44 protein-coding genes and 3 pseudogenes (1 of these 47 only partly in view) are annotated in these 57671 nt (G+C 59.4%); 22 read left to right on the top strand and 25 right to left on the bottom strand.

Annotated features, from left to right (window positions below):
- Nucleotides 1–458 precede the first annotated feature (458 nt).
- From G9U53_RS26195 to G9U53_RS26185, 3 genes are all read left to right on the top strand, one after another.
- Nucleotides 459–1091 (top strand): hypothetical protein, encoded by a 633-nt coding sequence (locus G9U53_RS26195; protein ID WP_165639538.1) that lies wholly within the window; start codon nt 459–461, stop codon nt 1089–1091.
- A 635-nt stretch (nt 1092–1726) separates the two neighbouring features.
- A complete protein-coding gene (locus G9U53_RS26190) occupies nt 1727–3940 on the top strand; it encodes a P-loop NTPase fold protein (RefSeq protein ID WP_165639537.1) in 2214 nt (737 codons plus the stop codon).
- A 194-nt stretch (nt 3941–4134) separates the two neighbouring features.
- On the top strand, nt 4135–6972 hold the full coding sequence (locus G9U53_RS26185) for a hypothetical protein (protein ID WP_165639536.1): 2838 nt from the start codon (nt 4135–4137) through the stop codon (nt 6970–6972).
- Nucleotides 6973–7032: 60 nt separating this feature from the next.
- Here G9U53_RS26185 and G9U53_RS33700 read toward each other — a convergent pair whose 3' ends face one another.
- The 3 genes from G9U53_RS33700 to G9U53_RS26170 all read right to left on the bottom strand — a co-directional run bounded on the left by G9U53_RS33700 (nt 7033) and on the right by G9U53_RS26170 (nt 9401).
- Entirely contained in the window at nt 7033–7374 is a 342-nt protein-coding gene (locus G9U53_RS33700) for a type ISP restriction/modification enzyme (RefSeq protein ID WP_347570832.1), read from the bottom strand.
- 890 nt (nt 7375–8264) lie between these two features.
- Nucleotides 8265–8966 carry an IS6 family transposase gene (locus G9U53_RS26175; protein ID WP_165639535.1) on the bottom strand — a complete coding sequence of 234 codons (702 nt, stop codon included), beginning with the start codon at nt 8964–8966 and terminating at the stop codon, nt 8265–8267.
- A 27-nt stretch (nt 8967–8993) separates the two neighbouring features.
- Nucleotides 8994–9401, bottom strand: a complete 408-nt coding sequence (locus tag G9U53_RS26170) for a restriction endonuclease (protein WP_165639534.1) — start codon at nt 9399–9401, stop codon at nt 8994–8996.
- A gap of 102 nt (nt 9402–9503) precedes the next feature.
- Between G9U53_RS26170 and G9U53_RS26165 the strand changes: the two genes are divergently transcribed.
- The 4 genes and pseudogenes from G9U53_RS26165 to G9U53_RS33360 all read left to right on the top strand — a co-directional run.
- Nucleotides 9504–10208, top strand: coding sequence for a hypothetical protein (locus tag G9U53_RS26165; protein WP_165639533.1), 705 nt, complete (start codon nt 9504–9506; stop codon nt 10206–10208).
- 168 nt (nt 10209–10376) lie between these two features.
- Nucleotides 10377–11395: pseudogene (locus tag G9U53_RS26160) on the top strand (IS630 family transposase).
- Between the two features lie 1804 nt (nt 11396–13199).
- Nucleotides 13200–14096, top strand: coding sequence for a GIY-YIG nuclease family protein (locus G9U53_RS26155; RefSeq protein ID WP_165639532.1), 897 nt, complete (start codon nt 13200–13202; stop codon nt 14094–14096).
- A 233-nt stretch (nt 14097–14329) separates the two neighbouring features.
- Nucleotides 14330–14488: pseudogene (locus G9U53_RS33360) on the top strand (IS21 family transposase); the annotation flags it as partial.
- A 23-nt stretch (nt 14489–14511) separates the two neighbouring features.
- On the opposite strand, the gene G9U53_RS26150 reads toward G9U53_RS33360, so the two are convergent.
- The 5 genes from G9U53_RS26150 to G9U53_RS26130 all read right to left on the bottom strand — a co-directional run bounded on the left by G9U53_RS26150 (nt 14512) and on the right by G9U53_RS26130 (nt 21306).
- A complete protein-coding gene (locus G9U53_RS26150) occupies nt 14512–15087 on the bottom strand; it encodes a DDE-type integrase/transposase/recombinase (RefSeq protein WP_165639531.1) in 576 nt (191 codons plus the stop codon).
- A 20-nt stretch (nt 15088–15107) separates the two neighbouring features.
- Nucleotides 15108–15419, bottom strand: coding sequence for a transposase (locus G9U53_RS26145; RefSeq protein ID WP_165639530.1), 312 nt, complete (start codon nt 15417–15419; stop codon nt 15108–15110).
- A 701-nt stretch (nt 15420–16120) separates the two neighbouring features.
- On the bottom strand, nt 16121–16309 hold the full coding sequence (locus G9U53_RS26140) for an IS110 family transposase (protein WP_165639529.1): 189 nt from the start codon (nt 16307–16309) through the stop codon (nt 16121–16123).
- A 255-nt stretch (nt 16310–16564) separates the two neighbouring features.
- A complete protein-coding gene (locus G9U53_RS34265; protein ID WP_165639528.1) occupies nt 16565–20077 on the bottom strand; it encodes a histone-like nucleoid-structuring protein Lsr2 in 3513 nt (1170 codons plus the stop codon).
- Nucleotides 20078–20469: 392 nt separating this feature from the next.
- Complete coding sequence (locus G9U53_RS26130; RefSeq protein ID WP_165639527.1) at nt 20470–21306, bottom strand: hypothetical protein; 837 nt, start codon at nt 21304–21306, stop codon at nt 20470–20472.
- A 230-nt stretch (nt 21307–21536) separates the two neighbouring features.
- Here G9U53_RS26130 and G9U53_RS26125 point away from each other — a divergent pair, with 230 nt between their 5' ends.
- Both G9U53_RS26125 and G9U53_RS34260 read left to right on the top strand, forming a co-directional pair.
- Nucleotides 21537–22571 (top strand): hypothetical protein, encoded by a 1035-nt coding sequence (locus G9U53_RS26125; RefSeq protein WP_165639526.1) that lies wholly within the window; start codon nt 21537–21539, stop codon nt 22569–22571.
- Between the two features lie 672 nt (nt 22572–23243).
- A complete protein-coding gene (locus tag G9U53_RS34260) occupies nt 23244–23699 on the top strand; it encodes a hypothetical protein (RefSeq protein WP_165639525.1) in 456 nt (151 codons plus the stop codon).
- Nucleotides 23700–24199: 500 nt separating this feature from the next.
- On the opposite strand, the gene G9U53_RS26115 is transcribed toward G9U53_RS34260, so the two are convergent.
- The 4 genes from G9U53_RS26115 to G9U53_RS33685 all read right to left on the bottom strand — a co-directional run bounded on the left by G9U53_RS26115 (nt 24200) and on the right by G9U53_RS33685 (nt 27970).
- Nucleotides 24200–24787, bottom strand: coding sequence for a hypothetical protein (locus G9U53_RS26115; RefSeq protein ID WP_165639524.1), 588 nt, complete (start codon nt 24785–24787; stop codon nt 24200–24202).
- A gap of 317 nt (nt 24788–25104) precedes the next feature.
- Nucleotides 25105–26190 carry a hypothetical protein gene (locus G9U53_RS26110; protein ID WP_165639523.1) on the bottom strand — a complete coding sequence of 362 codons (1086 nt, stop codon included), beginning with the start codon at nt 26188–26190 and terminating at the stop codon, nt 25105–25107.
- Complete coding sequence (locus tag G9U53_RS26105; RefSeq protein WP_165639522.1) at nt 26187–26798, bottom strand: nucleotide pyrophosphohydrolase; 612 nt, start codon at nt 26796–26798, stop codon at nt 26187–26189. Before G9U53_RS26105 ends, G9U53_RS26110 begins: the two co-directional genes overlap by 4 nt.
- A 716-nt stretch (nt 26799–27514) precedes the next feature.
- Complete coding sequence (locus G9U53_RS33685; RefSeq protein WP_165639313.1) at nt 27515–27970, bottom strand: hypothetical protein; 456 nt, start codon at nt 27968–27970, stop codon at nt 27515–27517.
- On the opposite strand from G9U53_RS33685, the gene G9U53_RS33680 reads away from it, so the two are divergent.
- From G9U53_RS33680 to G9U53_RS33670, 4 genes and pseudogenes are all read left to right on the top strand, one after another.
- Nucleotides 27948–28100, top strand: coding sequence for a DUF3761 domain-containing protein (locus G9U53_RS33680; protein WP_257216779.1), 153 nt, complete (start codon nt 27948–27950; stop codon nt 28098–28100). The genes G9U53_RS33685 and G9U53_RS33680 overlap by 23 nt on opposite strands.
- Before the next feature lie 139 nt (nt 28101–28239).
- The gene (locus G9U53_RS26090; protein ID WP_165639521.1) at nt 28240–29400 is read left to right on the top strand and encodes a TerD family protein; all 1161 of its coding nucleotides are present in this window, start codon (nt 28240–28242) and stop codon (nt 29398–29400) included.
- A gap of 148 nt (nt 29401–29548) precedes the next feature.
- Nucleotides 29549–29998, top strand: a pseudogene (locus G9U53_RS33675) (TerD family protein); the annotation flags it as partial.
- A gap of 168 nt (nt 29999–30166) precedes the next feature.
- Nucleotides 30167–30718, top strand: a complete 552-nt coding sequence (locus G9U53_RS33670; protein ID WP_347570835.1) for a Tellurium resistance — start codon at nt 30167–30169, stop codon at nt 30716–30718.
- A gap of 180 nt (nt 30719–30898) precedes the next feature.
- On the opposite strand, the gene G9U53_RS26080 is transcribed toward G9U53_RS33670, so the two are convergent.
- Nucleotides 30899–31402 (bottom strand): HNH endonuclease, encoded by a 504-nt coding sequence (locus G9U53_RS26080; protein WP_165639519.1) that lies wholly within the window; start codon nt 31400–31402, stop codon nt 30899–30901.
- A gap of 381 nt (nt 31403–31783) precedes the next feature.
- Entirely contained in the window at nt 31784–32116 is a 333-nt protein-coding gene (locus G9U53_RS26075) for a hypothetical protein (protein ID WP_207624599.1), read from the bottom strand.
- Nucleotides 32117–32402: 286 nt separating this feature from the next.
- On the opposite strand from G9U53_RS26075, the gene G9U53_RS26070 reads away from it, so the two are divergent.
- Complete coding sequence (locus G9U53_RS26070) at nt 32403–33110, top strand: restriction endonuclease (protein WP_165639518.1); 708 nt, start codon at nt 32403–32405, stop codon at nt 33108–33110.
- Between the two features lie 357 nt (nt 33111–33467).
- Complete coding sequence (locus tag G9U53_RS26065; RefSeq protein ID WP_165639517.1) at nt 33468–34256, top strand: hypothetical protein; 789 nt, start codon at nt 33468–33470, stop codon at nt 34254–34256.
- Nucleotides 34257–34598: 342 nt separating this feature from the next.
- On the opposite strand, the gene G9U53_RS26060 is transcribed toward G9U53_RS26065, so the two are convergent.
- The 3 genes from G9U53_RS26060 to G9U53_RS26050 all read right to left on the bottom strand — a co-directional run bounded on the left by G9U53_RS26060 (nt 34599) and on the right by G9U53_RS26050 (nt 39038).
- Complete coding sequence (locus G9U53_RS26060) at nt 34599–35627, bottom strand: hypothetical protein (RefSeq protein WP_165639516.1); 1029 nt, start codon at nt 35625–35627, stop codon at nt 34599–34601.
- A 250-nt stretch (nt 35628–35877) separates the two neighbouring features.
- On the bottom strand, nt 35878–37206 hold the full coding sequence (locus G9U53_RS26055) for a hypothetical protein (RefSeq protein ID WP_165639515.1): 1329 nt from the start codon (nt 37204–37206) through the stop codon (nt 35878–35880).
- Nucleotides 37203–39038, bottom strand: a complete 1836-nt coding sequence (locus tag G9U53_RS26050) for an AAA family ATPase (RefSeq protein ID WP_207624598.1) — start codon at nt 39036–39038, stop codon at nt 37203–37205. The genes G9U53_RS26055 and G9U53_RS26050 overlap by 4 nt, the downstream gene beginning before the upstream one ends.
- 1003 nt (nt 39039–40041) lie before the next feature.
- On the opposite strand from G9U53_RS26050, the gene G9U53_RS26045 reads away from it, so the two are divergent.
- Both G9U53_RS26045 and G9U53_RS26040 read left to right on the top strand, forming a co-directional pair.
- Nucleotides 40042–40485 carry a hypothetical protein gene (locus G9U53_RS26045; protein ID WP_165639312.1) on the top strand — a complete coding sequence of 148 codons (444 nt, stop codon included), beginning with the start codon at nt 40042–40044 and terminating at the stop codon, nt 40483–40485.
- Between the two features lie 249 nt (nt 40486–40734).
- Nucleotides 40735–41727, top strand: coding sequence for a DUF732 domain-containing protein (locus G9U53_RS26040; RefSeq protein WP_165639514.1), 993 nt, complete (start codon nt 40735–40737; stop codon nt 41725–41727).
- 579 nt (nt 41728–42306) lie between these two features.
- Here the strand turns inward: G9U53_RS26040 and G9U53_RS26035 are convergent.
- Nucleotides 42307–43185: a DUF2510 domain-containing protein gene (locus tag G9U53_RS26035; RefSeq protein ID WP_165639513.1), complete on the bottom strand. Its 879-nt coding sequence runs from the start codon at nt 43183–43185 to the stop codon at nt 42307–42309.
- A 327-nt stretch (nt 43186–43512) separates the two neighbouring features.
- On the opposite strand from G9U53_RS26035, the gene G9U53_RS26030 reads away from it, so the two are divergent.
- The 3 genes from G9U53_RS26030 (at nt 43513) to G9U53_RS26020 (ending at nt 48087) form a co-directional block, all read left to right on the top strand.
- Complete coding sequence (locus tag G9U53_RS26030) at nt 43513–44613, top strand: hypothetical protein (RefSeq protein ID WP_165639512.1); 1101 nt, start codon at nt 43513–43515, stop codon at nt 44611–44613.
- Nucleotides 44610–45851: a hypothetical protein gene (locus G9U53_RS26025; protein WP_165639511.1), complete on the top strand. Its 1242-nt coding sequence runs from the start codon at nt 44610–44612 to the stop codon at nt 45849–45851. The genes G9U53_RS26030 and G9U53_RS26025 overlap by 4 nt, the downstream gene beginning before the upstream one ends.
- Nucleotides 45852–46005: 154 nt before the next feature.
- Nucleotides 46006–48087: a TerD family protein gene (locus tag G9U53_RS26020; protein WP_165639510.1), complete on the top strand. Its 2082-nt coding sequence runs from the start codon at nt 46006–46008 to the stop codon at nt 48085–48087.
- Between the two features lie 451 nt (nt 48088–48538).
- On the opposite strand, the gene G9U53_RS26015 is transcribed toward G9U53_RS26020, so the two are convergent.
- Nucleotides 48539–49045 (bottom strand): hypothetical protein, encoded by a 507-nt coding sequence (locus tag G9U53_RS26015; protein WP_165639509.1) that lies wholly within the window; start codon nt 49043–49045, stop codon nt 48539–48541.
- Nucleotides 49046–49604: 559 nt separating this feature from the next.
- Here G9U53_RS26015 and G9U53_RS26010 point away from each other — a divergent pair.
- Both G9U53_RS26010 and G9U53_RS26005 read left to right on the top strand, forming a co-directional pair.
- Entirely contained in the window at nt 49605–50162 is a 558-nt protein-coding gene (locus tag G9U53_RS26010; RefSeq protein WP_165639508.1) for a hypothetical protein, read from the top strand.
- Nucleotides 50159–50620 (top strand): Ltp family lipoprotein, encoded by a 462-nt coding sequence (locus G9U53_RS26005; RefSeq protein ID WP_165639507.1) that lies wholly within the window; start codon nt 50159–50161, stop codon nt 50618–50620. The genes G9U53_RS26010 and G9U53_RS26005 overlap by 4 nt, the downstream gene beginning before the upstream one ends.
- Before the next feature lie 525 nt (nt 50621–51145).
- On the opposite strand, the gene G9U53_RS26000 is transcribed toward G9U53_RS26005, so the two are convergent.
- The 6 genes from G9U53_RS26000 to G9U53_RS25975 all read right to left on the bottom strand — a co-directional run.
- Nucleotides 51146–51397, bottom strand: coding sequence for a hypothetical protein (locus G9U53_RS26000; protein ID WP_165639506.1), 252 nt, complete (start codon nt 51395–51397; stop codon nt 51146–51148).
- Between the two features lie 544 nt (nt 51398–51941).
- On the bottom strand, nt 51942–52613 hold the full coding sequence (locus G9U53_RS25995; RefSeq protein WP_165639505.1) for a hypothetical protein: 672 nt from the start codon (nt 52611–52613) through the stop codon (nt 51942–51944).
- Nucleotides 52614–52721: 108 nt separating this feature from the next.
- The gene (locus G9U53_RS25990; RefSeq protein WP_165639504.1) at nt 52722–53951 is read right to left on the bottom strand and encodes an insoluble domain protein; all 1230 of its coding nucleotides are present in this window, start codon (nt 53949–53951) and stop codon (nt 52722–52724) included.
- 75 nt (nt 53952–54026) lie between these two features.
- Entirely contained in the window at nt 54027–55361 is a 1335-nt protein-coding gene (locus G9U53_RS25985; RefSeq protein ID WP_165639589.1) for a ParA family protein, read from the bottom strand.
- Nucleotides 55361–55717 (bottom strand): hypothetical protein, encoded by a 357-nt coding sequence (locus G9U53_RS25980; protein ID WP_165639503.1) that lies wholly within the window; start codon nt 55715–55717, stop codon nt 55361–55363. Before G9U53_RS25980 ends, G9U53_RS25985 begins: the two co-directional genes overlap by 1 nt.
- 57 nt (nt 55718–55774) lie before the next feature.
- A protein-coding gene (locus G9U53_RS25975; RefSeq protein ID WP_165639502.1) for an FtsK/SpoIIIE domain-containing protein crosses the window boundary here: on the bottom strand, nt 55775–57671 show its 3' portion. Its footprint extends 206 nt past the window's final position; only the last 1897 of its 2103 coding nucleotides appear in the window; its start codon lies beyond the right edge, outside the window; its stop codon occupies nt 55775–55777.

The following is a 57671-nucleotide window of genomic DNA, read 5'->3' as shown; positions in this document are numbered from 1 at the left end:
ACTCTTCCGCCGCCTGCTGACGGATAAGAGCGCCGGTACCGGCGATTCGCGTTCCCCGTGGCAGCGCGGCTCGAACGAGAACGTCAACGGGCTGTCGTGACTACTTTCCGAAGGGACGGACCTCACCATCCATTCGCCGGAGCATCTGCTGGCCGTCGAGAACGAACTCAACAGCCATCCCAGGATCGGACCTCCAAGACCGTTGTCCGACAGAGCTGTTCACGGCTCTCCTAGTGTCACAAAATCCATCGGCGTTGCGACGTCGACTACCAAGATGCCGGAAAGCGGTCAAAATTTCAGATGCCGTTGACCGCGGAAGTCGTTCCGGGAGATCCAACGGATAGTCGCGACGATCCATCGACAGTTCGACTTCACCGCGCACTCACGACCCGACGGCGGACGAACCTACTCACCAGATAATCTTTGCGAGACTCTCACCCACATGAAGGAAACCACCCGTGACCACAGCTCAGCCGGACCCATTCTCCCTAGTCAACGTTGAATTGAACCTGGGCGACTCGACCTATCTGAGCCTCGCTGCGATTTTGTACGGCGCGGACACCCAGCAATGGTGGAAAGACCTGGGCGATCTCCTCTACGGGCGTCCCGGCTGGTACTGCGAGATCACAAACACCGATAACAGAATGCATATGATGTGGTCTTTCGGTGCGGTCGGGTCCTCGCTATTCAATATCTCTCTTGAAAACGAACCAGGCTATTCGTTGTTCGATTGGGATGCGGACACTACATTGCCGTTCACGACGATCAACCAGCTACGCGAATGGCTGGACATAAACGAAGACCGGCATTCCGATCATCTTCGCAAACTTCGTCCGCTCGCAGAGTCTTTTGACTGGGCAATCTTGAAGAACGTCGGCTTTGACCTCGATGTGACAGTCGATGGCGATGCGTGGATCGCGACCGTTCGTAAGCTCCCCATCACAATGAGCACCGCGAAGTCGCTCTCAGAGACGGTCTCTCAAGCCCGCGAAGCAATTGCCACCGCTTTCGACGCTCCTGCGAAGGTGGCACAAGACATCCTCGTGCGGGTTCATCTCGATCACGCAGCGGCCTCGGCGCTGGGCAGCTAGCCACAGACGCCCAACTGGACGGACACGCTAAGTAGCGACCCATGCATAGCACCCGAATTGGATGGTTGTCGACGGCAGGTGAAACTGGTCAGGTATGGGACTCCCCGTTGACTGCTCAATGGATTGCGGCGGCGGGTCGTCAATCGAACGCCGTATCTTCGATTGACGGTGAGGGCAAGAAGCGACCGACGAAACGGGCTCAGGAATTGCGCTTCGTCGACGCATAGTTTTAGACGTTCGTCGACCACAGATATCGATCCCGCCGCCATCGAGGCCTATTCGTAAATCCGTGAGATCTTGGCCTGCGCTGTGGACCGCGTTGCTCGTGCCTTTGTGTCGCAGAGGGAAGGCGTGCTAGCCCACAAGCCTGAGTACGGGAAGATGCTCCTGTGTGGAAACAAAGTTTTGCTTTCGCTTTTGCCGGCGCGCTAGTGGCCGTTACGTGCCTAGGAATAGGTCGGGTGGTCGGCGCACTTTCGTTGTCCGGCTCCCGATTTACAGGGCTTCTTGCGAGCACGAGGGATCTGCTGTCTAACCAGTGGGTGTATACGGCGATAGGCGGGGCAGTTGCGGGACTCTTGATGTGGTTGATAGTCCGCACTGTCAGATGGTTTGTCGCTTGCCTCAATGCCCCTATGAACCTGACTCAGGAAGGCGCAGTCGGCGACGACGGTTCGGAGCCGGGTCCGGCTGATGGAACGCTCTATCGCGATGCTTCAATCACGTCGTTTGACGACGACACAATAGGCCGTGAAACGTTCGCTCGCAGAGTGGCCGCTCGAATCGAATCAGCCCAGTCCGGTCCCAGCGTTGTCTTCGGATTGGCCGGTCCTTGGGGTAGCGGCAAGACTTCCGTGCTCACCATGATCAAGCTAGCTATGGACAAGTCCGACACATGGACGGTTGTCGAATTCACTCCCTGGTCGGCAAACGACCCACACGATCTCATCGGTGAGTTCTACCAAGCCATTGCTGACGCCATGCCGGTCGATAGCCCAGCGGGTAGAAAGGCTCGCAACCTACTGATGTCAGCAATTCCGACGACGACTCAACTGGGCAAAGTTGCGTTGGAAGGGTTAATTGATTCCAAGTTGGGCGACGGCACGTGGAGCAAGATGGCAGGCACTCTCTCCGATGACGTCGCCAGCCGTCTCGAGGACTTTGCAGCGCCTGCGCCTAATCCATTCCGCAAACAGTTCGATCAAATTTCTGAAGCCGTCAAGAAAACCGGCCGACAGGTGCTGGTTATCGTCGATGATCTCGATCGACTGCATGTTGACGAATTGTTGACCGTATTGAAGTCGGTACGGCTGCTCGGCCGGTTTCCGGGAGTGCACTATCTACTGTCGTACGACCGGAAAACGGTACTGGATCTACTGAGCGCGGCCGATATGGCGAGAGAAGGCACCGGACGTGCTGAGGCCTATCTGGAGAAAATGGTGCAGTACCCATTCGCACTACCGCCGCTTCAATCTGTGCACGCACGCCGGGAAATTCGGGAGCAGATAAGTCGGATTGCGGCGGCAAACAGTAGTTCTTTGACTCGCGTGCACCCGATCCATGGCCGCACAACGGATCTCGTCGACGAATTGACCAGCCTCTTACCCGTTGACAACATGACACTGCGGGCCATCTATCGGTGGACCGGGCAGGTCGACACCGTTCTCACACTGTTCGGGCAGCGCGATCTCGACCTCGTCGACACAGCACTCGTGACCTACCTCCGCTTACATCACGCGAGCGTTTACGATCGGCTCACCTCATGGCGATCCGAACTAGTAGGGACCCCTCCCCGAATGATCGACATGCGATCGAAGCACGCGAGTGTTGAAGACTGGTTAGCCCGCTTGACCACAGAGCCGAATGCACTTCCCGAAGCCGACGCGGCCGATGTGTACAAAATCCTGTACTACCTCTTTCCCCGGCTCCCGCAGCCGACGGCTTCGCGCACCCGTTCGGATGACGATGCTCCACGAGTGCACCTCGGCGAATACTTCGACCGTTACTTCGCCTTTGGGCTCCCCGAAGGCGACATCAGCGATCTCGCTGTTTCCGCCGGAATTGAAACGCTCCTCGATACCGGTGAGTTGCCGACCGGAGAGCCACTCGATGTGTCCCTTCGCGCCGGGGGTGACATTGCCAATGTCACCCTGAAGAAACTCCGTCGCGAGCTGACACGGATTTCGACCTCGGAACTGCCAACACAAGGTAACGAGCTGAAGGCTATCTGCCATCTCAAGCCGATATTACTGGGCGAGAATTCTCGATTCTCCTACCTTGGCGAGGGGCTACACATCACCGTATCCCTGCTGCAACGGGCGATGAAAAACGAAAACGGTGATGCACGAGAAACGGTCAACACGTTGCGCCAAGCTTTCGACCTCCCGAACGTTGCAACCGTTTTAAGTATGTTCCGGTCGGGAAACGCCAATTACTCCGGTGAAATAGAGGCGGCAATGCAGGACGTGCGGGACGAAATCCTGGACATCTGCATGCGAGACTTGACAGAGGACAACCCTCCGGCCGAGGGACAAATGCTGAGCTTCACGGATTACCTGTCGCCCAATATGTATCACGAGCTACGCAATCGGATCGATTCGTCCGATCTCACACAGCACGACGTAGCCGCGCGGATGGTGCGTCGAACCAGCATCGGCCTGACCGGTCTACGCGAATTTTTCATTCGCGAACCATTCGAGACGATTTTCCCGCGGGCTGAATGGGATCTGAACCAGTTCCCCCCAGCCTGTACCGCTGAGGATCTTCCTGAGGCCGACGACTATTCGCTCGAAGCCCGCCGTACTCGCGCGTCCTACGCGGTACGTCAGATAGTCGCCGAAGCGAGTTAGTCTGCATGTCGCCAAAAGGACAACTGCGCGGCAGGTTCCCACGGCCGCGTCGCTGCGGCAAGTCTATGGCGTCGGTGAATAGCCATCGTGGGTGAGACTATGAGTCCGGCGCTGGTGCAATGGCGACAATCGACATCACACACCTTTCTGCTCTTTCGTTGGCTCGACCTAATTCGCGGGTACGGTTTGTCACCATGCCATCTGGAGGTATTTCAGCCGCGTACGGATTCCACTACCAATACTTGGTAACCGCCGTCCACATTCTCCGACGCCTTCGTGAAGATCTGAGCCTGGTTGGACGAGCAACGTTGTCCATCGAGCCGGAGTCGGTGGGTGCCAATGGTGGCGCTGACGACATCGTTGACTTCTCGATCGAGATAGACGGCAAAGTTGCACAACGAGTTCAAGTCAAATCGTCACTCACTCCCGCGAAGTACCCGCTGCAACCGGCCGATGCCCGCGAGGTATTTGCCCGACTCTGTGCCGGCGAGGATCCAGGCCGGGCGATTCTGCTGACCAATCGACCACTTTCGCGGGACCTTCTTCGCCAGTGCGCCGAGGAAGTCGTCGACGTGTACGGTTCCGTATTCGGTTGGCAACCAACGGTGGCCGGTCGGCCTGAAGTGCAGGATCCCTCGGCGCCAAGCATTGTCGTTGATTCGCGGACGGTGAGGGAACTCGAGCAGGAATTGGCGATCTTGATCCGTGGGTTCCGCAGAGATCGCGCGCTAGGACAGGGAGAGACCTCGAGCCACCTGTTGGGCGCGATCGTCCGACATCGAATCTTTAACGCCGCAGCCGGCCTGCAGCCCCAACGAATATCCGCGCTCGACCTTGTCGAGATGCTCTCGATGCCTGATCCGCAAATAGCCCACATGGCTGGCGCTTTCGACTGGGGAATTCCGATCACCGGGGTGCCCAGCCTGGAAACGACTGTTCCCCGCCTACAGATACTTGATGAGCTGACTGACTTCCTGGGGGCCACCGCCGTCGGACGTGCACCACAGATCGGAGTTCTCGTTGGACATACCGGCACCGGAAAATCCGTGATCGCCGGAGACTACTGCCACATCAATTTCAATACCTACGAATTCACCTGCTGGATCGACTGTCGCGACGAAGACCTCGTTAAGGCACGCGTCCGTGAGATCACTGAGCAGCTGACGACGACAGATCTGAAGCCAGGCACGGAGGTAGCGCCGCTGTTCACCGGCGCGCTCGGACGGCACCGTGGACCGTGGCTGATCGTGTTCGACGGAGTGTCCAATCGGGCGGACATCGAGAAGTACCTTCCCACGATCGGCCATGGGTCGGTACTGGTTACGACGACTAACAGTCTCGGTTGGTGGTCGGCCGCACGCACCATCGAGGTCACCGCGTTTTCACCGGCAGAGGCGATTGCATGCTTTGCGGACTACGCCGGTATCGCGGTGGCTGATCTGCCGGCGGTAGCCGGTTCAGTAACGGAGATAGTCGACCGTCTCGGACGGATCCCGTTGGCCGTCAGCATGGCTGGTCTGTACTTCAGGAACGCCGAGGGTCAGCTTTCCGAATTACTCACCGACTATTTCGCTTCTCTTGACGCTCTTCAAGACGACCTGGCCATTCCGGCAGGCTATGGCCGGACCGCGTTCGCGGCCATCCGATACGCGGTGAACAACATCGGACGAGGAGCCAACTCGCCATACAAGCAGGCTGCAAAGGGAGTCCTCTACTACGGTTCGCTACTAGCGCCCGAGCTGATCCCGTTGAACCTGATCATCCCGGCGTCTGCGGCAACGACTCACGTCGATGTGGCCGACATGCCTCGCCCAGTCGAGATCGAGAAGACACTCGCGCGTGGTGTCGTGAGCGTCCTGAGAACGCAGACGATCGCTCATCGGGTCGCGAATCCGGACGATCTGGGTCGGTCCACACTTGCAAGCGATACGATCGTGATCCATCCGCTCGTCCACGAAATACTTCGCACTTCATATCTCGCATCGCTCCCAGCGGGTCAATTGCAGGTTGCGGCAACGACACTCATGAATTTTCTGGTTCCATGGCTTGGCAGTATGCGCGCGGAGGGAAAGATCTTCGCCCTTGAACAACTCCGTGTTCACGCCGAGGCACTTCTAGCGATCGTCGAGCACAACGAACCCCTCGCGTCGTATTCGTTGCAGCACGATCGCGTGTTCAAATTCGTCAAGTCCGGGCTACTGATGGAGCTCAGCGCCTGTTTCGCCAGTACTGCTCGATTTGATCGTTCGATCGTTCTCGCGTCAGCGTCCACTCAATTGCTCCTCAGTATGGAGGGTGAGAACGCCGCTCGAACGCTCGCAGTGAAACCCCTGACGGATATCGTGGTCGACCTCTCGCTGGGAGAGGCACCCGCTGCCATGGTTGCGGCTGTCGGCAGTCAACTCGTCTCGCTTCTTGCTACCGAGTCAAAGAGCACCCGTGCGCCGTCAAGAAAGCTTGCCTACGAAATGGCTGATCAGGCGCTCCAGATGGTCACGCGCACCAGCGTTTACCGCGACTTTCCATCGCTCCAACATATCGCTTCCTCACTCGAGAACATCGCAGCATGTAACCCTGAGCGGAGCACAAGCGTCTACGGGCTTCTCCAACGAGTAAATGCACTCGCGAAGCGGAAGAACTACGTCGAAGTGCTCGCGATGATTCCCCAACTGCGAGCCATCGACGAATCCATCTACGACCAGATCACGTTCGACGCGCTAGAAGTGACCGCCCAGCTGTATGTGGGTGAATACAGTGAAGCTCTCGCAGGCTTGGACCGGCTACTCGCCATGCAGCCGCCGGCAAACCATCTAGCTCTTCAGATACGTGCTGGACTGATCAAGATCGCGCAGGGCGTGCACGAAGTCGCAGGCGTGAGCGGGAGCCCCACCGCACTTCGTAACAGCTACCCACGCCGGCTGCAGAATCGGATCGAAGAGATCACCGAGCTACTTGATCTCACTGACCAGCAACGATCCGCACCGAGCCTCAGCGCGCAATCAGGTATGTCCCCGAACTCGTTGACACCTTGACCTGTCAACGAGAAGTCCCGGCGGTCCCGGGCCACTTATCTGCATGATCAACTCGATCGACTACATCGCGATCGCTGCTCCGAGCGAGTCGACGATCTTCATTGTCTCCACCGCCACGGTGGTGATCCACTCGATCAACTCGACGATGTAGGTCGGGTCGTTCTGCTCGTCGCACCAGTCATTCGGGTCGTGCACGATGGCCGACGCTTTGTCCGTCTTGACCTGGTAGCGGTCGATGATCCACGCCAACGCCAACCAGGCGCCGAGCATGTACCGCTCAGCCTCCTCCGGGATGCCGCGATGGTGACCTTCGGGTTTGTAGACGAGTGTGGTGCGGTCGTCACGTTCTTGCCGGTATCGGGGTCTTTCTTCTTGCCCCACTTCATTTTCGATACCCGTCACGTCTCACCGTCGCCAGTGGATGCACCCGTCTTGAGTCGTACATCACGGGGATACGGCTCGACCATCTCGTAGTCGACGTGCAGATCTGCCAGGCTATGACCGGCAGAGACATTCGTTGGTTAGCTGCCAATTTCACCGTGTGGAAAGTCCGATCTCGATTCGTTGATGCTTCCCCACCTCGCAGTCGCCGTCGCCGTGTGTGCAAGTTCGTTTGCGGAGCAGGTCGAATCCGGCGCGTCCGTACATTTGTCGTTTGAGCATCTTGATTCGGTTCACGGGCCTTCGACAGCGCCGGAACTACAGGGCAGGGTCAGCCCGTTACGGACGGCGGCGTGGTCGGTGTCGAGGCCTCGAACGAAGCGATGCAAGTGCGGCAGATCATCTGCTGCGACGGCAGCCATCCACGAGTTCAATTGTTTCCAAGGCGTTCGGTGAGCATCTCCGCGAACGAAGTGACATGCCCTGCAGTTGCTTCGAGATGTGGGCACCTGGCGAGGATCTGTTTGAGCCTGATCTGCTCGTCGTCGGTGAGGTTGTCTTCGGTGACGCAACATCTGTGAGGTGATCCGACGGACCTTCGGAATTTGCCTTTTGGCTGGCGCAGCGCAGATGGTGCGCAGCGGTCTCAAGTAGTCGCGGACGGAGCTGTAGCTGCCGCGATATCCCAATGTTCGAAGCTCTTCGTAAAGTGCAGCAGCGGAAGTGCATCCGTCGTTGAAACGCTCGTGCAGGTGGACGGCGAACTCTCCTGTCGCGTCGCATGTACTTTCGCGGCGGACTGCCTCAGTTGCTCCGACGCGGTGCGTTCGATCGAAGGTTCAGGGGTGCTGTCAAGTCGTTTTAGATGCAGCAGTTTTCGGTCACAGCAGGGCATCACATAGAGCGGTCGGTCAAGCAGTGAGGGACTGTTCGGTGACCTGATCCCACATCTGGACTCGGGCGGCTAGTTCGGTGCGGTGATCGGTGGCGGTCATCCGATGACGGGGTGGTCGCAAGTGCGGAGAAATGCGACTGAACGAGGCCAGGAATCGTTGGGCCGCAACGACAGTGCGGAACCCTTTCATCGCCCGTTCGCGTTGCCGGGTCGGTTGGTGGGAGTTCTCGCACCGATTGTTCGAATACTTGTTTTGCCGGTGCTCACTTGTCGACATCGTCTCCCGGTGCGCGACCTGGTAGGAGGCGAGTTTATCGGTGACCAGTACCCGCGTCCGACGGCCTTGCTTCTTCAGAAGCTTCCTGAAGAACCTGGTCGCGGCACTGCCGTCCCGCTTACCATGGATGAGGATGTCAAGCACGTTGCCGTCTTGGTCCACTGCCCGCCAGAGATATTTTCGGACTCCGCCGATCTTGACGAACACCTCGTCGAGATGCCACTTGTCGCCAGTCTGTGGTTGGCGTCGGCGCAGCCTGCGGGCATATTCGGGCCCGAACCTTGCGCACCAGGTTCGGATCGTCTCGTACGTCACTTTGATTCCACGGGCCGCCATCAGCAGCGCGACCTCGCGAAACGAGAGGGTGAACCGGTGGTAGAGCCATACGCAGTGGGAGATGATCTCCCTCGGAAACCGGAACCCCTTGTATACGGATGACACCTGCAGATCATCTCAGTTCAGGTATTTTCAACAACTTGACAGCACCGGTGAGACTGGCTTCGAGGTTGCCTGTGACGCCTTCACGAACGCCTGTGCATGACTGTTCGCCGGAGTCATTGCACCCACCGGGTCATAGACAAAGAGACGCATCCCAACTTGATCGGCATAGGTCACCGCATCCTTGGTGTATCTCGACGCGGCAAAGAAGAACAGTTCCTTCGATGTATCCGTACCCCGAGATCCGAACAACTGCTGCATCTCGGGTCTGCTGGCTGCTGCACCCTTCCACTTGAACTGCGCCAACGCTCGCTTCGAGCTGACATCTATGCCACCGTCAGCGCCGCCAGTTGTAGCGACGGCATCCAAGTAGTCCCATGACTTCATGACCTCGGCGGCGTTCAACTCAGCTTCATGTGGAGTGGTGATGTACTGCATTTTTTTCCATGTTCGCACACATGTTCGAATGATGCCATCGTCGCAGATACAGTGGGACGTAGTTGAAAGGAAGCCTCTACGTCCCGCTGCTAACATCCGGAAATGATTCTTCTTACGGCTGAGGCCGTAGCGACTGCCACTACAATCGCGCCAACACCGACATGGGTTCTACTGTCAATCTCGGCTGCTGGTGCAGCGCTTGGTGCAGGAGTTGGCGGGTTCGCAACTTACAAGACCGCGCGAGTCACTGACAAGCACAAAGCACAGCGAGATGATCAGCTCGCATTGAAGGCCGAGATCCGGGCTTTGTCCGTCAAGTTCTCTGCCACATGTACTGATCTCTACATGACAACAGTTGACTCCCAACTGAACTCGACCGAGTTGAACGGACAGATGGCCTACATCGCCTCTGTGTTCGAGATGATGAAGGATCACCAATCAGGCTTGATAGATGCAGAGGAGGCAAGCAAGCGCGCCAGTGCATTCGCGCAAGGACCTCCAGAGAACCCCATGGATGGACTTCTCGGGAAAATTACCGCACTAACCGAAACGCCAAAGAAAATCGCACCCTTGACCTTGATCATTAATGAACTTCGGCTTGTCGCCCCAAACGATCTACTCGATCGTGCCTCAACAGCCAGCGAGCTACTAATTCGTCTGGTGCTCAACATGGAAGGGCCAGAAAAAAGGAAAGAGATTGGCAAACAGTACGAATCTGCCAGCAATGACTTCACGAATGCTGTTAGAAAATACCTCGATCTCCCCGCATACGTCATAAAGAGCGAGCGCACCACGCGCCCGGTTTGACCCAGATTTGAAACAAGCCAGCCGTAATTGATGAGCGAAAGACCGCCCTACTCAGGCGGTCTCGCGTCGTCCTAGTGTCGCGCGCCTAAAGTTCTTTGACAGTTCCGTTTGAGATACTTCAGGCATGCGGATTAAGCCCCTGATCTTGCGCGACGGCGACGATATCGAATTGGCAAAGCGGATGGGTCGAGATCGATCCCCTCCGGTGCGGCGCAGCGGGCGTGAATTATCTCGCTCGCATCTCAAGGAGAGTCGAATTCGTCGATCGCGGAATTGGTCGGGGTGTCGCGGCCGACAGTGATTTCCTGGCGCGCCCGCTACGACGCGGACGGGCTGGCCGGCCTCGAGGACGATCCGCGCTCGGGCCGGCCCCGGAGCCTCGACCACCGGGAGATCGTCTCCGCGACCCTGATGCCGCCGCCAAAGAAATATGGTGTCACACACTGGAGTTCACGCCTGCTCGCAACACACTTGGGGATCGGGTACGGGACGGTTGCACGCATCTGGCGTGAATACGAGTACAGCCTTGGCGCAGTGAGACATTCAAGTTCTCCACCGACCCCGAGTTGGTCGCGAAGGTCACCGACATCGTCGGCCTGAACTTGGAGCCACCGGAGAACGCGATAGGGCTCTGCGTGGACGAAAAATCGCAGATCCGAGCCTTGGATCGGACCGCGCCGACATTGCCGATGCAGATCGGGATCCCCGAACGTCAAACCCACGACTACGTCTGCAATGGCACCACCACCTTGTTCGCGGCGTTGGAGATCGCAACCGGAAAGGTGACCGGGATCTGCCGGCACCGGCACCGTCACCAGGAGTTTCTGGTGTTCCTCAAACATGTCGACCGGGCGTATCCGGATCAGGAACTGCATCTGGTGATGGACGACTATGCCACTCACAAAAAGCAGGAAGTGCGGGACTGGTTGGCGGCGAACCCGCGAATCCACACCCATTTCACTCCGACGTCGGCGTCGTGGATGAACCTTGTTGAGGTGTGGTTCGGCATCATCGAGCGCCAAGCGATCCACCGCGGGACCTTCCGCAATGTTCGTGAGCTCACGAGCAAGATCCGAGACTTCATCAACGGGTGGAATCCACGAGCCGAGCCGTTCGTCTGGACGAAAACCGCCGAGCAGATACTCGCGAAAGCTGACCGTAAAACAACTTCAAACTCGGGGCACTAGTTTAAGACATATGGAAGATTAAGTCACGAAGGTTGATAATTCCGTTCCAAATGTGTCAGCACACAAACACTGGTACAGTGTCGCAATGCAAAGAGACTATAGCGACGAAGAAGTGGCAATGAGTGCCAGAGATTACCTTCGCGACAGCCGGATAAGTAACATGCACCTGGACCTCTACCTGGCGATATCAATAACGCTCGGACTGGGAGTCTTAGTCTCTTGCCTAGCCGTTGCACTACAACTGCAAGAGTATCTGTTTTCAAACCCCACTGCTCTATCGCTTTGGATATTCAGCATCACTTTATCGTTGGTGGTCATACTCTATGGGTTCGCCGGGCATAAAACCGCGGTACGTAAAAGAATGTATTACTGGAGGGCTCTAGATGAATACAACAGGCAGTATGAAGAGTACCGTAAACTCCTAGCGCATCAGCGTGCATCTCACGATGTGCAGCTACAGGGAACGCGTCATCGCCACCAGTTAGATTCCGACGACAAGATCACCTCCGAATCTAGCGACTCGGGGGCGTGGCGTGACTAGCTCTAACCACCCTGGGCTATCACCTGACCCAGAAATGGGAGGAGTGTTCGCGGACATCGCGCCAACTCTGACTCCCACACCGCCGCCCACGCTGCTACCGACAATAAGTCAATCCCCCGCTGTTGTGCCGCCTGTTGCACCTACTCCACCGCCGACGCCACCAACCCCGCCAGCGCCTCCAGTCCAATCTGCTTCGCTTTTAGACAGAGTGGTCGTCCCGATTGCGATCGCCCTGATCGCTGGCGCCTGTACGGTATTGGCCACACTGGTTGCTGGAGCAGACAAACCCGCACCACTGAATTGCATGGAACAACGACAGCAAGCACTGGAAATCAGCGTGCAGCATCCAGATTTCCGTCTCCGCGAGAGTGATCCAGCTCAGGACCAGTGCTATATCAACCAACTGCTCGAATCGAAGTAATGACTACTTGATCTTTCAGCGCAATAGAGGATCAGCTGGCCTTTGTTCGAACCTCTCCCGTGTCGCCTTGCGATTAGGTGACACGGATCACCTATCTCGCCCCAAAATATCACCATGGCAGCTACCCCAAATATCACATAAACTGTCGGCAGCGCTCGTATTCCGCAAATCGAAGACGGAATCGCGCTAACCCGATAGGGTTTCTCATGGATATTACGAATTTGTGGCGACCCTCAGGAAGCATCGCCCGGCGGGTGAACGCCCACGATGTGAATTGCACTCCGCGGTCGGAATGAATCAAAGTGCCGGGGGTCGGGCCCCGATTCGAAATGGCCATTCCTATAGCGTTCGTCACCAACGTCGCCGTCTGAGAACTGTCGATAGTCCACCCGCCGACCCGCCTCGAAAACGTATCCATGGATAACGTCGGGGCATCGTGGACCTCTCTCGGGTGCATCAATACCTGAAGTAAAACAAACGAACTCCGGAAAACTCGGGGTACATCAAGGTCTCCGGAAACTCCGGTGCGATTCATCCTGCGCATGTTTGGCGATGACTGATTGCCAGTATTCAACACGCGCCACGTTCGACATTTGACCGTTCGGCAGTGCGCTCGCGGTCTGAATAAATAAAAGTCCCGTAGCCTCCCACCAGTGCGAACAGTCCCCACGCTTGACGTTGATCTCCTCAACATCGTTCCAATCGCAGTGAGCTACCAAGACGATCCCGAGAAGTCCAAAGTTGCTCTGCGGATGATGATTGGCCGGCTTGGTTCCATGTGTCTTCAATATGACACGTACGGGTTATTCCAGCAAGATGGGTCTGACGTCTAAGATTCCCGAATGGTCAATGAGCAGGGTGCGTACAGCGAGTTGTTCCCGAACATCACGTTTTCTGAACCTGACACCTTTGAGACTGACTGCGCCGCCATCCGCGCTGCTGCCGCTGGACCGATCCTCCTTAACCTGCAAGGTGTCGATCTCGGATACGCACACGGTGCTCGCTTCGGGACCACTCTGGTAGAGAAACTAAAAACCCACGAACGCCTGGACATAGCCAGTGACGAGGGCTTCAAGATCCGTGGGTACATCTACCTGATCGAGTTCGATTCGGGCTGGATCAAGCTTGGATACACCACCGACCCGTTGACTCGGATAAACAAGCACGTCAAAGGTCTGTGCAGAGTCCACTCGCTGAGAATCAACCAACTGTGGCTATCAGTACCAACGCTCTACCCCATGAAGGTCGAGGACGAGCTTCGGCAACATGCAGTGAAGTCTGACGGTAGGCGAGTCGATAGGAAGACCGAAGACAAGATGGGTGAGGGCGAGACCTTCGATGGACTCGACTTCGACACCATGGTCAACGCTGCCGGCCAACTGGAATACACGCCCGTCACAGCAGAGAACATTGCCGTTGCGCTGGCTGAACGGCGTAACTACCAGTATGAGTTTGATATTCGGCACGCGATCTACCCACACCTGCGAGAACATCGCAGCTTGGATGGGTTCGTTGTGCCGATCACGCGCTTCGACGGACCAAGCATCAGCAAGGCACCACTGACCGAATGGGATCTGACGACCGTCGATGGACTCACGCACCTACTCGATACAGGCATCATCAACTGGCGGGCATACCTAGCGGACGAACCTGAGCCCGTCGCGGCAATCGAGGTGCCTCAGCGGGTCGGGTTGATCGCGCGAGTTGTTCGGATGTTCAGACGTGATCGCCAGCGGTAGAGGCGGTTTCAATCGGAATACCCGCTTACTCATCCCACTTCTCTCGACCGCATTGACACCAGTTGCGACCTTTGAAGAACACGTGTTTATGACAGCCTGATTCGAGACCACCTGACGGCCAGACCCAGACCCATCTGCGACTCGCCGGACCGGTAGTGACGGTTTGAGCTGAGCCCACCTCAGTGTTGTGGCATCTGGCTTTTTCGGATGCCAGCAACTGCTGGAGGGCAGTGATGGAGACTCGAATGGAGTTGTTCGCCCGCATTCGACGTGATGCCCCGGTCGAGGGGTGTTCGATTCGGGAGTTGGCCCGCCGTCATCAGGTCGGCCGGGTAACGGTGCGGATGGCGTTGGCGCAGGCGGAGCCGCCACCGAGAAAGACCCCGGTGCGCTGGCCAGGTTTCGCTGTGATGGATCAACCCATCACCGACCCGATGTCCGCCGTGATCGCGTCGCCACAAGCCATCTTCAACGCCGTGGTGACCATTGCCGTGTCCTTCGCCGTCGAAGCATGCCACCCGACGATTGCCCGAGAAAAGCAGTCGATCACGAATACGACGTAGACGAACCCCGGCCACGTTCGGCAATAAGTGAAATCAGTAACCCATGTGCGGTTCAGAGCTGCAGCGGTGAAATCACGATCGAGCAGGTCGGGTGCCCGCCGACTGTCCTTACCGCCTGGAATCGTGGTTCGGTGCTGCCGGCCCCTGACCACCCCGTTCAGTCCTTCGTCGCGCATCAAACGGTCGATGATGCAGGCAGCGACGTGGTGGCCTTTGCGGCGCAGATAGGCCGTCATCTTTCGGCGACTGTACAACCCTTCGGCAGTGCCGATCGTGGACCGCAGTTCCTCGGTGAGGTGGGCGTCGGTGACCGTCCTTGCAGATGGCGGCACGGTTTTCCAGTTACGGTACGTGCGTGGGGCGACCTGAATTCCTTGTGCGGTGAGCACCCTGCAGATCGACTCGACCCTAAAATTCTGTGCACGCATTTCGTCGATGAACTGGACTATCAGCGGCGGCGAGGGTCGAGTTCCCTCGCGAAGAAAATCGATGCCGACTTCAGAATTTCGTTGGCTTCCTTGAGATCTCGGTTCTCACGCTCGAGATCTTTGATGCGTTCCTGTTCCGCAGAAGTAGCACCGGGAACTTGGTTGGCATCAATCTGGGCCTGCCTCGTCCAGTTCCGCAACGACTCGGCGCCGGTACCGAGTTTCGGGCCTATCACCTGACATGCCGAGTACACGGACCGATATTCGTCGGGGTGGTCGAGGACCATCTTGACGGCTCGCTCACGCTGCTCGGGCGGGTAACGCTTGGGCATGATCTGCATCCTTCACAAAAAAGGAAGCGGCATCAAACTCGGCACGATTCACGAGTTCCCTCCCACAGGTCTGGATGTTTGTTTTGACCGAATTCAACCGTCCACCCGCGCAGACGGGTGCTGCTCGGCGCCGCCTCGACGACGGCTGCGGACGCCGGACTCACTTACGCTCAACCCGCCAAAGTCGACGCCTATCTGCCACCGGGGAGACAGTCAACCGCCGGGTGGGCGGCCGAGCAGGCCCATGTCTGCTTTGGATTTAACATTCGACATTTCGGATTCGGACAATCGATGACTGAATCGCATGTAAGTGTCTATATTGGCCGGCCCGGGGCTGGCTCACAGGATAGGTGTCGTCGCTACAACGCCGTGTGACTCATGAATCGCTTTGCTCCTTTTCAGACGCATTGGCCGGGGTTTGTCCACTCTGTTGTGGCGGCGACGTACGGTCCGGTCCTGCTTCGGTGGCTTGATGAGAAGCTTGTCCGACCCCGTTGCCGCGAGATCGTGGCCCATTGCAGGCCTGCCTCGAAGTGCCCTTTTTCGTCCGACGGGCGACAACGACGTCGCCCGTCGGAAAGTACATCCGTCGCTATACCCATCGTCGCAGATCTCGTGGTGTTCGAAGAGCCGCTTTGATCTGACGTGAGGGGATACCAACACTGCGAGCCCCGCAGCGATCAATACCTTCAGCGACCGGCCTATCGCCGCGCTCGATTGCTACCCTTGGTCACTCCTGCCTTACGGAACTTCGACACCATCACATGCAGCGCTTGGCTGTCATGTGTGACATCGAATCGTTCGATCACCTTGCTGTCGGCGCCGAGGACGCTCACCGCGTGAAGCTCAGCGGCCCAGTCGATCCCAGCCACCACACTCGATTCCTGCATATGCACCTTCTCCGCCTCGTCGGGATGCTTCACCAGGTGGCAGGCGTTGGTGCTGGTCGCTCACTGCACGGCGCTCGAAGCGCACGGCTCTATCGCCAGTTTCAACGCCGGGCCGCCGGGTCCTGCAGTACTTCTATCGGCCCTCGAAGGGCGAGTATCTACAGCAGTGGCCCAGCGGCTACCGGGTTGCGCACCAACCACCATTCCAAAAGGCCGTCGGTACGACCATTGTTGTTCAGTGCGCATCCCGGAGTTTCACCCTTGGACGCCGAGACTTGTTCGTTGGTCGACGAGTCGAACGCGAACGCTGCGTCGACGGTCCGTTCGGAGGATCACCTTCAGCCGTTCATTCGTTTCCGATGTCTCGGCTCTGGAGAGAGCGCCCGCAAGTGTGCGGCGCACTCTTACCTCAGGATCACGGGCGAGCCGTCTTGCAAGCCGCTCGTGCTGCGAAGTGTCGCGACCGCATAGTACCGCGGCGACCTGCCGAACAAAGACGCTACTGCTAGCCGCCAGCTGTTTAACCGGGGCGTCCGCGGCAAGTGATGGCGGGAGTCCGTTTAGGACGTGAGCTGCCGAATAGAGATCGTCTGCCTTGCCGCTTTGGAGAAGGTCAAGTGTCTGATCCAAGACCCACGAGTACTGGTCATTGGTTTCTGCTGACGTTAGCGCGAGAAATAGTGCTGGGCCGCGAAGGGACGTCGGTCCAAGATCTACGTAGTCCGTACCGAGAGGATCGTTCGGGAAGGCACCATCGTGGGCGCTCCCGTCCTGTTCGCCCTCTACGAATGCGGCACAACTTGAAAAAACCTCTGCGCGGGTTGAGTTCGGAAGAGCCTTGACCAAAGTGCTCGCTCCGACCAGAGCATCTCGCCGGTTCTGCGCTACCTCGCCGTTGTCGCCTGCGATCACCAGGAGCTTTCGCAGGCAAGCTTCGCGGTCAGAAGCCTTTAGCCCCAGCACCAGAGCTGCGTCAGCCCCTACGTGGAGTCCATTATTGCCATGACTTGGATCGGGCTCGGGGCGCTCAAGAATCCGATCACGGGCAGCCTCGGCGGCAACACGAAATTCAGTGCTCTCTGGGGCGATAGCCTGCAAGACTTCCGTCGCCGGGTATCTGTCGTCAGCCGCAAGCTTCCGCACACGCTCGTTAAGCGCCGCGCGCTCGGGATCGGTGAGAAAGGAATTGAGATCGGGCATCTCGATAGCTATGGTGTGTCCCTCGGCGCCCAACAACGCGAGTACATCAGGCTTCTTCAGCGCCATCAATGCGTCGTGAGTGTCATTGTCGGCGAGATCAAAGAGGCGCTCCAGCGCCGCCAGTGTCAGTTCCGGGTAGGTGGTCGCGATCGATACGCACGCCTGGGCGTGCGCGGCGTCGCTGTACCGGTACTGGTGACGCTTGCGCGGCACGTCGTCCTTAAGGAGATCCAGAATCTCCTTTGCCTGTTCGACGGACCCCCGGCCAGCCAATGCACAAGCAGCCTTTGCAGCTTCGAGCGACAGGGATTGCTGCAGGTCCTGGAGTAATTTCCCAGATCGCCCGCATCGAACCAACTCCACAAGTTCGCTCAACCGAGACGATGCCACGCTGTCGTCGAGAAGATCGACTTGTCCACCGAGAATTTTGCACCGGCCTCGCAGCTCCCACCACGGTGCTCCACTCAGTGCACCGACGGGCAGAAGGTCGTCACCGACCGCCTCGATGAGCCTATCGAGCTTCTTTGTGCTACCGGCCTTCATATAGCACGTGGCTGCGCGGTCCGGCTCAGAATTCTTCTCGTATAGATCACCAAGCAATTCCCACGCTTGGCCTTCCTCTGCCCAATGCGCCGTGACAATACTGTCGACAAGCCACCGTCGGGTGGCGACCATTGCAGCAAACTCCGGCTTGCGCACAATTTCATTGAGTGCATTCTCACGGACATTTCGATACCGAGGCAAGAGACGCTGATCTGGAGTGATTCTCAGAGACTGTGCTGACCAATGCTCTTCGTCTGGGCCAAACTCCAGCGGGCCGTACGCAAATTTCAACCGTCTAATTGAGTACAACCACCATGCTGCATCCTCGAGCAAACCGGCCTGTACCCCGATATGGACCGCATCGCGCCAGTTCTTTTCGACTTTACGTACAAGACTCTTCGCGCTGGATACAGGGGGGTTGAGCGAACGCCATCGTGCTTCTCGGGCATGGACAAGTGCGGAGAGTTTCTTGTCCGATATCTTGAAATTTGCTGCCTGCCAAAACAGCTCGTCTCGTTCCTCGCCATCATACTCGGATACAAGAAGCCGCAGCCGAATCACCAAGTCGTCGACGCCGTGAATCGGCGTTCGTTTCGACTGTACAAGTACCCCTCTGAGCAGGTCGTCGAGCTTGAAAATTTCAGCGGCCGCGTCCGCGAGCATCGACTCTCCCAGCAACAGCACGAGAAGAGGCTGGTACTCCGGAACGAACTTCAACGATGCATCTTGAAGAGCTTCGAGGAATGCACCTGATTCGCCGACAGGATTGCCAGAGATCTCTGTAGCTGCACGTATCAACTCAACGTGACGCCTGACCTGGGCCGACCTTTTTCGGAGTTTGCCGCTCACGCGAGAGAGAAGATCCTCTCCGACAAGTTCTTCCAGTTTCCTTCTCATTCGGTCGGCCGTGTCGTAGTCCGCGTGATGGAGGCTAACTGCCGCCAGACCGCCAGCGAGCGCAGCTGCCTCCTCAAGTCGTTCTGCGGCGACCAGTGCATTGAACTGCTTTTCGCGAAGTGAAACAGCATGTGCCCGAAAGCCCTTGTCATGAAGGATCTCGGCCGCAGACGCGAAAAAACCGGCCGCCTTCTGCGGATCGGAACCTTCAATTGCAACAGCCGCCTCGTTGAGGAGCGCTGTGACGGCGCCTGTCTCCAGCGGACCGCCAAGCAAGTACTCAGCCTGCAGCACCCTGTCAGGAGGAGATGCCGCAACTCCACGTTGCGTTACGTCCGTGCAGAAGTCCCTGGCGGTCTCACGCGTCCAGAACTCTGCCACGATATCTTCACGCCGTCTGAGAACGTCGTTGATCCTCTCCGAACCCCACAGCTCCAGTTTGAGCTTCGGATGTTTTTTCTGGAGGGCATCGCGCTCGTCGGTGAATTCAGTCCGCTGAGTTGAGGAGCTCATTGCCACGATGAAGCGGTAAACCGAAGACTTGAATGGCAATTTGCCCTTTACGAACGTCTCAACCGCCTTTCGCAACTTAGACGGGGTGAAGGACGTCCCAAAGTAGTCCTTACATTGCACGACACTGTAGCGCCCGTCGGGTTCCTCAATAGCAAGATCGATTCCGTGCTGCGTCTGCCCCTGTGTGCCGTACCTGTAAACCTGAACGTCCTCTATTCGGATCAAATCCTTGCTCACTCTAAACGTGAGCTTCTCGAATCGATCCCACCCGATGTTGAGGTCTAAGTCACCGCCGAGTAATCGACGATCTGACATGGAACCATTGGGCAGCATAAAGACCTTGCCCGGATCATCCATGAGCTGTACCCAGTTCGCTGGTTTACTCGCCGTAGTCTTGATCGCCTTCTTCGCGGTCGCCTTCTTCGCGGTCGCCTTCTTTGCCGGAGCGTTCTTCGCTGCGGCCTTCTTCATCTGAGCCTCGTAGAAGGATTGCTCGATCCCGGCAGGGATCCGGCCGCGAGAGGAAACTTCGTAGCCCTCATCGACAGCCCACTCGCGAATTTCCTTGGCCGTCGCCTTCGCCGAACTTGAGGAACCCCTCGGCAAAGCCGCCATCTTGTACTCCTTCTTGCAGGGTAATTGTTGAACGCACACTATCGGCAGACTTATCTAGACGATCAGGATGCTCTGGGACAAACATTGCGCCAAGCTTAGTTCGGCCTATGACTGCTCGAATGCTCTCACAGCCTTCGGCAGAGGAGATGCACAGCTTGAATTCCGCCCAGTGCCACACGCTCTCGGTCGCATGTCGCCGTGGCTAGGCCTTGAACGAGGGCATGCTCGGACATCGGGATGCCCTCGGGGCGGTCGTCGATCGCCGCGGGCGGGCAGAACCGCCAACAAAGCTGGTGGATGTCTCGCGATAGTGTTCACTTGAGCAGAAGGATCACACCCGCGCACTTACGTGCCTGAACTGCAGCGAGGAATCTCTTGTAGGGCGATGCGATCTACCCGAAATGTTTGATCTCGTTCACGACCGCCTCCGCCGACTCCTGATCGATTCCGGTGTCGTCTGTCGCGATGAGTACGTTGCGGACATCCTCGGTCCCACTCACTCGGGGTGGGACCGACGAGTAGCCCATATCCTGTACCACTACCATTCCGTCCAGCCCTGCCCGCTTCGCTGCTGGACCGAGGTCGAGAAACCTATGTTTCCGTTGTCGACCGGCCTTGGCTTCGACCGCCACACGCTTGCCGCTCGGCAGAGTCACCACAGCATCAGGGCGGAGTGCGGGGAAAGCCGGGTGACGTTCAACCGCGCCAGTCCCGAATGCCTCCACAAGCAGTTTCTCCACGTTCTGCTCATGCCGGATTGAGTGCGCCGTCAGCAGATTAGATTCGGAGGCTCGTACTGCCGGAGCATGGGACGCCCCGCTGCCCGTCGACGCCGGCACACTGATCGGCACGCTACCGGTATTGATTGTGGCCTCCCATTGGGAGATGGCCTCTTGGTACTTCAGGTACGAGTCGGCAGCCGCACCGCGAACAGCCTCCGACTCGCTTGCCATGAGGTCTTTCATTGCCACAACGGATACGACTGCGTCCTCGATTGCTTCGTGCTCGATACCGTCTTTCCCTATCCGTTCAGGCACTCGCCCCGTGAGCATCATGAGGAGGAAAATTCCTCCGAGCAGCAGCAAAGCAGTACTACCGGCTTGGTTCGTATTGGCGAAAACTGAGTAGCCACCGGCAAGACCGAAAGCCAGGCCCAGCAGCCCCGACGCCGTTCGCGCCCTTTTGTTTAGGGAAATAGGTCGGTACCGCTTCGGTGCCTCGTCAGTCATAGAACGGGACTTTAGGGCATACACCCAATATCACTGCGCAGGTAGTGGCAAGAATTCGAAGGACAGGTCGGTTGTGCAAGACTCGTCGATCACCTCAGGCCACATCCGCCGCCGGCGGACGGATCTAATCAGTTGGAAAGTTCCTACGATGCGCGGACACCTCCAGCGTCAGCCTGAGTGAGTGAAGAGTTCGACAAAGTGGCATCGTGACACCCATGTAGAATTTCGCCGTGTCAAAATCGGATAATCGGTCGGTGCTCCCTTGGTCATTCGGCCACCAGAGATTTGGTAATGATGAGCTTCCTGATCACCTACTCAAGATTTCCAACTACCACGCCTTGGCAGCGATTTCCGAGTCAAATTCGACAGACGCCAGACGCTGGCTGAACTCCGCAGTTCATGCGGGTAGTGCGATTGAAATTCTTGCCAAGTTTTTGCTGGCTAAGGAAAATCCGACGCTGATTCTTGATATGAAGAAGGCATCCGACGTCTCGCTGCTGCATACCATCGGCCGAAGTGACGTTGGAGACACCGATGATGCGATGAACTTGCAGACTCGTGGGCCGGATTCGTGTTTCAAACTCATCGCCGCGATTTGGGGATCGACCAAGGTTAAAGAGGGTTGTGCGAGGCGAGTGCTCAATGCGCGGAACGCGGCAGTTCACCTGGGGCTCCTGGATCGGGCGCAACTCCAAGACGCGCTGGTTGAGTTCGCGGACGTGATGACGGAGATGCTACGGCTCGCAGGTCTGGATGAATCAGGCTTCTGGAAATCGAGTCGGGCAGTGGTGGATCAGTTATCGAGCGCGAGGTCTCTCCACATCAGGCTCAAGATCAAGCTTGCCGAATCTGAAAGGTACGCGGTAACGCTCGGCCCAGTCGATGAGGAGGCAGTACGATTGGACTTGCGGCGAGCGACAGACCCTGCAGTTGTAGAAGAAATGATGCCCAATTCGTCCGTGATCATGAGAATGCGGTGCCCGGTCTGCACCAGAGTTGGTCGTACATACTACTCGACATCGGAATCAGCTCCCGAAGAGGATTTTGACGGTCCACTGATGGTACAAACGGTGGCGTCCCCGGTGGGATTCCGATGTGTCACTTGCAATTTGGAGCTCAACCTGGGCGAACTGAAGCAGTTGAACCTGGCTGGTGATTTCGAGCTCGATGCACGCGAAGCGACCGACGATGAGATTGCCATGTATGACGCACATGTAGCGGATATGTATGCGCAGAATCGCATCGATTTCGAACGAGGCCGTTGATCACCGGCACTGGATGGTTCTGGACGAGCTCACAATATCTAGTTGCAGAGGCAGGTTCGAGCTCACACAGCCTGCCAAACGAGAACCGTGATCGGTTCGGTACACCCCAATCACACTGCCGTACAGGGCAGTTTACGAACTGTTCTGGATGATCGCGGAGAACAAGGAGCTGCACGGTGACACCTCGGCGGACAAGCTCGATAAGCAACGCTCGATATCTCGATATAGTGCGTTCTCCTGGGGCCGTTCTAGGTGCATCACCAAACAGGCTTTCGGCTCTTGCAGGCACCCTCGATCTGAGGAATTTGGTGCATCAACCTGCGCGAAGCCGTTGGCATCCTGAAGTCTGGATTTTGCGAGAAATTCCGACTAACAGAGGCAAGGCATGAATGATGCTACGACACTGCTGTTCTAGCTGTCAGGACTGCGGGTGGTCAGCGCGACCTGCAGTCCTGACAGGAACTGCTTGATCGATGCGGTGACTAAAGACGATACCGCCGGAGCGTGCCCGTCATGCGGGGAATTCCCCACCTCCGTCAAACAATGCGCAAGCACCACCCTGAAAGACACATCGTAAGGTCATTCCTTCGGTGACGGCGGAGACGGGTATTGCGTCGTCCACGGCGCTGTCAGGTGTGTCGAGATAGTGGCCCAGCACGGTCGTTCCAGAGCATGCCCGCGTTCGCGCGCAGCGGTAGCCATCGAGCGTTGCGATTCGACGAACTGGCGCAGTTCTTTCGAGTAGAACGCGCTCTGTGGTTCCTGCTGTGGCCGGTTTCATTGATGATCTTCGTCTCCGACTCCGAGAGTTGGTTCCATTTGTTTGGGTGCGGGTCGACGTCCGGCGTCCACCACATCTGCGCATGCACCGGTATGCCGTCATTACCCAACTCCACGCCGAGACAGGGGACGGACGTGTCGATTTCGCCGCCGACCTGGGGAGTCGCCCCACATTATCACCGCGCCGTCCTGCGAGAGATTGCCGAGCGAGATGCGGCGCCGAAGTTGTTGCGTGCGTTGACCTCTACCGGATCGACGCGACGATCATCACAACGGGCGGCGATCTTTCACAACAACACCTGGGCGAACCTGCGCGAGTCAGCTGCGCGACCGGTGACTGCAAAATGAACCGTCGAAATCTCCTCCAAATCCAGCGCGAGACCGCACGCGAGTCCCGGAGTCTGCCAGCAAGACGACTGTGCGACTGCGGTACTCGAACCGGGCGCCGCACGAATGCCGACACGCTCGTATGAATTCTTTGCAGAACCGGGTCATACAAGGACAACGTCAGAGCCTGGGCTCTGGATCAGAGGGCCCGCTAGCGACCCGAGGGACCAGTCCTGGCGGCGTCTCGTCTGCAGGTGCACGGCGAAACGCCTACTGGATGGCGGTACTCAGACCGTCGAGTTCGGCGTGCACGTCAACAGCAGCCCAGATCTGGGTGCGCATGATCTCCGAAAGGGCCTCGAGCGCGCCGAACGCAGTAGCCGACCGAGCGCACGGTACGTGTTGGCGTCGGTGGTGCCAGTAATCTGCTGAGCAGTATCGGCACTGGTGATCAGTGTATCGAGCAAGGCATTGATGGTAGTCCGGTTCGCGGAATTGCTACGCGGACGAGCAGTTCCCCGTCAATGTTCAGGAAGCTCCAGCAACGCATAAGCCGACCCCTTCGCTGCCTCGCTGGAGCCAATCGCAACACCAGCGAGTACTTGACGGCGTCGCCGGCCGGATAGTTGGTCAGGTGATCGAAGTAGCGGCGGGTGTCGGCGAGCATCACCGACACCAATAGCACCGTCACCCGACGAGTCAGACCCTGACCGCGTCTGTCGCATTCCCCTTGTATCAACGATCACAAGTTCGGGATCCATCTTGAACTCAAGGGACGTGAGGAGTTCGACGAGGTTGTCGCTCTTATCCTGGTCGAGAACGGTGAACCCCTGGATGCTGTTGTTCGGTTTGTATCCGACCACAGCATTGCTCTGCGGAACCTCGATGATGAGCTGTCGAACGCTGTCGATCGCGTACATCAACTCCCAGGTTTCCCCTTTTTGTTGCGCTTCCACAGTTTTTCGGCGATCGTCTCGCTCCGAAACACGTGGCGAATACGCCCAGCCGAGAAGATCGTCTTGTCCTTGGCGAACAACACCAGATCGCCGGCCTGAAGCCTGGCGTGCTTTTTCACGTTGCCGCCGTTTTTGGCCCGAGTGGTGCCCCATACCTGCAAATGCCCTGCTGGGAACGCCGCCCGCAGCATCGCGAGATCCGGAGACGCAAGCCCTCAAATCTTTCGAGCGCAACGAAGTTGGTGACCGTGTCCTCGTAGTGCTTCTGAGACTCCTTGTTGCCTGCGGGTTGCAGCAGGATCAATGTCATCGATCATTTTCCCTTCGAACGCACTATATTTCGCAGATTAGCTACCCGGCGTCTTCCGCCGCGCACTGTGCGTGGTCCGACTCCCCCGACGTGACGAGCCTGTCGTGTATCCGCCGAAATATCCCCGATTCGCGTGACGACGCTGTCTTCCCGGGCCTCCCTACAGAGCGCCGACCGGTCCGGACGGTTGCCACACCGCTTTCATCGCCGACACCCGGGACTCAGGCGGGGCGATAGTGGCGAAACCGCCTTGGCTGTCACGAAAGGCGCACCCGATCCCGTAGTTGCCGAGCCAGTGGATGTCGCGTGCACTCGGTGCACTCTCGAACAACGCTGTCAGCGCGTCGACCTCGGTGGTGGCGTGGATGACGTAGTCGAGGAGCTGCGCCAACGCTTCCCGCACTTTGGCGTGTGAGGCGGAGCTTTTCGCTTCGACAATCTCCGCGGCACCGCCCTCGGCAATGGTGTCAGGGAGCAGGTAGATGTCGGAGAATCCCACTACCGATTTCAGGCGCTGCTGACTACGTCGGTCACCACTGGCGCTGAGGAAGTTCTTGTAGTCGACGACGAGTCGCGCCTCCGCGCGATCGGCCACGAATGTGCGGGCTGGGGATGATCCGGTGGCGGAATTGGTGTGGTGGGCTTCCGCCCCGACAATCGCGCCCTGGTCCCACAACGGGGCATCGGGGATCCCGGCGGCTGCGAGTTCAGCGGTAGCGGCGTATTCGGTGGCCGTTTCGATCAGCAGACCGTCGAGGATCCGCGCTGCCCGATCATTGTCGTAGAGCCGGGCGCCCATGTAGTTGTCTCCGCCCTTGGAGTTCGGGGCGTCGGTCAACCTACGGAGATCGGTGTAAGGGATTTCGGTTTCTTGAAAGCTGATCAGCGAGTACACATTCAGGTAAGGACCGTGTGTCTCCTGTGGCGGCCACATCGCGTTGCCTGCGTCCGGATTGCGGAAGCTCAGTCCGACCTCTCCGATCGCCTTGACATGATTTTGTCCGGTGAACAGAACAACATCGCCGTGCTTCAATCGCGACATGATCTTGTCCTGATTGCGCGGGGTCGCCCAAAATCGAGCCGACCCTTCCGGGTGCACAGTGAGCAGGTGCTCGTACTCCGCGACAGACAGCGCATCACGGAGCGCGCCGTTGTCGAATGGAAACGGCTGCGCCAGCGTCTTGCTGTAGTTCTTCCGTGCCTGCGGGTTACCGAAGGACGGTTGGATCAACACACTCGTGCTCACTCGCCCGCCCCGGGCAGTTCGGTGTACTTGCGGCTCGATCCCCGGCTCGACGCGACCGGATAGCGGCGTTCGTTGGCGTCGATCTTGGCGACCGCAGCGGCGGCGACATCGATACCGAGAAGACCCGCAGTAGTGTTGAGGGCGGTCCAGACACGCTCCAACCGGTTACCCAATTCAGCTCTGTCGATCCGCGACGGGAGGGCGTGCGATGCGCCGTCTTCCCATTGGAAGACTTCGAGCAACAGACCCACTGCCCCACTGAGCCGGCACACCGCGCGTGCGAGACCGAGGGAAGCGGCGGCCGAACTATCGACCGGCGCACCGTGTCCCACCGTCTGCGGGAAGCTGCCGGGTGGGTTGATCTGCACCACGTCGTAGAGGCGGAGCAGGTAGAGGGCGACGTCGGCGACCTCATGGCGCACGCTCTCGAGACCCCCGGGGGTGAGAGGTGGAGGCGTCTCGAGGAAAAGCGGTTCGATCTCGGCACATAGTTCTCCGACTTCACCGCCCAACGCCATGGACAGGTTCTTCGGCGAATGGAACTGTTCCCAGTCACGTGCCTGCGCGAAGGCCCGTTGCCGGACGATTACTTCCTCGACGGTTGTCACGAGTGCTTACCCTAGCGACATTCACCGACACGCAAGGCATGAGATTGCGGGGCAGGGTTGACGGCGTGATGGTGCCGCACAGTTACAGGTCACTCCCCTACCCGTGTATCTCGTCGGGCGCAGTCAGCGCCGGCCTGATGCAAGTTCAGCTGCAGTCTCTCTTTCTGTGAATTCCCGCAGTGGTCGTGAGAGACGGACGGCGACAACGGCCGTGCAGCAGCGAAACTCGCACTGCCGGGGTAGCAGCGGAACTCGCACTCGATGCATTCGAAGGCACTCGTCTTAGGACTGCAGAGGTGGTGGTGACGAATTGTTCCACCCCTCACTGGCCGTTGAGCAAAATGAGTAGCAAGTTGCTGTCGCGCATTGCAATTGGAGGCGAATTGTAGTGATCGTCGGCCGTCAGCATGACATGCTGACGGTGTCACCGAGATGAATTGGGTCGTCCACGCTTCGGGTTCCGACGCAGAGGCGGTCAACCGCAGCTTCGGTGGCCGAACCCTCGCAGTGCGCAACCCCACCCCGCATCGCTGCGAAGCCCGTACGGCAGCATTATCCAAAAAAGGGACGTCGGTCACATTCCACTCAAATCGCCATGGTTGAATCTTCAAAAATATTGCTTTGGAATTGCTGACTCTGGGAGAAATCGTGGCCACGTTATTGGTGTTCGTGGGTTTGATCGCGCTTGTCGTCGGCGTGATCGCGCTGCTACGCGGTCACATCGGTGGGGCTCGAATCCCGAACCGTCGAACTGCCGTCATTGTCAGTCTCGTCGCGTTCGGTGTGATGCTGACCGGCGGCGCACTTGCACCCGCCACACCAGCCCCGACTTCCGACCGAATTCTCACCACGTCGACGTCCGCTCCCGCACCGACCAGCTCTTCGACTACAGCAGCCCGAACAACGACAACCACCACGCCGACCGCAACACCGGCCAGCCTGACAACGACAACGCCTCCCCCGCCGCCGCTTACGACGACACTCGAGCCGACCCCAACTCTCGCCCCGATGACACCGACCGAGGTAGCGATTGCTCCTTTCGTGCCGCCCGCCGCAGTACCGGAGTACACGCCACCCCAGCCGCCGTCGAGAGGCACGACCGGGGGCGGAAATTCCGGAGGCGGTGGGGGCGAATGCGCCGGCGGATACATCAACACCGCGGGCAACTGCATTCCCTCGCCACGGCAGGCACCCTCAGCGCCCTCAGGTGCCACCGCGAAATGTAGTGACGGAACCTACAGTTTCAGCCAAAGCCGGCGAGGTACCTGCTCGGGTCACGGGGGCGTTGCCAGCTGGCTCTAGCCAGCATGTAGCCCGGCAGTCTGCGCATCGCCGTGGCGGTACACCTCGGCAGACCATCGAATTCCACCCGCGGATGCGCGGGAGACCAACCCACTAGCACCTGAAAGGTAGCGCCGAAACGGATTCGGCCACCACAACAATGGCGACACTCGCGCGCGGAGAAAACACGACACTCCCCCACCAGAGGATCACCGTCACCGCATCAGGGGTCGCCGCCGGCACAGTGGATCTGTTGGTGTTTCAGCTCGGAATGAACGAGAAGGTGCGCTCCAACGAGGACCTGATCTTCTTCAACTCCCCTGCATCTCCTGAGGGTGCAGTTGCGCTCAGCGGTGACCGAGTCGACATCAACCTCCAACAGGTGCCCGCGGTGGTGCAGTTCCTCCGTGTTGCGGTCTCACTGGATGATTCTGTGACCGGGAGCCTCGCCACGATCGCAGGACTCGGTGTCACCCTCACCGATCCCTCGGGAACGCACATAGTCGCCACTGCATCGGGTTTGAGTACTGAACGCGCCGCGGTGCTACTGGAAATTTATCGCCGCAACGGCGCCTGGAAAGTCCGGAACATCTCCGCCGGCTGGGATACGGGATTGGCCGCGCTCGTCACCGAGCATGGCGTCACCGTCGACGAGGCCCCCGCCAAGACAGTCCCGGTACCGGTGAACACGAAAAAGAACACGAGCGGATCCGCTCAGGGTCGGCCGTTGGGTACGGTGCCTCGGATCCACAGCGCAGTACCGGCTGAAGCAGCCGTGCTCACCGTGTACCCGGTAAAGAAAGAGTTCGTCGTCAACCGCGGCGACACGGAATCGCGCTACAACGTCCCCGAGGGCTTCGAGATACTTCACCTCGACCTTGAGCAGATGTTCGACGTCGCGTTGACCAATACCGGAATCGAAGCTGAAAATACTTGGTGGGAACTCGGATTCGACCCTGCCGACGAAATCAACGAATACACCGCTCGCCGTATGACCTTCACCGTCCGACCCGGTCACACCCGTCCGCCTCACGGAATCCGGATGGTGTTCGAGGAACGTGGAATGAAGACTCAGTACGGTCATCGTCCCGATCTGGACTGGCCTGAATGGAGAGGTGGCGTCGGCAGCGGCCCGTGTGAGCTGAAAGAGCTGATCTTCCATATCGGGATGGCCACTACGAAAGCAGTCAAGGACGGTTACCAGTTCGACGGGCCGTGGATGTTCCGCATCATCGACGACCCCGACAAGGGGAAGTGCCTCGAAAGTTTCTGCGCAGCGACATGGATCAAACCGAAGCGGTGGCACGTAGCGCCGAGCTGAGCAATCCCGGCTGACAACCCAGATCGCCCGCTGTCATTTTCGGCTAGCCCCCTTCTGCATCCACCGGCGCGAAACATCGAGCCACCCAGACACACCCGAAATTCCATCAACTCAGGCCAAACAGGCGACGACCGCTCCAGGAGAGAATATGACTTCACTTACTCGCGGCCAGAACACACTACTGAACTCGCCGCAGCTCACGGTCAACGTCACCGGCGTCACCCCCGGCACGGTCGACCTCATGGTCTTCCAGGTGACAGCGACAGGAAAAGTACGAAACGACCACGATTTCGTCTTCTTCAATCAACCGGCATCCCCCGAAGGGGCAGTCCAACTCACCGGCCCGAGCACGGTCACCATCGATGTCACCAGAGTGCCCTCCAACATCAACACACTGCGCTTTGCAGTGAGCATGGATGACTCTGCGCCAGGCTCCCTTGCTGGCATTCGCGGCCTCGGTGCCACGCTGGGCGAGGTAGCGGCACCAGCGCTGGGCCTGAGTACCGAGCGTGCCGCGATCTTGGCCGAGATCTATCGGCGCGGTGATCAGTGGAAGATCCGCAACGTCTCGGCCGGATGGGACAGCGGCCTCAAAGGGCTTGTTACCGAACACGGTGTCGCGGTGGACGATGCACCGAACTCTCCTCCCGTCCGTCGAACCAAGCCCGCTTCGTCTGCGATTGTTTCCCCGCCGCCTGCCGCACCACCCGTTCCTCAGCAGCGCGTCCAGCTCAGCAAGATCACCCTGACAAAAACCACCCCCACCGTGTCCCTCGCCAAAGGCGATCAGAGCGCAACCATGCGGATCAATCTCAACTGGACCCGCGGACGTCGTAGTCTCTTCGGTGGCGGCGGTGCAGTCGACCTCGATCTCGCCTGCCTCTACCAACTCAAAGACGGGTCCAAGGGTGTCATCCAGGCCCTCGGCAAGTCATTCGGCAACCTCAACTACCCGCCGTACATCGCGCTCGATGGCGATGACCGGTCAGGTAACACCGCAGGCGGCGAGAACCTCCACATAAACCTCGCTCACCTGAGCGAATTCAAGCGCATCCTGATCTTCGCCTACATCTACGACGGGACCCCGAACTGGTCAACAGCCGACGGAGTTGTCACCTTGTACCCGCCACACGGTCCCGAAGTGGAAGTTCGATTGGACTCTCACAACAACCGCGCGCGTTCCTGCGCCATCGCTTTGCTCAAGAACGAGAAGAACGAACTGACGGTCACACGAGAAGTGCGCTACATCAACGGGACTCAATCCGAGGTCTCGAAGCCCTACCGCTGGGGATTGAAGTGGAGCGCCGGTAGAAAGTAGCTCCAAGACTTGTATTGCGCCCCATCGCGGTCGTCGCTCCTATCCGCCGTGCGATGCCAACTCCTCAGCGTGTGCGAAACTCGACGATGGAGCGGCTGCATAGTACGCCGTCGATATGAGTGAGATGCGGTTCGAGCAGACCTATTGCATAGACCTCTTCACGGGGATCCCCGCACCCGGTTATGCAGGAGCTCGCCATTCCTGCCAGTGTCGCTGCAACCACACCGTCTGCTTCTTGGTCATCGGAATAGTCAGAGACGCCCCGTGCAGTGAATCGTAGAGCGGGTACTTACGGATTTCTTCAGCCACGTCGACCGTCCCGAGTTCATTCACTGCGATGAGCCCGTGGTCGAACAGTCGGTGCAGGTCGCGGCGCAGCAATAGCCCTCCCTCGTTGTCGTGGACGCCGATTTCGGCGTAGCTGTAGAGGTGGCATGCTTCGAGTGCCGCTTCCGGCGAGGGCCCGGTGAAGGCGCAGTTCGCGCCGTAGCGGCGGAGCAGTTCAGCGCGGAATGCCGGTTGTCCGAGACGAACGCGCACAGGGCGAGTGGTGTGACCGCCGGCAAGTTGTGTGCTCGTCGCCTCGACGATCGTCAGTGGCTGTCCGGGCGTCGATTCCTTGATCGCTGCTGCGAAGTCGTCCCACCGAAGTTCTCGAATGCTGTTCTGCGAGTACGATTTCACGCACAACGCTCGAAGTTGCTTCGCATCGAGTGCGCCGGCAAGGTCGACCCAACCTTGGTCGTGTGTCGTGCGGAAAGTTTTGACAGTCGAGTCGGTGAAAGTCGGGGTCGGGAATTCATGTCCGCAGTCGTAGCAACGAAACCGCGGCTGAATGGTTTTCCGTTCCAGATAGTTGGTGGTGGCGCATTCCGGGCAGCGGCCGATGGGTTTGTTCTTCTCGCCGTGGTCGATTCGTTCGATGACGGATGCGCCGATGAGGTCTACTTGATCCCAGACGACGATGATGTCACCGGGCGATACTTGGCGTGAGTTGGCGACGTTACTGTCCCAGCTGTAGTGGCTAGCAGCGTCATCGTCGTACTTTTCCCCTCCGCCGAGTCGTCAGTATTCGGTTTTCGTCATCACCAGCCACGCCCGACGCGGAGCGGTATTCGATTTCTGGGTGGAGGCGAATGCGAATCCGAGTGCCTCGAGAGTCCGCACGACCGTCGCTTGGCCGCCGGAGAACTGCGCTGCGTCCAAAACCTTCCCGGTTGCGTAGCCGTGAGCGACGCCGACAATCGCTTTCGAATCGTATTTTCGCTCTTCGTATTGGATCTTGTAGAGACGAGCAGGAGCGAAACCGTGCTTGGCGAGGAACTGTTCGTGACCCAGCTCGTCGCACTCGCCAATAGCCTTGAGAACCGATTCACGTGTCACGTCAGCGAGGGTCACGGCGAAACCATATCGCCATCCACCGACATCACATCCGGTGGATGGCACGCACTTCGAACTCTCCCGAGCTTCTCTCCCGGCAGAAGATACCCGCGCATCTAGACAAGCTAGTCGCGCGGAGATAGGGCTGGCTGACAAAAACCAGTGACAACTTGAAACCTCCGTTTTCAGACGTTCCTCCGAACGCAATTCCGCGGGGAGTACTGGCCACGCGATCACAGACCAGTCCGGATTTCCAGCTGCAATAGTTCACCCACGTAACCTCAACTTTCTTGGAGAAGTAGCCGTGCAGTACATAACGACACCGCAAGAGGCTGAAGCGAACGCGGCCCTACGGATGCGTAAGCTCGGATTCACCGACGCCCGAGTATCCGCGGGCGGCGCCGACGGCGGAATCGACGTCCGCTCATCGGCTGCCCTGGCTCAGGTGAAATGGCGAGGAGGCATGGTCGGTCGCCCCGAACTCCAAGCGCTGTTCGGAGCCCGTGGCTCCGACTTCTCGAAGCAGTTGCTGTTCTTCGCTGCATCGGGCTATTCGCAGCACGCAGTCGAATACGCCGATCACTCACAGATTGCCCTGTTCGTCTACGAACCGACGGGGACGCTCGTGCCGAAGAATCAGCACGCTACCCGAATCCTGCATGGCGGACACCACAGCGTCGTCGGACAGGCTCCCCGGAACGAGCCGCCCTCCATTCCAGCACCAGCGTCGAACCCGAACCAGGGATTTTGGCCCCGGGTGGCGTGGCCGTTCTTGAAAACGCACTGGCGCATCATCGGAGCAGTCGTCTTCACGATCGGAATTTTCTCGAGTATCTCGAGCGTCATTTCGCCACAGGCGGGACAGACAAGCGCGGACGGCGTAGCCGCGCTGACCATGTGTCTTCTCGGCTCACCGCTTTTCTGGTGGCTGTACGTGACAGATCGCGCACGGAAGATATCCGAGAAACAACTGGGCAGCGGTCGTGACGACACCACAACGACCGGTCGATAGAGCGTAGAAGCGCAGCACGGCGACATCGAGAGTCCTGCAGTCCTCGATGCAGGTCCAACCATTGAATCGTCAGAAGACGCGGAGCCGGTCCGATCAGGCGCCTGCAACCTTCGACTACATCGAAATCTTGGACTTCGAATACGACATCGGCGGATCCACTATCTGGTGGCGATCGAATGGGGCACCGATCACACCGTTCGTTAATACCTCTGCGCAACACATCAGACATGGGATTAATCGATGGCGTCAACGTACGGTAAATACCCGATAAGGTGGCCTTTCCGTCGACGAGTGAATACTTCGTGTGCATCGCTGGTGCGAGTCGCAATTAGTCGTTGATATCGAAGGATTGAGGAGATGACTGTGAAGCGTTCCGCGGTGGGTACGGTCGGTGCAGTGTTTGCGGTCGCAGTCGTGGCGTTGGGAATGCCGACCAGCGCAGTTGCCGATGACCAGATCCTGGAACCCGGAATGCCATGCCCTGCGCCGGTTGTCGATTGCGGCGGTGGGGAACCCGATCCGTGGGAGCCGCTGCTCACGTTCGAGGGTCACTTCTACTTTGTGCACCCGGACTTTCCTGGTGGGCAATATGTCGCGACTGAACGACCGGACAAAGATGAGCGTTGCACCTGGAGTCGTTACGACGATGCCGGACTTGTGGAGTCGCACAGTTCGTATCGAGACAGTCATGTGGTCAACTTGACTGTAGGGGACGCGGCGATGTCGTCTACGAACTGTGGTGTCTGGACGTTGGTTGATCCACCTCAGCCCACGATCCCATCATCGGTCGGCGCGGGAATGGTCCCCAATCCTGCCGTGGTGTTGCCCGCAGATTCGATTGAGACATACAACTTTTCAATGAACAGAGGGCCGCGAGGCGTATATGTATCCTCCGGGCGACCTGATGTGAACAGCGTCTGCCAATGGGAGACTATGACCTACCCGATGGGTACCAAAGACAATATTGTAGAGCGACATTCGGTCCGCCAAGATCGAATTGTCGTGGACACTACCGATGAGAAGATCTGGTACTTCCGCTCGTCGAATTGTGGAACCTGGACACTTCTAGAACCCAAACAACAGGAACTACCGTCCGACAACTCAAGTACGTCTGCTGGTTCGCTGGCTTCACTGTTCGGTTCCTAGCTGATCGAGACTCCCATACACTTCGATCAACGAGAATTTGTGGTACATACTGAACGAATTTCGTTATTTGGCAACACTTTACGACGTTTACAAAACTATGTATGACGACGATGATGCGTCCAACGAAGCATCAACCACATCATTGACACACTCCGAACGTTGTCGACCCCATCTACCCCGCACAGCACCAGCTCCTTTGCATCTCAATCCAAGGCACAAAGCAGCTGGTCGCTACCGCAATCAAATCTGAAAGTGCCTATACATGAAGGAAATTCACTTCCGGATCAGGCCGAGCTTTGTCGATCTGATCCGCCGCTATCCCGCACCAACGTTATTCACGTTTCAAGTGTCAGCACCAACGATGCTCAATTTGTTCTTGTAGGTCGTCCGCCAGTGCCAATCGAAGTAGAGACGGCTCCCTTTGCGCGACACCCATTTTTCGCAGCGTCGACCCTTGATCAGCATTCGTACATAGTCTTCTTCCGGGCCGCCCGCCCGCGTGGTGGGACTGATCACGATGTGGCCGTTGGCATTGACTCCGAGGTCTCCGGATTCGTAGAGAGCGTCGCAGCCGAAGACGCACGCGATCATAGCGATGCTGTCCACGTCTAGGCGTTCGGCCTCGGTACAGGCTGAGCGTTTCTTGATATGGGCGGCTCGGAGGAATTCGCGGGCGAACTCACGACCGCACATATCGCAGGTCCCGGTGTCGCCGGGGATCAATGATGCTCGAAGGTACTTCTGCTCTTGCCGGAACACTGCGGTGTAGGCGCGGTCTGTTGCAGCGATGCCTGCGTGGACCGCCGCCGTATAGCCGGCTTGGTCGATCGCAGGAGTCCGTTCTGCGTCCTCGACTCCTAGGTAGTCGAGCAGTCCAGCGCTCTGCTGTTCGGTAAGGACGTCGAAGGCGCGTTGGCTGGTGTTCCTCCAGTCGGGCTTGGTTCGGATGAAGGGGATCAGTTCCTGGTACGGCACGTTGATAGCCCGGATGTCGTCGATGAAGTACAGGTACTTGAATGGTTCTCCCTTGTCGAGGGACCACAGTGCGCCTGCGAGATCTCCGTTCTCGACGGTGTAGGTGATCGTGGCCAGTGCAGTGAACGATTTGTTCTGCCCGCCTGTGTAGAAAAGGACTTTCGCGCCGTATGACAGCTGATTCCAACGATTAAACTTCCGCTGGCTTTCCCCGGGGCTCACCCCCCAGAGCCTTGCTTCGCCGGCGGGGTACAGCTTCTGGAGTATCGCCATCTGCTCAGCCGGGATATGCGAGCTGTAGGCCGAGAGGTTGATCGGATGCACCACCGTCTTGAGGTAGTGCGTGACGGCCTCCTTTGTGTTCGGGGTCGCCGGCTGCAATGCCACCAAAGTCATCTACGTCCTCCTCCTGCGCGCCACAATTGTGCAGTGTTCACGATTACGGTCCGTGGCAGCCGCAATCTGGCCTCGATTGATCTACTGTTTCACGCGCTTTAACGCGCCGCATTTCCGGATAGTTGGATTCCGGCCAGTGGCTTTCGGACTCTGCGCCAATTCTGACTCCGGCCGCATAGACTTTGCCCACCTTACGATTTCGTGCAAGCTATATCGCGAACGATGACCCGAGCGAACGCTGCGACGCGACCTACCGACGGGACTGCCCGAAATCAGCGTGCACTCCAGCTGGCAGTATTTCTGTAAACCGTGCGATACAGGCAACTTCGTCGATCGGTAAACGTAGGAACTCTGCCGTACCTCCCGCATCCCACTGCAAACTCCACGGTCCACCAGCCTCGGCGCTCGACATTGCTGATTCGGGAAGTAGTGGATAGGCGAGGATCCCTCGCGGCCGGACCACTCGACCAGAATAGGAAGCCAGGTAGCTGGTGAGCTGATACAAGTCTTCACGATTCACCGGGAATGGGTCGGCCAGCCGCTTGTACTTAGCATCGATGATCGCGTCAGGTTGTGCGAGGTCACCGACGATGAAGTCCGGCAACAGCCGACCCATCGGGCGCGCTCCGCTTGCGGAATGAAGCAGATGACTCGATGTCTCTGCCGTTGTTCCGTGTGTGACGTGGCGCCCTTGCACTGCGCCGCGAATACAGTGCAGCAGGAACAGCTCCCAGAGTTCCGCTACGTCGAGCAGAACACCATCGTGACTATCTGCCGAGCTGTCACCGTGCGGTCCCCTGTTCTTCGCGATCATCCACGACAGATCTGCAACTGCTTTGTACGGCAGCGTTATCGGGGTGTACCGAACCGAGCGCAGTTCCCGCCTGGACGGCAGAACGGGACGCGGACCTGTCTCGGCACGAAAGTGCGGAATCAATTCCTCAATGCGTGCGCCTCGCCACCCGGCACGCTGGATGCGAGCGTTCAGCACCCTGTCGGCCAACACGATCGCCCGGGTCACGGGATTGTCGACCACTTTCGGTTGGGTGATCGAGGCCAGGTTGGGGCTTCGCTTCATGCGCAGCGGCAATGTTCCCACCACATCGAGTCGACCCCGTACGGTCGGCCCCTCGTGGCGGCGGGTGGTGCGGATTGCCGGCATTCCGTGCCTTGACGCATCCACCAGCGCGCGGCGCCACGCTGCGGCTTGCAGTTCAGCGATCAGGAACGAGACCCCGTTCTTACCTGCAGCGCGCGGAACGATTTTCAGGTTCAGTGCCGCACTTGCCCAGGCTGAGATGACGGGGAAACCGAGACGTGGACGGATCTCCAAGATCCGGTCACCGCGACGGATTTCCCCGATATAGCGGCCCGCCCGCCATGTCCCGTCCGTTTGGCGAGTCAGTACAGGTTCGGCCTGATCGTCATGCTTTGCGAAGGAGGACTTCATCGGGACCACCAGCGTGGAAGCATCAAGTTCTGCGACCAAAGCTGCGAGCCACTTGTCGTCGTCATTCCTCAATCTCCCGGTGCCGGGAACCTGGCCACCGAGGTCCTGGAAGACAATTCGGCGGGTCATCGTTTCAGGAACGATGATTCCAGCGCCGACAATGAGCTCTCCCGATCATCGGTTCCTGAAAGATATTGTTCGAGAAGTGGTTTCAACGAACGGTCCCAGAGATCTCTCAGTGGCGCCCTCACATGCCCGGCCGGAGACCACAGATATGTGCCCGATTGTGGGCGGGAGCGGCCAGTGCTGAGCCACCGTTCGAGGAAGAACGTGATGTCCGCGAAGTACGTATGCCCGATCTGGTACGCACGGCCAAGTTCGTCCATGTGGAAGATCGCATCGTTGAGTTCCTGTGCCCGGTCGGCAAAGATCTCGATCTGCCCCATCGCGTGTTCGATCGAATACCGCTCCGGCACATCTTCGTCCCACCTGTGCCGGACGATCTCGAGCAGTGTGTCGCGCTCGAAGGGGCACTCCCTCCACAGGAATCGTCGGCGCAAAGCGAAATCGAGGGTTTCGACGGATTGGTCGATCTCGTTCATGGTGCCGATGATGTACAAATTGCTAGGCATCGCCAACGTGGTGGGCCCCTCACCATTGTTGATGCCAGGCAAGGTGACGGAGAAATCTCTCTTGTCCCGTTCGAGGAGAGAGAATGCCTCACCGAGCATTGCGGACAGGTCCGTCCTGTTGATCTCGTCGAGAACGAGCACGAATGGGAGCGGAGTCAGCCCATCGGGCAGATCCTGGCTCGCTATCCTCTCAATGAGATTCGGCAGAAGTCCTGGCTGGTAGCGAGTCTCCTCCTTCTCCAATCGGAGGCCGCGAATGAACTCGGCGTAGCCATATCCCGGATGAAGTTGAACCCACTCGACGTGATCTACAACGAGACGATCGAGTAAGTCTTTGTTGTCGAAGAACTTTCGAGGTCCCCAGCTTCGGAGAGCCTCCCTCAGGATCAGTGTCTTCGACAGCTCACGCGCAGTGAAAGTTTTACTGGTACCGGGAGGGCCGTACAGGATGAGTTGTTTCTTCCATTCGAGGGACTCGATGTCGCTGGTTCCCTCGCCTTCGCCGCCTGTTCGGGACTGCCAAACCCCTTGCAGCGGAGGATGGTAGAAATCGATGCTGCCGTCGATGTTCCCTCCGACGAGGAAATCGTCCTCCAAGGCGGTGCGGATCGCGAGTAGCTTGCGATCTGTCGACCAGTCGTCAGGCACTTCCCCATCGAGAAGCTGGGAGAACGCGTCCGCGATCTCGCGTTTGTGGGTACCAGAAGCGATTCGCTCGAACGAATCGGGATGGAGAAGGTGCAGCAGGATGTGCATCATCTCCCGCTGATTCTGACTCGGCGCCTCTCGCACGAAATCTTCGAGGGCCCAAGGATCGGAGAGCAGTCCTGTGCGATCCTCCACCGAGAGCTTCTTCAACCGGATCACGAAGTCGATAAGAAATCCGAGCTGGAGATCACGCCGCGTATTGAACCCGATACCTGGGTGTCCAATCACCGAAGACATTGCCAGGTACGGCACAGAGTCCCCATCGAGGGTGTATTCGGAATCCGCCAACGTCTTTTCGATGATGTCGACTTTGCCTCGGCGACTCACTGAACTGGTGAAAAGGAAGTGGACCAGAAGCAATTCGGCTGCGAACAGTCTCAGTTCCGGCGAAGCTCCCTCGAGCTGGACCTCGAACTTGCTGGCGAACGTCCCTCCCCCGTCTGAACCAACAATCGGATTATCGGTGAACCGCGTCGCCAAATCCGCCGCGATGCCGGAGGTCCATATCGCAGTTTCCTCAGACTGAGTCAATGAACCGTCTGCGATGAGGCACTTCGTCCGCCACAACTCGACCGTCTCATCGATGACCTGCCGCGATACGTCTCCCTTGAAACGACCCATACCTGTCCTATCGTCAGCGAATCATGTCCGCATTGGAAACCACAGAGCACATGCATTCCCCCGCCGAACCACCGTGAAGAACGGTAGGCGCCGTGAATGGAACTACCTTGGCAGACTGCACCGACAGATTGACGACGAACGGAGCATTTACGCGGATAGGCAGCAACGAGACAGTATTCGTGAACCTCGGAAGCTGTCCGACACAATTGGCCCACTTGGAACGAAGCGCGAGCGACGAGCAATAAATGCAACCCTGAAGATTGATCTGGTACCCCGGTTCGGATGGCACCTGCACTTGAAGTACTCACACATTGCATCACCGCTAGGAAGAATCCTGTATCCCGTTATCACAGAAAGGATTCAAACCCGGCTAGGATTATCGCAGTTGACACGGCAATCGGCGTGAACCAGCATCGTCACACACCCCGGTTCGTGTGCTCACCCCAGAGGAAGCAGGAGCCAACCACTGCGTCGCACAGCGGTCGATCGCATCAATGCCGACGGCGGTGAGCTCCGAAAATTCGAGCGCCTCGAAGTTATGTTCAAGGCGCCACACGCGGCTGGCTTAGACCGGTGTCCTCAGTGTCTGAGACCGCCGCTGTACCCATAGTGTTGCCAACTGGGCCAAGCGACTACCCGCAACTCTGTGCCAGATAATCCAGCGCGTGTGCCTGATCGCAACACTCCTCGGTAATTACGTTCGACAGGAACGCGCTCACCACTGCTCTGGAGTAGCGAGGAACCATGTCCGCGAGGTCCTTCCGTGAGTAGGCATTGCGCCCAGCGTCGAGCAGGAAGTGACACGCGCACTGAAAGGAAATCGCATCCACGTTGTTACACAGTAGATTCCGAATACACGGCACCGTCAAATCACTGCAGGGAAGGTAAATATCAACCTCGACAAGATGTGACACCCTAACGCTTCCATACACTCACCGCCCTAGACGACCATCACCCAGCGCCCGAAAACCTGACACATACACAGCGTTTAACATCATCGGCTGTGAAACTCCTCCGTATTGCCTTCCCCATTGCAATTGCCGCCGCCGTCGCCCTGACTGGATGTAGCAGCGCCAAGGACACCTCCCAGGAGAAGGCCACCGCAACATCGGCCGCCTCCACGACGACCACACCCGCAGTCGCAGCCACATCGACAACATCCCCCGCTCCCGCGCCGGCACCCGCCGTCAACAATGAGCCGTCGGCGGCCAACAGCGCCGCATTCGTCACTGCGTTTCGCGCCCAGTTCCCCGAGTTCGCTCTAGGTCGCAAAGACAACCCGATCAAGAACCTACTCGAGAACACCTGCCAAGAGATCAGCACCAACAAAGAACCTCACATCATCGTCTCCAACGTCGGCAAGCGAGCGGCAAACCAGGGTGTTAATCCGACTGCCGAACAGTCGCAGGCAATCTACGACCTGGTGGCCAGCCACTGCTCGAACTGACAGCGCCCGGAGTCAACCCGGTGACATAGCTCGATCCAGCGCCCTGGACGTCAAACAATGTGGGGCGGGGACTTTTCGCTTCCTGCCCCACCACTGTGTGGCCATTCAGCGCGAAACCGATGCCGATCACCGACACAGAAGCGCCCCGTCTTCGATTGTCGCTGTAACGCCGCGCACCTCCGGAACAGATATGGGGTGCAGATCGATTGCTCGCTCCGCGCACTCTCACGACTCGAAGGTTGATCATCCATGCCGGTACTGGAAAACATCGTGGTCAACGGAAAGCCCGTACCGGGAGTTGTCATCTTTTCTTTTGCAAGCGCAGTTGAAAGAGGAGAAGGCCCTGCCTTGTTGGCAAAGGCGCTCGGCGTAGACACTCCATTCAAGACCTATACGGCGGTGTCTCCGAAAAACTCGGGCGGCGGTGAGCATTTCATCTTTCGTGTTCCCCTGGATTGGACCCCCGCTCGGACGACAATGTCGATCGGCGACTCTGAAGTCTCGATCGCAACTTCCAATGCAGGCGGCGACGTGTCGTTTCTGTCCAACCTGGGTACGACCGCTCATGGCCCCGGCCGCCCTGACTGGAACCTGAAGACAATCTCGGACACGCAACTTTTGACACCGTTACCACCAGCGTGGCTCAAGGCACTCTCGCCCAAGTATGTGGTTTCTGTTCCCGTCGGAAAAGCTGGCCCTGCCGGTAGCGGCCAGGGTCCAAAGACCCACAACAACAATCGATCTGCCAGTACGACTTGGAAGGTTGCCGCGTCAGTAATGGCCGTCGGAATCGTCGGAGCGTTCGCCCTGTACACGTTCCACGGAGATGACGAGAAGATAGCGAGCGTGTCATCGCCGATAACGACGCCCACGACTATCGCAGCGCCGACAACGACAACGACGGCTCCGCATGTCACCGCAATTGCAGGTGCGACGACAACGACGCAGAAGTCTTCCAGCAGTAGTGGAAGCGGTTCTGGCAGCAACGATGCAATGGATCTGGCCTTCATCCAAACCCTCGACGAATTCGGCGTTCCCTTCTCCAGTGCAAGGAACGCTATTTCCGTGGCGCACCAATCATGCAGCTCGATCAGGCAGACACCGAACAAGGCCCGTGCAGTCGAGGGCGTGGTTGATATCGCGATTACGTCCGGCGCGTACACCACGTCGGAGGCGTACGACTTCGTAGGACTGGCGATCCTGGCGTACTGCCCGGAGTTCTCTCAGTACGTTCAGAACTAGCTCCATACGATCGTCTGAGGAGCGCGATTGCCATCGAATGGCATTTGCTCAGTCACCTCGATCGGCGATCGTGTCGGCATTTCCGCCCAGGTGGTGTCGTCTGCGCAGTTGCCACCGACGGGCGTAGTGACGATGGAGCTGGTATCAGGCATTCCCTCGCGAAGGAGTTCGTCGAGACGGTATCCCACAGTGGTTGCGATACAATACTTTTCGTGTGAAGCATACGTTTCCTGCTCCCCACGCTCGGGCACCGGCACGCTCGACGACGCCCAGCTGCGATCGCTTTACCTCGTTTTACGGCGCCACGTGCTCTTCCACCCAACCTGATAACTGAGACGTCGACGCCAGATCCCGGAAGCACGGATACACACCGTTCACGACATGAGGTCCGCAGTTGATCCGGGATCTCGGTGGAGGCCCCGGATCGGCAGGAGCCGCGCAGTCGGACCCAAACGTAGGATCAGAGAGAGTGCCCTACCCGCTCATACGCCGTTACGGTAGGCGGATTCCCAGAGCCCCTCTGCGCGTCGAGCCCGCGTTGGATCCCCGACGCTACTGCGAAGTCCCGAACCGCCGAACTCACCGTTGACGATGGTCAGTCCAGACTGTTCCGTCCCACCACCGTTGCTGCCCACTGCCCTCCGGATCGAGGTACCAACCCGCCGGCGGACCTTGCGGTGCAGGAATCGGTGTCGGTGTAACGGCGACTTCGGCCACTGCTACAGCTGATCTCGCAATCGAATTGATGCGAGCCGCGAATCGTCGCCCGTCACCTTCATCGCTGGCAGGGAATTCCTCAACGAGAATGGTGCCGTCGGAGAATTCGATTGTCAGAAAGATCGAACTCTGGTCCTTCCGCGCTACTGCCCCGATCAACGCTCCGGCGCCACCACCCAAGATCGCACCACCCACCAATCTGGTCGCGGATACTCGCGAACGTGCGATCCCCGCGCTCTCAATCGACGCTTTGGCATCCTGTACGGGCCACGATTGTGAATTCTGGGTCAGGTAACCGTCACACAGGCTCAGACTCCGGAATCTATTCGCCTTGGCTTGCTCGGCGGCCGCGGTGCGGTTTTGAGTCCGCTCGAGCATTCCAGGTGTTGTTTCGTCAACTGTTCCAGCGGCGCCAAACCCGTCTACCGCAGACGCATTGAGCATCGCGACGCGGATAGCGTCGACGAATTTGTCGCCCGATTCACCCTTTTCGAGGTATCCGTTGACGTCTTCGATGACATCCGGGTGGTAGCCGGATCGTTCGCGCAGCAGGATCCGGACAGATCCACGTTTGGCGAATGTCTTCTTCACGTGCTCGACCGATTCGATCGCCCCGAGCGGGATAGTGCGTGGAGAAGCATCCTTCTTGTGCTTTTTGGCAGCAACACCTGAATGAATCAGAGTGACGGTTCCTGCGTGGACGTCGAGTATCGCCTCGCAGCTCAGACCTGTGTGCTTCATCGACTCCGATGTCCTCTGTTCATACTGATGGTGACACTGAGAATACCGGCTCGTACCGGTGCCATATCTGTGTGGATCCACTTGAAATCGTCGACAATCGACCCGCTAGTCGCGGATAGCGGTGTTTGGCGGCGAACTTTGACTTTGACCATAGAATCGTGGCGAGTATGAGATGACTTCCCCGTGCATGAGTTCGAAGTTTTGTCGAATACTTCAGACCGCTGGTTTACCGCGGTAAACGTCCCGATCGAAAAGTCTAGGTAGATTGTCGGTTTACTTCGGTACTGTGTGCCCAGTTCGTTTCCACTCGCGAAGAGGAAAATCTTGATGACCGATGTTTCCGCGGATCAGATTGCTCGAGAACTCCGCTTGAGCCCCGAGCAGATGCTGACCTTACGGGCCCTGCAAGCGCGGATGCTCCGCCACGACTGGGAACAGGAACGCAAAGGTGATGCGCGCAAAAAGAAGCAGGATCAACTTCAGCGTTTCGTTGCCGCAGGGATTGACGAGGTTCTTGCCTCTGATGCGCTAGCGGCGTCACTGGCGGAGGAATTGACCGCTTTCGCGCACGGTCATTTTCTCGACCAACTCAACGGTCTCACCACACTTGCACCCATACTCGCGGAGAAGGTAGGCACTCGGTCTGCGTCGGTGGTGATTCTTGCCGAGCTGATCACCTTCAGCCCCTGGTCCGATGGAACGACATGGTGCTCCGGGGTAAGGAAAACTGCACTCCACACTGCCGCACAAGATCTCACCGCTCTGCGTTCGACCGACCTCGACGCGATGAGCACAGAGTTCGAAAGTCTGATGAAAGCGTTGCGCCGCAAGTCGATCAAGTGGGGCAGGGTCGCAGCAGTCTCCGTCATCGGAGTCGGTGCCGGCGCTCTCACTGCCGGGTGGGCGGCTGCACCGATCGGTGCAGCCATCGGCGGCACGATGGGCCTGACCGGCGCTGCCGCGGTCTCGGCAGGGTTGGCGATGCTCGGCGGCGGCTCGCTCGCGGCCGGCGGATTCGGCGTCGCAGGCGGGACACTCCTGCTTACCGGTGTCGGCGGTTTGGCCGGCGCCGGTGTCGCCGCTGCCGGGGTGCGCTACAGCCCGTTGGGTTCGCAGGCGATCGCGAGTGAGGCCGTCAAACTCGACCTCGTCGCTCGCATGGTCCTCGCCGATGCACCGGACCGGGACGAGAAGATGCGGCGCGTCGTGGAAAGCCTGCAGGAGCGACTCAACGACGTGACCAACCGCATCGGACTGCTGGTCGAGACGATCAACACTCTCAAGCAGGAAAAGGCAGCCACCACCGCCGAGAACACCGAACTGCGCGCACGGGTGAGGGACCTCGAAGCCGAACTGACCGAAACCAAACAGGCGCAAACGACCTTGGAGTTGGTTCGTGAGCGTCTGCCCGAGAAGATCGACGCATGAGCGACGATATCGAGCGCAATCTCGACACCCAGTCACGTCGACTCGACGACATCGAAAACCTCATCCGGGCAACCCTCGACGATCAACAACCGGCGGTATCGCTCGAACATGGTCCCCGCCACCAAACCTATGACGAACTCACGACATTCAACGACGACCTTCGCGCGCAACGTGAGTGGACCGACGTCGATCTCGACGCAGCACTGACCGAGGAGCAACGTCAGGCATTCGAGTCGTGGCAGCAGAAGCATCGCCTCACCTGGTCCACCTCCGACCTCGTGGCTGTCGGGGCTGTCGGTGTCGTCGGGATGATGTGCACCTGGTTCGACACCTCGATCGACAGCTCCATCCGAGATCGACTCACACTCCTCAAGTCCTCCGGCATCGTCAGTAGGTGGGAGAAAGCCGGCAAACGACTCCCGATCGATTACATGGGGCCAGGTTTCGGGGGACGCGCACATCGCGTCAAAAGCGCCGGCCATGATCTCGCGCGGCCGATCGAGGCGATCAAACAGATCATGGCAGGTGAATTCAGCGGCACCGCATGGCATACCGGCGTCGCCACCCCGGTCATCGTCCCAGACAAGTTCCAGGACGTCGATTCCGCGTCAGAGGCGGCTCTACGGTTAGCTCAGCATCTCCTCGCGGACGTGATCACCCCGATGAGTCTTCCGATTCCCGGTATGTCCTTCCTCTACGAGAGCGACAATAAAGCGCTACGCGATTTCGCACTCCACGCCTACAACGGTCTCAGCGCAGGCAACGGATGGAACGTACGAAACGGGATCGCGTTACCCGCAATGACCGTCCTGGTCACAGAAATCTTGATACGCACCTACGTGCACCTCGACCTCTACCAGCAGACCGGCACCGCCCGCTTGGAACTTCCACACAAGCGCCGACGAAACGAATTACTCCTGGCAGCGCACAGCCTCGTATCAGCTATTTCGCTGGGAAAGATCGCAGCCCAAATCACCGCCCACTGTATCGCGGGAAACTATGTCCGCGCCGTGCATCCCTCGCACATCCGGCACGCGAACATTCCCGCACTCCTACGCGCAGGCGCACTCGCCGGAACCGTCGTCAACGACGCCTACCGAGCCTCCCAGATCCCTTCCGCCCGTTCATGGAGCGACTTGGTCACCGATACCGCCCAGCCCTGGCAATTGGACCTGGTAGAAAGCATCGAAAACTTTGCTTGTTCAGAAGTCACTACCGCGCTGGATCTTCTCGACTAACCTCACGAACTGGCTACACAGCCTCCAATACCAGGCTCACATTTTTGATGTCAGCGAACCTCTCGAACACTTGGCGCCAAACGAAGCAGAAAATCTTCAGCAGTTTCCGGACTGCGTCATCGTCGTCATCACCGTTTGTTACCGAAGGGGCTTCATGCACGACCAATACCTGATCAAGGGCCAGAACATCAGCCTTCCTGACGACATAGAACAGGTCGAGGTCCTGATCATGTGGGAAGACTCGACATCCGGAATCGATGCCGCAGCGCTGCTTCTCGGCGCCGACAAGAAAGTCGGCTCCGACGAAGACTTCGTGTTCTACAACCAACAGGAATCCACCGATGGTTCCGTTCGCTACCTCGGACGCCGCGAAACCGAATCCGGACCACACGAACGCCTCCTCGTGCACCTTTCCTCCGTTCCCGCAGGCGTCGAGGTGATCGTCCTGGCCGCCAGTGTCGACACCGGATCATTCGGGGACCTCGGCAAACTCACCCTCCACGTGCTCGACGGATCCGGTTCCCCCATCGCCGAATACGTCACCGCCGATGCGAGCACAGAAACGGCGTTCGTCTTCGGCGAGCTCTACCGCCGCAACGGGCTCTGGAAACTACGGGCGATCGGTCAAGGCTGGTCATCAGGACTGGCCGGGTTGGCAGAAGACTTCGGTGTCGATGTCGGCGACGTCGCCGCTCCCGACGAGACCATCACTGCGGCAATAGAAATAGTCGACCCCACAGCGCCGCAGCTCCCCGCAGTTCCGCCCGTCGTCGTCGAAGCAACCACCGCCGACGAGCCTGCAGCCCACGAACACACCCCACCCGATGCTTCGGCGACTTCGGCCGCACCAGCTGCACCCGCGTCGAAGCCGGCGCGTCCGCGCGGGGTAAGTACCGCCAAACCTGCGCCAAGGAAAGCGCCACTTCCCGTTTTCGCGCTCGCGGAAGCCGACACGTGGCAACCAGCACGCTTGTTCTCCGTCATCGGAGTCGGATCCGGCGAAGAACAAGAACGCCGCACCACCTCGGCACTGATCTCGACCATGCAAGCTGTTCCGCTGTTCGCCCGGGCCATCACCTCCAGAGTGGGCGCCCCCGCCGGATCGTTCGAGGGATACCTCGAAGTCCCCTACACCAAAGGCGAATCGAGAGTAGTCCCCGACGCGGTATGGAAGGTTGCACGCGGCACCCGACTGTGGACCGGACTCCTCGAAGTGAAAACCGGGGCTGGCAAACACACCCGCGAACAACTCGAGAACTATCTGGACATCGCGAAGAGGAACAAGTACGACGTGGTGATCAGTTTGTCCAACGATCTGCCCTCCGGGGCCGGGGAACTGCCGGTCGAGGTGGACAAACGCAAACTCACCAAAGTCGCGCTGCGCCATTTGTCCTGGGCTGAAGTCATTCACGAAGCGCGCATGACACTCTCGCACGGCCGAATCGACAACCCCCTCCAAGCCTGGATCCTGCACGAATTCCTCCGATACATCGAACACCCCAAATCCGGGGCATCGGAATTCGTCGACATGGGCCGGCACTGGGTATCGATCCGCGACGCAATCAGCGCCGGAACACTGCGATCTGGTGACCCGAAAGCCGCCTCGATCGCGGACTCCTGGATCGCACTCGCCCGCAACCTCGCGCTACGGTTCACCGCCGAGTTAGGGGTGAGCGTCAAACACGTTCTGCCGCGCCGCGCCGTCAACGACGCTAGCTATCGCACTGAACTCACCGTCGAGGAACTGGCGAACGACGGAACATTCACCGCGGTACTACGAATCCCGGACGCCGCAGGACAACTCAAAATCATCGCGGACATGCGCACCAACAAAATCACCTGCAGCACCCAAGTCACCGCCCCCGACGAAGGCACCGCCGGCAAACGCGTGACATGGATGCTGCGTCAACTCAAAAACGCCCCCGCAGATCTGCTGATCGAAGCCACCTTCACCGCGCCTGCCTCCTCCACCTGCGAACCACACACCGCGGTCCGTGTGACACCACGCATCCTCTGCGACAACCAGACCGGGCAACTCCACTCCTTCACCCTGATGCGTACCTTCGCCCTCGGCGGCAAACGAGCCGGCACCGCAGCCAGTTTCATCGGCAGCGTCACCCACTCCGCGGAAACCTTCTATGCCGACGTGATCCAACCGGTACGCGAATGGGTTCCCGCCGCACCCAAAGCATCCGAACTCGGACGCGACGAACACACCGACGACGAAGAAGCGTGAGAGCACGCCGCCCTGAGGGAGCTGGCCGAGCGAACGACAGAGCTCGCCAAACCGACCCGATGCACAGCACCGATCACCAGCACCGCACATCGTTGCGGGAATGACGACGGCTATCACAAGATCGACGCTTCTGGGCCTGATAGGCAGTCTCCACCACGACGGACACGCAACGATGGGCTGTGAGCGCCTTCCACTCCGGCGGCGTAGTCGATCGAGATTGCGATGTAGCCACGTGAGCACTCTCCCCTGGAGCGATGCCGGAAAACGCACGGCTGCTGCACTCTTCGACAGTCGTTCACAGCTGATCAGGAGAGAGGCGGAGCGACCGAACGAACTCCTGGCGCAGACCGGCGTACCGTACCGGAATGCGCAGCGCGCCGCGGTCGAGCTCCCCAAGCAGGGGCACTGGGTGCACCGACCGCGGTGTGCCAGTGGAGATTACGGGTCTCAGTCAGCTTCCGAAGTTCACGCCCGTCTCTGGAATAGTTGCATCTGTGCTGGGGATTGTCACAACCCATGATGCTTGTTGCACTGTGTAGACGGTGTAGGGGAACACGGTGAGGTAGGGCTCGATTCCTGGATAATCCGATATCCACATGCTCGTAGCTTCGCCACTACTGGTGCACGTTGCCAGAACCACGTATGAGCCGTCGGGGATGTCCGTCACGACCTGAGCGGTTGTCCCGGCCGGGATCTCGCCAGTGGTTCCAATCGTTTGACCCGCTCGCAGCGTGTCCTCGACCGGCGGCAGCACTCCTCCGGGCGCATTGCCGAGCAGTGTCCCGCAGTGCAGGGGCACTCCCGAATTGTTGGTGATCGTATTGGTCACCGTCGACCCCGATGCGGTGTACGCGAAGCTGACGTCCGCGGCAGTGGAAGCTGATGCCAGCGCGGGCGCGGCCATAGCCAGAGGAAGAGTTGCAGCACCGACGAGCGCCGCGCGTGTGATCGATCGCATTGAATCTCCTTAACGTTCACGATGAATCGTCATCACCGATCTTGACACTAAAACAGACCGACCACGCCGATTTCGGCAGATGTCGGTTTCTTTGTTAACAATCTGACCATCAGCAAGCACGCGGAGGTCATGCAAGATTCCAGGCGGATGTCGGGCGAGCATCCCCGATACCTGATCTCGTCGAAACCCCACATGGGGCAGGGAGGATCCAGGCCAAGACCGCACCGGAACAACACCAGCGGCGACTCCACCAGGCCAAAATAGATCAGTTCCACAACTCGCAGATCGCGCCAAGTGTCGAGTCGATTCTCGCCAATATCGGCGACGCAGTCGCCGAGGACATGATCAAGGAGCGCTAGGGTTCCGAGTTAGTCCTGCGTTCGCGGACACCGCGCCCATTGTCCTGACAGACACCGCCGGAACCAATCTCACGGGCCCGCACTACCACCGGGACGCCGGCCCCCTGCTACGGCGCCACATCCCGTAGTGGTGGAATTTCCACAGCAAACTTCGGACCAATCGGTATGTCCGTTCCGAGCAACCTGATAGTAATTACGACATGAAACGGACATTCGCCGCTGCAGCGGTTGTATCTGTCGCACTGATCATCGGCGGATGCTCCACTAAATCCACATCTGCGGAAATCACCGCAGAAGCAGCAACGAAAGCCTGCCTAGACCAGGCCGACAAACTCGCTGCAACATTCACCCAAACCACCATCACCGCACCCAACACCGAAGCAACCGACAACGGATATCGCATCACGGCCAGAGTCGAAAATTCCACCTCAGACGGCACAACAGTCAAGCGGGACTTCACCTGCCTCGCTTACCTCGGTGACAACGGCATCGAAACCCGAGAGGTCGACTGGACACCGACAGCCGGCCAAACAACTACACGAGCAACAACAGCACCGCAGACACTTCGCGAACAGTACGACACACGCATGGCAACAGGGAAGATCCAGAACCCTCCCGGCGCCTTCGACGAAGACACCAAATTCTGTGAAACGCTGCGCACCAGCAACGACCCGGTACGCATACTCGCCGAGGCAATCACCCGCCCCCAGAATCTCGACACCCCACCGCACACCGGATCAGCCGCATCAAAGAAATGATTCCGATCCTGTGCGCCGACCAAACCGCTACGATTCAGCGCGCCACCGAAGAATTCAACCTCTACCCCGGTGCCCAACCCGTCACCCCGACAACCAAACCCGTCGCTGCGGCAACCCCTACATTCGCGGCTCCGAAGACCACCGCACCGGCAAAGACCGAGCCAGGAATAACCGCTGGACAAAGGAACGCGATCCGAGCAGCGAAGGACTATCTCGCCTACACCGCCTTTTCGCGCCAAGGGCTGATCGAACAGCTTGAGTTCGAGAGCTACTCGGCCGAGGACGCCACGTTCGCAGTCGACTACGTAGCACCCGACTGGAACATACAAGCAGCGAAGGCTGCACAGGACTACCTCAACTACACCGCGTTCTCACGCCAAGGGCTGATCGACCAGCTGATGTTCGAGGGCTACACCAGCGCCCAAGCGCAGTACGGCGTCGAACAAACCGGCCTGTAGCGGCCTCACAACGCCAACATGCTGCAAAGTGAGAAACATTCAAGAATCCTCGATCCTTGATTTGAGTACACCGTCGAAGGCTGGCATCCCACGGGCGGTCGGATACCGGATTCGAATGCTCGATCAGCCGGTCTTCTATAGATCCTCCACGGACCGACACCGACGCGCCAATCCGATCAACTTGTCGCAGTTCAGCATTCGACAGCGTGTACCTCGCACACCTGATCTGATAGAGAAAGGGAATCAATGCCCGCGGCCCGACCAAATCTCTCAGAAGGTCTAAACCGTCATCCGCTCGTCCAGCAGTTCCTCTCCGGCCACGAAGACGCGCCTAGGCGTCTCAGCAGCAGAGCAGCGACGTACGAGAAACGGATCCACCAACTGCTCTCAGGTGGCACTCGGGTAGAGCCGGAGGAAGCTGCGCACCTATTGGGGATCCTGAATCAGGGGTCGATCAACGATAAGTTCAGCCAGGGCATCCACGAGAGCTCGCGCACGGTCCACTACATGACGCGAGGCGGTTTACTAGTACTCATCAACTCCTTCGACTGACTGATCACTATCAAACTCTTCCTCGTCCTCTGCGGGCTCGCGTGAAAGCGGCTCCGGTCTCCACAATTGTTTCCTGAAGGTGTCGGCCGTGGCATCAAGGGATGCCCACACGTCGCGGACCGCAAACGGGATACGTGGATTCGTATCCCGAAGTTCCTTCGGTATTTCGAGATAGCTAAGCGCCACTGCGAGAACACTTCCCACCTTCTCCTTGGCTCGCGTCATTTGCTGACTCGGTGTCGATCCCGGGTCTTCCTGGTCGTCGGGAGGAAATGGAACTTGTGTACCCGCGACGTCCCGGACCATATCGAAATCGCGAGCAATTCCATCGGCATCACGAGTGGCCAGACAGACGGTCGCTGACGGGAAAGTGGCCCCCTCGGCCGTGGACGGTGCTCAATGCCCTCTCGGCTGGCGTCGACCCCGAACGATACGAAATGGACCCGGTGCTGGCGGGTGCCGTCGTGTTGGTCTGGAGGCTGTCACATCCGCCGGTCTTTGAGCCCGTGAAGCGTCATTTGCTGGCGCACGGGTGACGCGAAGATCCGGACAGCTGATTGCGCTGCGCGATGGCATCGGTGTGTGCGTCTGTGATCTAGTCGAGTTCGACGATGAGCTGTTTATCGGCGACGGTCAGGGACGAGCGGATCTCACGCAGGATGACGCGGGAGGGTTGCGGGACATGCAATTTGGCGGGCGATGAGGAATCTCCCACGATCAGTATCTCGTGTTCACGAATTCTATTCGGTACCTGCGGAGCTGGTGTCGCTCAGCTGATGATGTCGACGAACCATCGGCCGTCGAGTTCTTTGGTGGTGATGGTCTGTGGGAACTGTGCGGGCGGCTGACCGGGACGCATTTCGGCCAGCGCGACGGAGTAGATCCCGTTCGTGATCGGTGTGATGTGCGCGCAGTGGGTGGTTCCTGTTGGGACGGTGTTGATTCCGGCTTGGATCTTCTCCGCCGATGGCAGGGAGGTGTCTGTGGTGGTGAGCGCCCGGACGGCCGCTCCGGAGCGGGTGACGTAGTAGGCGTACTCGAATGCTGCAATGACACCGGGGCCGTTTTTCTGGTCGCCGGCGTCATTTCGGCACGCGGTCGGATCGGTTTCTGCGGCCGGTTCGGCGGCGAGGGCGGCGGGACTGGTGTCAAGAGTCGGTGCCGGTTCCGAGGTGCTTGCCGCCTGGGGGATTCTTTCCGGTGTGCTCTCGTCGTCGCTGGAAAGGAGCCGCAGGGCGAACCAGCCGAGCAGCGCGACGACCACTATCAGGGGAGCGACGTAGCGCAGGCGGATTGAGCGAGAGCCCTTCTCACGCGGTGATGTCGGCGACTTGGGCGCGTTGACATCTGTGGGCGCTTTGGTGGCCGCGGGAGGGCTGGTGGGTAGGGAGGTGCCACCGAGTAGGTCGATTACTGCGGGGTGCCTTGTGGTGTTCTTCATCGCTGATGTCCTTCCGTCGCTCGATGAGCCTGGTTCTGCCGCGGTCGAGGAAGGTTCAGGGCGGATGGCACTGTGCCATCCGCCCTGAACGACTCTGACCGTGCGGGTTTACGCCGGAACGCCCGCTCCGACTGCATCGCTGATCAGCGAGGATGCAAGTCCGGGGGTGGCGTTGGTGAAGAAGTCCGTGAGTGCGGTGTCGACCTGTTCGATGATCTGCTTGCCTCCGGGCTGGGCCGCGACGAAGTCGCGGGCCTGCTGATCGATCGCCGGTGCAGCGGCGACGGTGTCGCGGATGGTGGTGGCCACGGCCTGTCCGATCGGACCCGAGGTGCTCCATTCTTCGAGCGTGTTCTGCGTCTGGGTGGTCACGGCGGGCTGATCGATGTCGGGGACGTAGTCGCTGACATCGACCGGCTCTCCCAATTCACCTGCGCCGTACGCTGTTGCGGCGGCGGCTCCTGCGATGCCGCCTGCGGCTGCGCCGATCGCCGCTGCGGGAACGCCGAGTACCGCTGCACCGATACTTGCTCCGGTGGCTGTGCCCACCACACCGGCGGACACGCCGCCGAGCGGAGTGAGAACGGGGCTGAACAATCCGAGGGCGGACGTTCCGCCGATCGTTCCGCCGATCAACGCGCCCACTGTTGCTGCGGGCACGCCGACGGCGGCGGCTCCGGCCAGGGCTCCACCTGCCCCACCCGCGAGCTGCGCGGCGGCAATGCGGCTCGCACGATCGACCGGGACACCGATTGAGGCATAGAACGTCGAGACCTGGCTCTCGATGACCGCGCTCGTTCCGTTGGTGCGGGCGAGATCTTGATCGGAGACCCAGTTCGGCTGATCGAAGACCCAGTCACCGATGCGGCCCTTTTCCCTAGGCGCGATGATCGGTGCGACGATCTCGACCGGGCCGGGGACGTGGATCTGGCCGTAATCGACCGGGGCAACGCTGTAGTCCGCCGGTGCGCTATAGGTGCCGGAATCGTAGTCCCAGTTCGGCAAAGGCTGCTGCGGAACATTCTGGTACTGCACTGGGGGCGCGACCCAGTAGATCGGCTCGGTCTGGACCGGCGCAGACGCGGGCGGCGGGGTGGCTTCAGTGGTCACCCCGCTCTGTCCCCCGCCGTCGGTGATGCCTGCTTGTCCTCCTCCGTCGGTAATGCCGGCCTGCCCAGGCGCTGCGATTGCCGATGGTGCGAGCGTGATTCCGGCGGCCACTGCTGCGGCCACGACGGCGGCGATGATGCTTTGGCGGGCGAGGGTGTGGCTGCGGTGTCGGCCGTGTTGGTGTGCGCGGCGGGTTTCTAGGTTGGCGGCGGCGGTATCGATGCTCATGTGGTGCCTTTCATTCAGGAGGGTGCGGATGGGTGCCGGCGGGAGGTATGGTGCGCGGCGCTGGCTAACAAGGGGTCAGTCGGCGGCGTGGGCGATGAGATCGATGACAGCCGAGGCAACAACGGTCAAGGATTCGGTGGTGCTGCGCCGGAGCTTCGAGGGCACGATGCGCTCACCGGACGCGAAGAGTGGTTCGAACGGCATCCGACAGACCGAATGGACTCCAGCGTCGAGAAAGGCGTCGACAACGTCGATCTCGACCATCGGTGTGTCCCCGGGTCCGTCGGTGATGACGACGATGGTGCGAGCCATCATCGCCGGGCCTGCGGTGACTGCGAGGTCGAGGAGCATGCGGTGCGCGGCTGCGGCCGCATCGCGTCGAAGTGGGACCGGTACGAGGAGGACGTCCGCGTGGCTGGTTGCCCAGTGCCAGCTGCCGGCGAGGCGGTTGTTGCCGGTGTCGGCGATGAGGATCTCGCGGTGCTGGGACAAGATCTGTGCCGCCGCGTGGGCGTCGTCGTAGCCGAGGCTGGATCCGTGGGCGCCGTTGTTGCCGGCGACGATGTCGTCCCCGCCTGGTTGGCGGGTGAGGTGCTGCGAGAGCGCCGAGCGTCGGATACTGCCGGGCTCGGCTAGCTCGGCGGCGATCAGTGAGCGCACGTCGTGTCCGTCGCGGGGTGGGATGCTGACGCGGTCGGCGAGGCTGCCGCCGACGTCGGCGACGTCGACGCAGACCGTGGTGGCGGCTCCGCGGTATTCGGCGATGATCGCGTTCAGCCCTACAGCGAGTGGGGTTTTGCCGACGCCTCCTTTCGGGTTGGCGATGGTCACGATCGAGAACCCCGGGAGTGGGCCGGTGATGGATGCGATGGCCGTGCGGTGGCGCATTTCGGCGGACTCGGGTTTCGGAGCGATCCGTAGGTTGAGGAGGGTGTTGAGTCGGCCGCGTAGTCCGGCGCGGGCGGGTTCGTGGAAGCCTGCCGCGATCTCGGGTGCTGCGAGCAATGATGTCGAGGTCGGTGTGCGCACCGCACGGGCTGGCCGGGCATGGGTGTCTACTCCCCTGGGTGGCGGTGAGTCACCGAGGGGTGTCACCGCCATCGTGACCGGTTCGTCGACATGATGATCCGGCTGCGTCTGTGGTGTGTCGGCGGGCGCGGGGATGGGTCCGGTGGGCAGCGATTGCGCCACCTTCCCGTCCGGGGCGACGGTGAGTTGGCGGGAGCGGCCCGCTTCCTGCACGGTGACCTCGACGGGTGAGCCTGCGTCGGCGGAGTGCTGTCGGCTGAACTGTGCGATCACCGCGTGGATCGACTGCCCGTTTTCGGCGGACAGTTCCACTTTCTCGTCCCCTGCCCCGCTCACGAGTGCGGTTCGCTCGGAGGTGATTTCGATGGCAAGGGTCGACATCACGCGGTGGTTCCGGTGAAGGCTCCGACGCCGGAGAGTTCGGTGTCCATTTCGAGGACGATGGTGTCGGCCTTGTCGAGGGCTTCCAGGGCGTCGTCGCGGGCTTTGCCGTCGGGGAGTACTTCGATGATTTGGCGGCGGGTGGCGACGGCTTTCTTGATTTCGTCGAGTCGCGGAGCGGTCAGTTCCTGGTCTTCGCTGAGTTTCGGTAGCCATGTGGGGATGGCGTTTTTGAGGACGCGGCGGAGTTCGGTGATGACGGGGTCGCCGCCGCCTTTGGGCGCTGAGAAGGGGTTGCGCAGCACGGTGATGTCGTCGGCGGTGGGGGTGATCGATTGGGAGATGCGGCGGCTCATGGGCGGACCTTTCGGGTGAGGGTTGTGCAGGTGTGTCAGCGAAGTCGAGTCGCGGGGTCAGGTCGCGGGTGCGGTGGTGTCGGGTTCGGGGAGGAGGACGACTTCGTGGGGTCCGTAGGTGATGTGGTTCTTGACCCGTCCGGTGCCGTGGAAGGTCAGGGTGGTTTCGGTGACGGCGCCGCTGTCTTTGTCGCGGATGACGGTGACCGCTGCGACGGTGGCCGGGTGTTCGTTGCCGTGTCCGTCGTCGACGAGGACGGTCATTCCTTCGGTGACCGCGGAGGCGGGTATCGCGTCGGCGAAGTCGTCCCCCGGGTCCGCAGTAGGCGTGTTGTCGTGGTGGCCGAGCACGGTGGGCTCGGGAGCTCGGCCGTAGGCGCGGGCCACTGTGGCGACAGAGCGCTCGGATTCGATGAAGTGGCGCAGTTCGGTCGAGTAGAACGCGATGTGCGGTTCCTGCTGGGGCCGCAGCCCGTCGATGATCTTCTTCTCCGAGGTCGAGAGCTGGTTCCATTTATTGGGGTGCGGGTCGACGTTCGGTGTCCACCACATCTGCGCATCGACGGGCACCCCGTCGTTGCCGAGGGCGACTCCGCGGCCGGGGACGGAGGTGTCGATCTCGCGGCCGATCTGCGAGTCGCCCCACAGCATCATCGCGCCGTCCTGCGAGAGGTTGCCGAGGGAGATGCGGGTGCCGAAGTTGTCGCGCGCGTTGCCCGAGGCGCCGCCGAAGAGGGACGCGTCGGGTCGTTGCACACCGAGCAGGAGCCGGATGCCGGCAGAGCGTGCGAGGACGGCGAGATCTGCCCACGCCCCGAGTGGGTCGAGTTCTTTGAGGAGTTCGCGGGTTTCGTCGTCGCCGGTTTTGGCGAGGCGCTGCCATTTGCCGGAGAGGATGAAGAACTCGTCGAGGACGGCGATCAGGAGAGGAAGTTGGGACGGCTCGATCTTCTTCACGTGGACGTAGTGGTTGCGGGCCATCATTTCGGTGTGCAGGGCACGCACGAGCATCGCGGAGCGGACGGCGTCGTAGACGATGGCGGCGCACCCGGGGTAGCCCTCGAGTCCGTCGAGTTCGATCATTTTCGGGTCGACGCCCAGGAACGGGATTCCTCGTCGCGATGCTTCGGTGAGCAGGGTGCGGATCACTGATGTCTTGCCGCCGCCGGTGGGTCCGACGATCAGGCAGTGAGGTTTGTTCGACTTGGTGGAGATGTCCCAGAACATGTTCACCTCCGATGCTGCGGTCGCGTAGGGCAGGTGGCGCAGGTTCTCGTCGACGAGTTCGAGAGGGTGGTCGACGCGGGTGGGTAGTGGGGCGCGCAGGCTCATCAGGAGGTAGCCCTCGGAGGGAAACCAGTCGGTGGCCCAGGTGCGGCCGGATTCGTGATCGCCGGCGAGGGCGGCGAGGGCTTCGTCGACCTTCTTCTGAAATCCGCGTGCTCCGCTGGAGAGGGTGGGTGTGAAGGTGATCTTGAAGGCGGTTTCGACGTCGCCGTCGAGCGCGGCGACGCTCACGGCAGGCTCTTTCAGCGGTCCGTCTTTGAGGGAGTTCGCCAAAGCCTTGTGCCGCGGTGATCGGAGGTCAGGCTGAGTCAGCGTGCGGGTGATGCGGATTCGGTCGCGGTGGGCCTCGTGGACGACGGCGTAGGTCCATGTGCCGGTGCGCCTGCTCGCGGAAGCCCGTACTGCGGTGGTGAATTCGTCTAGCTCTTTCGGACGGATGACGGCGCCGCGCGCAAGGGTGATGGCGGCGCTGCGCAGGGTGGTGATGCCGGGCGGGTATCCGATGGTGATTTTGACCGGTGTGTGGCGGGTGCTTTGCCGGATTTGGGCGTCGAGTCCGGCGCGGTGACGATGGGTGAGGAACCGTGCGATATCGCAGGCGAGCAGGCAGACAGTGAGAGCGGCGAGCGGCCAGCGATACTCGTGGACTGCGGAGACTGCGCGATCG

The organism is Rhodococcus sp. D-46, from assembly GCF_011290655.1.
Lineage (GTDB): Bacteria > Actinomycetota > Actinomycetes > Mycobacteriales > Mycobacteriaceae > Rhodococcus_F > Rhodococcus_F qingshengii.
This window is presented reverse-complemented; position numbering and strand designations above follow the sequence as displayed.

What these genes read in the sequence shown, in the direction of transcription:
- G9U53_RS26060 (WP_165639516.1), bottom strand. Translation starts at nt 35,627, where the DNA reads ATGACTTTGGTGGCATTGCAGCCGGCGACCCCGAACACAAAGGAGGCC.
- G9U53_RS34260 (WP_165639525.1), top strand. Translation starts at nt 23,244, where the DNA reads ATGCCCGCGTTCGCGCGCAGCGGTAGCCATCGAGCGTTGCGATTCGAC.
- G9U53_RS26140 (WP_165639529.1), bottom strand. Translation starts at nt 16,309, where the DNA reads ATGCAGGAATCGAGTGTGGTGGCTGGGATCGACTGGGCCGCTGAGCTT.
- G9U53_RS25990 (WP_165639504.1), bottom strand. Translation starts at nt 53,951, where the DNA reads ATGAGCATCGATACCGCCGCCGCCAACCTAGAAACCCGCCGCGCACAC.
- G9U53_RS26000 (WP_165639506.1), bottom strand. Translation starts at nt 51,397, where the DNA reads ATGACGCGAGCCAAGGAGAAGGTGGGAAGTGTTCTCGCAGTGGCGCTT.
- G9U53_RS26190 (WP_165639537.1), top strand. Translation starts at nt 1,727, where the DNA reads ATGAACCTGACTCAGGAAGGCGCAGTCGGCGACGACGGTTCGGAGCCG.
- G9U53_RS26020 (WP_165639510.1), top strand. Translation starts at nt 46,006, where the DNA reads ATGCACGACCAATACCTGATCAAGGGCCAGAACATCAGCCTTCCTGAC.
- G9U53_RS26155 (WP_165639532.1), top strand. Translation starts at nt 13,200, where the DNA reads ATGGTCAATGAGCAGGGTGCGTACAGCGAGTTGTTCCCGAACATCACG.
- G9U53_RS26010 (WP_165639508.1), top strand. Translation starts at nt 49,605, where the DNA reads ATGAAACGGACATTCGCCGCTGCAGCGGTTGTATCTGTCGCACTGATC.
- G9U53_RS26130 (WP_165639527.1), bottom strand. Translation starts at nt 21,306, where the DNA reads ATGACTGACGAGGCACCGAAGCGGTACCGACCTATTTCCCTAAACAAA.
- G9U53_RS26090 (WP_165639521.1), top strand. Translation starts at nt 28,240, where the DNA reads ATGGCGACACTCGCGCGCGGAGAAAACACGACACTCCCCCACCAGAGG.
- G9U53_RS26165 (WP_165639533.1), top strand. Translation starts at nt 9,504, where the DNA reads ATGATTCTTCTTACGGCTGAGGCCGTAGCGACTGCCACTACAATCGCG.
- G9U53_RS26145 (WP_165639530.1), bottom strand. Translation starts at nt 15,419, where the DNA reads ATGCCCAAGCGTTACCCGCCCGAGCAGCGTGAGCGAGCCGTCAAGATG.
- G9U53_RS33685 (WP_165639313.1), bottom strand. Translation starts at nt 27,970, where the DNA reads ATGCAGTTGCCCGCGGTGTTGATGTATCCGCCGGCGCATTCGCCCCCA.
- G9U53_RS26170 (WP_165639534.1), bottom strand. Translation starts at nt 9,401, where the DNA reads ATGCAGTACATCACCACTCCACATGAAGCTGAGTTGAACGCCGCCGAG.
- G9U53_RS25980 (WP_165639503.1), bottom strand. Translation starts at nt 55,717, where the DNA reads ATGAGCCGCCGCATCTCCCAATCGATCACCCCCACCGCCGACGACATC.
- G9U53_RS26050 (WP_207624598.1), bottom strand. Translation starts at nt 39,038, where the DNA reads ATGGGTCGTTTCAAGGGAGACGTATCGCGGCAGGTCATCGATGAGACG.
- G9U53_RS26030 (WP_165639512.1), top strand. Translation starts at nt 43,513, where the DNA reads ATGACCGATGTTTCCGCGGATCAGATTGCTCGAGAACTCCGCTTGAGC.
- G9U53_RS26025 (WP_165639511.1), top strand. Translation starts at nt 44,610, where the DNA reads ATGAGCGACGATATCGAGCGCAATCTCGACACCCAGTCACGTCGACTC.
- G9U53_RS25995 (WP_165639505.1), bottom strand. Translation starts at nt 52,613, where the DNA reads ATGAAGAACACCACAAGGCACCCCGCAGTAATCGACCTACTCGGTGGC.
- G9U53_RS26065 (WP_165639517.1), top strand. Translation starts at nt 33,468, where the DNA reads ATGACTGTGAAGCGTTCCGCGGTGGGTACGGTCGGTGCAGTGTTTGCG.
- G9U53_RS25985 (WP_165639589.1), bottom strand. Translation starts at nt 55,361, where the DNA reads ATGTCGACCCTTGCCATCGAAATCACCTCCGAGCGAACCGCACTCGTG.
- G9U53_RS26035 (WP_165639513.1), bottom strand. Translation starts at nt 43,185, where the DNA reads ATGAAGCACACAGGTCTGAGCTGCGAGGCGATACTCGACGTCCACGCA.
- G9U53_RS26185 (WP_165639536.1), top strand. Translation starts at nt 4,135, where the DNA reads ATGCCATCTGGAGGTATTTCAGCCGCGTACGGATTCCACTACCAATAC.
- G9U53_RS26040 (WP_165639514.1), top strand. Translation starts at nt 40,735, where the DNA reads ATGCCGGTACTGGAAAACATCGTGGTCAACGGAAAGCCCGTACCGGGA.
- G9U53_RS26015 (WP_165639509.1), bottom strand. Translation starts at nt 49,045, where the DNA reads ATGCGATCGATCACACGCGCGGCGCTCGTCGGTGCTGCAACTCTTCCT.
- G9U53_RS26115 (WP_165639524.1), bottom strand. Translation starts at nt 24,787, where the DNA reads ATGGGGCACCACTCGGGCCAAAAACGGCGGCAACGTGAAAAAGCACGC.
- G9U53_RS26150 (WP_165639531.1), bottom strand. Translation starts at nt 15,087, where the DNA reads ATGCGTGCACAGAATTTTAGGGTCGAGTCGATCTGCAGGGTGCTCACC.
- G9U53_RS26055 (WP_165639515.1), bottom strand. Translation starts at nt 37,206, where the DNA reads ATGACCCGCCGAATTGTCTTCCAGGACCTCGGTGGCCAGGTTCCCGGC.
- G9U53_RS26005 (WP_165639507.1), top strand. Translation starts at nt 50,159, where the DNA reads ATGATTCCGATCCTGTGCGCCGACCAAACCGCTACGATTCAGCGCGCC.
- G9U53_RS34265 (WP_165639528.1), bottom strand. Translation starts at nt 20,077, where the DNA reads ATGGCGGCTTTGCCGAGGGGTTCCTCAAGTTCGGCGAAGGCGACGGCC.